The 57,671-nt window shown below is 57.8% G+C and carries 52 protein-coding genes and 3 pseudogenes (1 of these 55 running past the window's edge); 11 read left to right on the top strand and 44 right to left on the bottom strand.

Going from position 1 to position 57,671, the window contains the following annotated elements:
- From PH586_RS04130 to PH586_RS04110, 5 genes and pseudogenes are all read right to left on the bottom strand, one after another.
- Positions 1–902 carry the start of a conjugal transfer protein TraG gene (locus PH586_RS04130; protein WP_271346514.1) on the bottom strand. The gene continues 1,090 nt to the left of window position 1, outside the view, so the window shows 902 of its 1,992 coding nt (coding positions 1–902); it begins with the start codon at positions 900–902; its stop codon lies off the left edge, out of view.
- Between the two features lie 414 nt (positions 903–1,316).
- The gene (locus PH586_RS04125; RefSeq protein ID WP_271346513.1) at positions 1,317–1,469 is read right to left on the bottom strand and encodes a hypothetical protein; all 153 of its coding nucleotides are present in this window, start codon (positions 1,467–1,469) and stop codon (positions 1,317–1,319) included.
- A gap of 1 nt (position 1,470) precedes the next feature.
- A complete protein-coding gene (locus PH586_RS04120) occupies positions 1,471–2,226 on the bottom strand; it encodes a potassium channel family protein (RefSeq protein WP_271346512.1) in 756 nt (251 codons plus the stop codon).
- A gap of 520 nt (positions 2,227–2,746) precedes the next feature.
- A protein-coding gene (locus tag PH586_RS04115) for an IS3 family transposase (protein WP_271346511.1) occupies positions 2,747–3,834 on the bottom strand; the annotation gives its coding sequence in 2 pieces (ribosomal slippage) (positions 2,747–3,582 and positions 3,582–3,834; 1,089 coding nt in all).
- Positions 3,835–4,110: 276 nt separating this feature from the next.
- Positions 4,111–4,224 (bottom strand): annotated as a pseudogene (locus tag PH586_RS04110) (transposase); the annotation flags it as partial.
- A 254-nt stretch (positions 4,225–4,478) separates the two neighbouring features.
- Between PH586_RS04110 and PH586_RS04105 the strand changes: the two are divergent.
- Genes PH586_RS04105 through PH586_RS04095 form a run of 3 tightly spaced genes read left to right on the top strand, consistent with a single transcriptional unit; the run spans position 4,479 to position 10,460 of the window.
- Positions 4,479–6,974: a tellurite resistance TerB family protein gene (locus tag PH586_RS04105; protein WP_271346510.1), complete on the top strand. Its 2,496-nt coding sequence runs from the start codon at positions 4,479–4,481 to the stop codon at positions 6,972–6,974.
- Entirely contained in the window at positions 6,971–8,266 is a 1,296-nt protein-coding gene (locus PH586_RS04100) for an ATP-binding protein (protein WP_271346509.1), read from the top strand. Before PH586_RS04105 ends, PH586_RS04100 begins: the two co-directional genes overlap by 4 nt.
- Entirely contained in the window at positions 8,241–10,460 is a 2,220-nt protein-coding gene (locus PH586_RS04095; protein ID WP_271346508.1) for a DEAD/DEAH box helicase, read from the top strand. The genes PH586_RS04100 and PH586_RS04095 overlap by 26 nt, the downstream gene beginning before the upstream one ends.
- Before the next feature lie 287 nt (positions 10,461–10,747).
- Here PH586_RS04095 and PH586_RS04090 read toward each other — a convergent pair whose 3' ends face one another.
- The 9 genes from PH586_RS04090 to hemA all read right to left on the bottom strand — a co-directional run bounded on the left by PH586_RS04090 (position 10,748) and on the right by hemA (position 19,120).
- On the bottom strand, positions 10,748–11,443 hold the full coding sequence (locus tag PH586_RS04090) for an RES family NAD+ phosphorylase (RefSeq protein ID WP_271346507.1): 696 nt from the start codon (positions 11,441–11,443) through the stop codon (positions 10,748–10,750).
- The gene (locus tag PH586_RS04085) at positions 11,443–11,847 is read right to left on the bottom strand and encodes an antitoxin Xre-like helix-turn-helix domain-containing protein (RefSeq protein WP_271346505.1); all 405 of its coding nucleotides are present in this window, start codon (positions 11,845–11,847) and stop codon (positions 11,443–11,445) included. The genes PH586_RS04090 and PH586_RS04085 overlap by 1 nt, the downstream gene beginning before the upstream one ends.
- 85 nt (positions 11,848–11,932) lie before the next feature.
- Complete coding sequence (locus PH586_RS04080; RefSeq protein WP_408636759.1) at positions 11,933–12,202, bottom strand: EexN family lipoprotein; 270 nt, start codon at positions 12,200–12,202, stop codon at positions 11,933–11,935.
- Entirely contained in the window at positions 12,202–13,128 is a 927-nt protein-coding gene (locus PH586_RS04075; protein ID WP_271346504.1) for a LysR family transcriptional regulator, read from the bottom strand. The genes PH586_RS04080 and PH586_RS04075 overlap by 1 nt, the downstream gene beginning before the upstream one ends.
- Before the next feature lie 22 nt (positions 13,129–13,150).
- Complete coding sequence (locus tag PH586_RS04070; RefSeq protein WP_271346503.1) at positions 13,151–14,350, bottom strand: MFS transporter; 1,200 nt, start codon at positions 14,348–14,350, stop codon at positions 13,151–13,153.
- 88 nt (positions 14,351–14,438) lie between these two features.
- Positions 14,439–16,292: an asparagine synthase (glutamine-hydrolyzing) gene (asnB, locus tag PH586_RS04065; protein WP_271346502.1), complete on the bottom strand. Its 1,854-nt coding sequence runs from the start codon at positions 16,290–16,292 to the stop codon at positions 14,439–14,441.
- Between the two features lie 23 nt (positions 16,293–16,315).
- On the bottom strand, positions 16,316–17,386 hold the full coding sequence (locus tag PH586_RS04060) for a Gfo/Idh/MocA family oxidoreductase (RefSeq protein WP_271346501.1): 1,071 nt from the start codon (positions 17,384–17,386) through the stop codon (positions 16,316–16,318).
- Entirely contained in the window at positions 17,383–17,886 is a 504-nt protein-coding gene (locus tag PH586_RS04055) for a GNAT family N-acetyltransferase (protein WP_271346500.1), read from the bottom strand. Before PH586_RS04055 ends, PH586_RS04060 begins: the two co-directional genes overlap by 4 nt.
- 1 nt (position 17,887) lies before the next feature.
- The gene (gene hemA, locus PH586_RS04050; protein ID WP_271346499.1) at positions 17,888–19,120 is read right to left on the bottom strand and encodes a 5-aminolevulinate synthase; all 1,233 of its coding nucleotides are present in this window, start codon (positions 19,118–19,120) and stop codon (positions 17,888–17,890) included.
- 156 nt (positions 19,121–19,276) lie between these two features.
- Between hemA and PH586_RS04045 the strand changes: the two genes are divergently transcribed.
- Positions 19,277–20,131, top strand: coding sequence for a helix-turn-helix transcriptional regulator (locus tag PH586_RS04045; RefSeq protein WP_271346498.1), 855 nt, complete (start codon positions 19,277–19,279; stop codon positions 20,129–20,131).
- Positions 20,132–20,146: 15 nt separating this feature from the next.
- On the opposite strand, the gene PH586_RS04040 is transcribed toward PH586_RS04045, so the two are convergent.
- The 10 genes from PH586_RS04040 to PH586_RS03995 form a co-directional block, all read right to left on the bottom strand.
- Positions 20,147–22,087, bottom strand: coding sequence for a relaxase/mobilization nuclease and DUF3363 domain-containing protein (locus tag PH586_RS04040; protein WP_271346497.1), 1,941 nt, complete (start codon positions 22,085–22,087; stop codon positions 20,147–20,149).
- Positions 22,088–22,427: 340 nt separating this feature from the next.
- Positions 22,428–22,955 carry a S26 family signal peptidase gene (locus tag PH586_RS04035; protein WP_271346496.1) on the bottom strand — a complete coding sequence of 176 codons (528 nt, stop codon included), beginning with the start codon at positions 22,953–22,955 and terminating at the stop codon, positions 22,428–22,430.
- On the bottom strand, positions 22,952–23,410 hold the full coding sequence (locus PH586_RS04030; RefSeq protein WP_271347039.1) for a DUF2840 domain-containing protein: 459 nt from the start codon (positions 23,408–23,410) through the stop codon (positions 22,952–22,954). Before PH586_RS04030 ends, PH586_RS04035 begins: the two co-directional genes overlap by 4 nt.
- A gap of 62 nt (positions 23,411–23,472) precedes the next feature.
- Positions 23,473–23,715: a hypothetical protein gene (locus PH586_RS04025; protein ID WP_271346495.1), complete on the bottom strand. Its 243-nt coding sequence runs from the start codon at positions 23,713–23,715 to the stop codon at positions 23,473–23,475.
- Positions 23,712–24,350 carry a ParA family partition ATPase gene (parA, locus tag PH586_RS04020; RefSeq protein WP_271346493.1) on the bottom strand — a complete coding sequence of 213 codons (639 nt, stop codon included), beginning with the start codon at positions 24,348–24,350 and terminating at the stop codon, positions 23,712–23,714. The genes PH586_RS04025 and parA overlap by 4 nt, the downstream gene beginning before the upstream one ends.
- Before the next feature lie 229 nt (positions 24,351–24,579).
- Complete coding sequence (locus tag PH586_RS04015) at positions 24,580–25,422, bottom strand: replication initiator protein A (RefSeq protein WP_271346491.1); 843 nt, start codon at positions 25,420–25,422, stop codon at positions 24,580–24,582.
- Between the two features lie 14 nt (positions 25,423–25,436).
- Positions 25,437–25,718 (bottom strand): helix-turn-helix transcriptional regulator, encoded by a 282-nt coding sequence (locus PH586_RS04010; protein ID WP_271347038.1) that lies wholly within the window; start codon positions 25,716–25,718, stop codon positions 25,437–25,439.
- Between the two features lie 624 nt (positions 25,719–26,342).
- Positions 26,343–26,855 carry an antirestriction protein ArdA gene (locus PH586_RS04005; protein WP_271346490.1) on the bottom strand — a complete coding sequence of 171 codons (513 nt, stop codon included), beginning with the start codon at positions 26,853–26,855 and terminating at the stop codon, positions 26,343–26,345.
- Between the two features lie 314 nt (positions 26,856–27,169).
- Entirely contained in the window at positions 27,170–27,466 is a 297-nt protein-coding gene (locus PH586_RS04000) for a LasR-specific antiactivator QslA (RefSeq protein ID WP_271346489.1), read from the bottom strand.
- A complete protein-coding gene (locus tag PH586_RS03995) occupies positions 27,459–27,734 on the bottom strand; it encodes a hypothetical protein (RefSeq protein WP_271346488.1) in 276 nt (91 codons plus the stop codon). Before PH586_RS03995 ends, PH586_RS04000 begins: the two co-directional genes overlap by 8 nt.
- Positions 27,735–28,365: 631 nt before the next feature.
- Between PH586_RS03995 and PH586_RS23640 the strand changes: the two genes are divergently transcribed.
- A complete protein-coding gene (locus PH586_RS23640) occupies positions 28,366–28,734 on the top strand; it encodes an IS5 family transposase (protein ID WP_408636756.1) in 369 nt (122 codons plus the stop codon).
- Positions 28,735–29,148: 414 nt separating this feature from the next.
- Here PH586_RS23640 and PH586_RS03990 read toward each other — a convergent pair whose 3' ends face one another.
- From PH586_RS03990 to PH586_RS03980, 3 genes are all read right to left on the bottom strand, one after another.
- Positions 29,149–30,144, bottom strand: coding sequence for a SphA family protein (locus PH586_RS03990; RefSeq protein WP_271346487.1), 996 nt, complete (start codon positions 30,142–30,144; stop codon positions 29,149–29,151).
- 91 nt (positions 30,145–30,235) lie between these two features.
- The gene (locus tag PH586_RS03985; RefSeq protein WP_271346486.1) at positions 30,236–31,270 is read right to left on the bottom strand and encodes a hypothetical protein; all 1,035 of its coding nucleotides are present in this window, start codon (positions 31,268–31,270) and stop codon (positions 30,236–30,238) included.
- Positions 31,271–31,402: 132 nt separating this feature from the next.
- Complete coding sequence (locus PH586_RS03980) at positions 31,403–32,716, bottom strand: PucR family transcriptional regulator (RefSeq protein ID WP_271346485.1); 1,314 nt, start codon at positions 32,714–32,716, stop codon at positions 31,403–31,405.
- Between the two features lie 303 nt (positions 32,717–33,019).
- Here PH586_RS03980 and PH586_RS03975 point away from each other — a divergent pair, with 303 nt between their 5' ends.
- A complete protein-coding gene (locus PH586_RS03975) occupies positions 33,020–34,087 on the top strand; it encodes a hypothetical protein (protein WP_271346484.1) in 1,068 nt (355 codons plus the stop codon).
- Between the two features lie 64 nt (positions 34,088–34,151).
- Here PH586_RS03975 and PH586_RS03970 read toward each other — a convergent pair.
- The 6 genes and pseudogenes from PH586_RS03970 to PH586_RS03945 form a co-directional block, all read right to left on the bottom strand.
- Positions 34,152–35,625, bottom strand: a pseudogene (locus PH586_RS03970) (aldehyde dehydrogenase family protein).
- 42 nt (positions 35,626–35,667) lie between these two features.
- Positions 35,668–36,516, bottom strand: coding sequence for a VOC family protein (locus PH586_RS03965; RefSeq protein ID WP_271346483.1), 849 nt, complete (start codon positions 36,514–36,516; stop codon positions 35,668–35,670).
- 14 nt (positions 36,517–36,530) lie between these two features.
- Positions 36,531–38,186, bottom strand: a complete 1,656-nt coding sequence (locus PH586_RS03960) for a bifunctional 3-(3-hydroxy-phenyl)propionate/3-hydroxycinnamic acid hydroxylase (protein ID WP_271346482.1) — start codon at positions 38,184–38,186, stop codon at positions 36,531–36,533.
- Between the two features lie 29 nt (positions 38,187–38,215).
- Positions 38,216–39,037: an IclR family transcriptional regulator gene (locus PH586_RS03955; protein ID WP_271346481.1), complete on the bottom strand. Its 822-nt coding sequence runs from the start codon at positions 39,035–39,037 to the stop codon at positions 38,216–38,218.
- A gap of 1 nt (position 39,038) precedes the next feature.
- Positions 39,039–39,890: a fumarylacetoacetate hydrolase family protein gene (locus tag PH586_RS03950; RefSeq protein ID WP_271346480.1), complete on the bottom strand. Its 852-nt coding sequence runs from the start codon at positions 39,888–39,890 to the stop codon at positions 39,039–39,041.
- Positions 39,891–39,909: 19 nt separating this feature from the next.
- Positions 39,910–41,271 (bottom strand): MFS transporter, encoded by a 1,362-nt coding sequence (locus PH586_RS03945; protein ID WP_271346479.1) that lies wholly within the window; start codon positions 41,269–41,271, stop codon positions 39,910–39,912.
- 391 nt (positions 41,272–41,662) lie between these two features.
- Here PH586_RS03945 and PH586_RS03940 point away from each other — a divergent pair, with 391 nt between their 5' ends.
- A complete protein-coding gene (locus tag PH586_RS03940) occupies positions 41,663–43,459 on the top strand; it encodes an FUSC family protein (protein ID WP_271346478.1) in 1,797 nt (598 codons plus the stop codon).
- Positions 43,460–43,477: 18 nt separating this feature from the next.
- On the top strand, positions 43,478–44,953 hold the full coding sequence (locus PH586_RS03935) for an aldehyde dehydrogenase family protein (protein WP_271346477.1): 1,476 nt from the start codon (positions 43,478–43,480) through the stop codon (positions 44,951–44,953).
- Positions 44,954–45,037: 84 nt separating this feature from the next.
- Here the strand turns inward: PH586_RS03935 and mdlD are convergent, their stop codons facing one another.
- The 7 genes from mdlD to PH586_RS03900 all read right to left on the bottom strand — a co-directional run bounded on the left by mdlD (position 45,038) and on the right by PH586_RS03900 (position 51,479).
- Entirely contained in the window at positions 45,038–46,366 is a 1,329-nt protein-coding gene (gene mdlD / locus PH586_RS03930) for an NAD(P)-dependent benzaldehyde dehydrogenase MdlD (RefSeq protein ID WP_271346476.1), read from the bottom strand.
- A gap of 64 nt (positions 46,367–46,430) precedes the next feature.
- Positions 46,431–46,541 carry a GMC oxidoreductase gene (locus PH586_RS03925; RefSeq protein WP_456300311.1) on the bottom strand — a complete coding sequence of 37 codons (111 nt, stop codon included), beginning with the start codon at positions 46,539–46,541 and terminating at the stop codon, positions 46,431–46,433.
- Positions 46,542–46,624: 83 nt separating this feature from the next.
- The gene (locus tag PH586_RS03920; protein WP_271346475.1) at positions 46,625–46,819 is read right to left on the bottom strand and encodes a GMC oxidoreductase; all 195 of its coding nucleotides are present in this window, start codon (positions 46,817–46,819) and stop codon (positions 46,625–46,627) included.
- 189 nt (positions 46,820–47,008) lie between these two features.
- Positions 47,009–48,184, bottom strand: a complete 1,176-nt coding sequence (locus tag PH586_RS03915) for a 3-hydroxybenzoate 6-monooxygenase (protein WP_271346474.1) — start codon at positions 48,182–48,184, stop codon at positions 47,009–47,011.
- Positions 48,181–49,038, bottom strand: coding sequence for a fumarylacetoacetate hydrolase family protein (locus PH586_RS03910; RefSeq protein ID WP_271346473.1), 858 nt, complete (start codon positions 49,036–49,038; stop codon positions 48,181–48,183). Before PH586_RS03910 ends, PH586_RS03915 begins: the two co-directional genes overlap by 4 nt.
- A complete protein-coding gene (locus PH586_RS03905; RefSeq protein ID WP_271346472.1) occupies positions 49,019–50,080 on the bottom strand; it encodes a cupin domain-containing protein in 1,062 nt (353 codons plus the stop codon). The genes PH586_RS03910 and PH586_RS03905 overlap by 20 nt, the downstream gene beginning before the upstream one ends.
- A gap of 19 nt (positions 50,081–50,099) precedes the next feature.
- Positions 50,100–51,479: an MFS transporter gene (locus PH586_RS03900; protein ID WP_271346471.1), complete on the bottom strand. Its 1,380-nt coding sequence runs from the start codon at positions 51,477–51,479 to the stop codon at positions 50,100–50,102.
- Between the two features lie 179 nt (positions 51,480–51,658).
- Between PH586_RS03900 and PH586_RS03895 the strand changes: the two genes are divergently transcribed.
- On the top strand, positions 51,659–52,489 hold the full coding sequence (locus tag PH586_RS03895) for an IclR family transcriptional regulator (RefSeq protein WP_271346470.1): 831 nt from the start codon (positions 51,659–51,661) through the stop codon (positions 52,487–52,489).
- Positions 52,490–52,503: 14 nt separating this feature from the next.
- Here the strand turns inward: PH586_RS03895 and leuD are convergent, their stop codons facing one another.
- The 4 genes and pseudogenes from leuD to PH586_RS03875 form a co-directional block, all read right to left on the bottom strand.
- Positions 52,504–53,148, bottom strand: coding sequence for a 3-isopropylmalate dehydratase small subunit (leuD, locus tag PH586_RS03890; RefSeq protein WP_271346469.1), 645 nt, complete (start codon positions 53,146–53,148; stop codon positions 52,504–52,506).
- 6 nt (positions 53,149–53,154) lie between these two features.
- Positions 53,155–54,600 (bottom strand): 3-isopropylmalate dehydratase large subunit, encoded by a 1,446-nt coding sequence (leuC, locus tag PH586_RS03885; RefSeq protein WP_271346468.1) that lies wholly within the window; start codon positions 54,598–54,600, stop codon positions 53,155–53,157.
- 301 nt (positions 54,601–54,901) lie between these two features.
- Positions 54,902–55,288 (bottom strand): hypothetical protein, encoded by a 387-nt coding sequence (locus tag PH586_RS03880; RefSeq protein WP_271346467.1) that lies wholly within the window; start codon positions 55,286–55,288, stop codon positions 54,902–54,904.
- Positions 55,289–55,330: 42 nt separating this feature from the next.
- Positions 55,331–55,489: pseudogene (locus PH586_RS03875) on the bottom strand (integrase core domain-containing protein); the annotation flags it as partial.
- 217 nt (positions 55,490–55,706) lie between these two features.
- Here PH586_RS03875 and PH586_RS03870 point away from each other — a divergent pair.
- Positions 55,707–57,032, top strand: coding sequence for a type II toxin-antitoxin system HipA family toxin (locus PH586_RS03870; RefSeq protein WP_271346466.1), 1,326 nt, complete (start codon positions 55,707–55,709; stop codon positions 57,030–57,032).
- Positions 57,032–57,298 (top strand): helix-turn-helix domain-containing protein, encoded by a 267-nt coding sequence (locus PH586_RS03865; protein WP_271346465.1) that lies wholly within the window; start codon positions 57,032–57,034, stop codon positions 57,296–57,298. The genes PH586_RS03870 and PH586_RS03865 overlap by 1 nt, the downstream gene beginning before the upstream one ends.
- Positions 57,299–57,671 lie beyond the last annotated feature (373 nt).

Raw genomic sequence — 57,671 nt, 5'->3', positions numbered from 1 at the left:
TGAGGCGTCTCACCGAGATGAGGCGTGGTCATCATCCGGTGCAAGGTCAGCTCGAAGGTGCAGGCTGGGTCTGAGAGGAAGTTGGCGACGCCGCGCAGGGTCTTGTCGTCGCTGGCGTAGAGGACGTGCAGAATGGCACCGACCAGCAGTGCATGGCTGGTCTTCTCCCAGTGGTTACGTTTTTCCAGGGCGCCTTCCGGGTCGACCAGGATGTCGGCGATGTTCTGCACGTCGCGCACCTCATGGGTGCCGCGACGTACTTCCAGCAGGGGGTTGTAGGCTGCCGAAGCCGGGTCAGTGGGGTTGAACAGAAGGCAGTGCGAGAAGCGCGAGCGCCAGCCTGCGGTCAGGCTCCAGTTTTCGCCCTTGATGTCGTGGATAACCGCAGAGGCCGGCCAGGAGAGCAGGGTGGGCACCACCAGACCAACGCCCTTGCCCGAGCGTGTTGGGGCGAATGCCAGAACATGTTCGGGGCCTTCATGGCGCAGGTACTGCTCCTCAAAGAGACCGAGGAAAACGCCTGCAGCTCCAGTCAGCCCGGCCTTGCGTACCTCATTCGTATCGGCCCAGCGCGCCGAACCGTAGGTGGTAACTCGTCGCGCCTGGCGGGCGCGCCAGATGGCCATGCCGATTGCCACCAGCACAGCCACGAGGCTGCTTCCCGCAGCGATGGTCCCGCCGAAGTTGAAGATGTCAGGTGCGTAGGCATCGAAGAAGAACCACCACTCGAACAGCCGCCAGGGGTGGTAGATGGGGGTGCCGAGCAGTTCGAACCACGGGGCACCCAGGCGAACTTGGTAATCAAGCGCCGCCGCCGTCCATTGGGTAGCGCTCCATACACCTGACAGGGTGATGGCCAAAACCGCCAGCACATGGCCGTACAGCACTGTTGTCGCTTGCATCCGTGAACCCAACCTCTTTGGCAAAATGCACGGCACGCAGATGTGCCGCGAGCGAGAGATTCGGCAAAGGTGGAGAAGGGGTCAAAGACCGTATGGGCGGTAATTATGTGAGAGTACGCAACAGTTCCGACCATGGAATGGAACAGAGGATAACTGCAGGGCAGGGCGTAGCGAGTATGCCCATCCTGTAAACAATTTAGTGGTGGAGCACTGCCGGAAATACCCATCTGGCATTTAGCCGCAAGGGACGAACGGCAGGATCCGCCCGTGGCTGTGTAAAAACGCAGACATCGTATTGAAGTCTGCGTTGCTACGTAAAATCTGCCAGAGTTTGGATGGTCAGTAGACCTGAACTTTGCGTAGGAACACGATTCTGATTGCGGTTCTGAATGTCAAACTTGCTCTAAAGCGTTTTCACACAGCCTGGATCCATTGCTGTCTGTTTGGACGGGTAGAAAACGGCCCGAGGCCGCCGGTCTGCTCTATAAATAAAGCCCCCCTTTTTTGTCCGATATTCAAACGCAGTCCGGCCGTGATCTTGATCCGGTGCTGAAATAAAAATGTCATCTCAAGCCTCCTTGCTTTCCTGGTTCTGAAACGCGTCACTGAAAGCCGCCGCTAATATGCCGGTTGGCATGGCGACCAACCCAATACCAGCAACCGCAGTGATACCGGCGAAAAAGCGGCCGACAGCGCTTATCGGAGTGACGTCTCCGTAGCCAACCGTTGTCAGCGTGGCGACACTCCACCACAAGGCTCTCGGGATGCTGCCAAATGCTTCCGGTTGCTCAGCAGCTTCAAGCACGTAGAGGAAGGTGCTGGAGACCAGAAGCAGCATCAAAGCGGCCATGCCACTCAGCATCAACTCGTAACGGCGCTTGGCGATGGCTTGCCACAGAAGCGTCCAGGCTTTTGTGAAGCGCCCAAGCTTCGACACTCTGAGAATTCGCAGCAGTCTGGCCAGGCGCAAGTAGAAGGCGGTGCCGTCGAATACAGTCAGCAGCAAAGGTAGTAGAGCAATGAGATCAATGATCGACCAGACGCTGAAAATGTATTTGAGCCGACCATATTTTCCCGAGAACAGGGGATTCATCGGAGCGATGTAGACCCTCAAACAATACTCGATCAGAAAAATCCCAAACAGCAACCACTCTGCTGCACGAAACATCTGATGGTAGGTTTCGGCTACAGGCTGCTCGGTTTCCAATACCGCCAGCAGCACCGCGCCGATAATCAGTAGGCAGATGAAGCGGTTGAAACGTGATATGCCATTGCTTCTGGCAGTTGCATCGACCTCAAGAAAAAGACGTTCCCTGATATTCATCGTGATGCTTCCCTATGTTAGCTATATGCATGGCAAAGGCTTCTGACGGAATTTTTCTCAAATGCCCCGGCCACTCGAAGTGATTCTTTCGATGGATCATGGTGCGATTCCGTGCTCTCTTGGCTTATCAGCAATGATGGCATTACGAGGTCACCCATGAAACGTTTGGCTATTGGTTTTACTCTGCTGTTTGCTATCAACTTCCCTTCGCTGGCGGTCAGCTCCTCTAGCCATGGTATGTCACAAGACGGAACGGAGATTGTCGAGCACGGAGGCGGATGCCGCAAAAGCTCACGGCCAGGGCAGTGTTGTCATATGGATAACAAGGCCGGGAGTGTTCACTGTCATTGAGACTGAAGCCCAGCACCGCCGGCCAGTAGTCGGACCACCTATACAGGGTCGGAAGCTGCCGGTCGTGACGTGAATAACCGGAACCGACCCAATATCAGCCAATCACCTCTCAAATAGAGTTGGGTGCCTCGGTAATCCCCCCATTTTTAGCACTCGCCAAAAGTAGAGGTCAGGCCGCGCGGGCCAACTTCTGTTTGGGGGTGATGCCTCCCAGGGCCATGTTTGGCCGTTCGTGATTGTATGTCCACATCCAGCGAGTTGCATGTTCCTGCACCTCGGTGATCGACTCGAACAAATAGTGCCCCAGCCAGTCGTAACGCACCGTGCGGTTGTAGCGCTCGACGTAGGCGTTCTGCTGTGGATTTCCTGGCTGGATGTACTCCAGGCGAACGCCGTGCTTTTCCGCCCACAGCACCAGCTTACTGCTGATGTACTCCGGGCCGTTGTCACTACGGATGGTCTGTGGTTTGCCGCGCCACTCGATCACTTGATCCAGCGCACGCACGACGCGCTCCGCGGGCAGTGACAGATCGATGTCCATGGCCAGGGCTTCGCGGTTGAAGTCGTCGATCAGGTTGAACAGACGGAAGCTGCGGCCATCGGCCAACTGATCGTGCATGAAGTCCATCGACCAGCAATGATTGATCGCCTCCGGCACCGCCAGCGGCTCGGGTTTCTCCCGCACGATGCGTTTACGCGGTTTGATCCGCATGTTCAGCTCCAACTCCCGATAGATCCGGTACACCCGTTTGTGATTCCAGCGGTAGCCTTTCACGTTGCGCAGATACAGGAAGCACAGGCCGAATCCCCAGTTACGCTGGTTGTGCGTAAGCCGGATCAGGTGATCGGCAATCTCGGCATTTTCCGAGGACAACCGTCGCCGGTAGTGATAGCAGGTGATGCTGACCCCGAAGGCCAGGCACGCCTGCTTGATACTGACCCGGCCAGAATGAACGGCCTGTTGCGCCATCTCTCGCCGTTGAGATGGCTTCACCACTTTTTTGCCATGGCTTCCTGGATGATCTCGGCCTTCAGGCGCTCTTCGGCGTACATCTTCTTGAGACGGCGGTTTTCTTCCTCCAACTCACGTAGCCGGGCCATCAATGAAGCGTCCATGCCGCCGAACTTGGCGCGCCACTTGTAGAAGGTCGCCGAGCTGATGCCATGCTCGCGGCACAGCTCCGGGACTGGGCTGCCGGCCTCCGCTTGCTTGAGAATGGCGATGATTTGGCTGTCCGAAAAACGCGATGTCTTCACGCAAAATTTCCTTGATCCAATTAGGAGAAAATTCTACTTCTGACGAGCACTGATTTCAGGGGGGATTACCCCTCCACGTGCGAGCGGGGCGAGCAACGTTCAGGCCATGAACTCAAGAGTGGTTGCAGGTGGCCTGAACACAATGCGAAAGCTCCGCGGAGCACTATGGGCCACGATTAATTTCGCTTCTGCTTGATCATTCAAGCCAAAACTGTGGTCCCTTATTGTCTTGTCTTACCTGCGGTGCAAACACCGCATGCAGTCGACTGGGTGAGGGCTATGTGCCGACATGCCCAGAGGAGCCGCTATATCGGCAACGGGCAGGCCTTGTTCGGTCACTTGCTTGACTGCTTCGATCTTGAATTCGTCGGGGTGATGCAGGTTGCACATGGCACCGCCTAGTGGGCCTCACTATGAGGCTTGAAGGTCTCTAGGGAACCGAGGGCTATTCAGTGCTTGTTGAGCGCCTCAAAAATGGCTCACATTGAGGGCTCCAAACGACTTGGTACCAGAGCGCGAACTGAAACCGCAGGCAAAAGTGTTTCACGAGGCAGTATCCCTAGGATCAAAGAGATTGGCTGATCGGCTCAAATTGCAGATACTGACAATAAGCCAGTATGGACTTAGAGGGGCAGTCAGATCTGATGGCACGGAAGCGAAGAAACAAATCTGAAATTTCCGGGGCGGCTATCCTGGGAGTTTTGTTCTTGGGAGCGATTGCCTCCATCCCCAAAGAAGCCTGGATTGCTCTTGCTGGAGTCGGGGTTATCGGCTTTGGTGTATGGCTGATCGTAAAGGCCAACAGCAACTCGACCAGACCCCCTCCCCCTGTGACGCATCAACAGCACCGCCCTCCATCTTCGAAAAATCGGTCTAGAGCGGTAGCGGCTGATCCGAATCGTGGCCTAGTGTTCTCTCTGGACGAGGTCGAAATCCAAGATCAGGCCCATACAGGCAACACTCGGGAGCTGGCACCTGCTGCGGAGGAGAAAGTCAGGCGGCGAGCGGACTCAGAATTTTTCACGGTCAGCCTCGAGGTCTCGACGCCATCTGCATATCGCCTGCCGAGTGCGCCGGCGACACTGATGGATGAAAATGTCAGATGGATTCCGGCCGGTGAATTCGTAGAGGTAGCCGGAGAAAAGATTCCTGGCGGCATGATCTATGTGGGAACAGGGCGAGCTGATCGTTATGCTGCACCCGAGCCATCTTTGATCAACCCCAAACTCAAGGTTGCGCGTGGTGTTATCGACATCGCCGAGAGGCTGACTGGCTACTGGGCCAGTTACGACTCGATTTCACCCGAGGCGCGTCGCGCCTACTTGCAATGGCTGTCCAGTGGGCGGAAAGCACCTCATGCCAATATCGGCTACGTATTCCTGTTCTTCTACGGCCTTGAGCGGCGTGTATTCGTTGATGCGAAGAGCGACCCCAGTGTCTCTTCCGAAATCCCCGGCATTGAGTCGGAAGTCGAGCGCCTTCTCGCCATTTATGGAGTGAGCGGTTCATTCAGCAACTACGCCGGTCGGTTTCTCGCGTTTCTGCGCATGGGTGAGACCCCGCCGAGACGTTATTTGGCACCGCCTCCGGACAATCAGGCCTACGGTTATGAAATGCCCATGGAATTGCGTATTGGTCTTGGACAACTAGCTACCGACAAGCAGCGTGTGCCCGCCGAATGGGCCTTGTCCTGGGCGCTGGCGGATCACAATATTGGCAGGCGAACGCCAGTGAGCCGTTGCCAAGACGCCTTCGCCGCGTTGTTCAAGATCAAGTATGGGCAGCTTCATGGCGACGGCATGGTTCTGCCGCAGAACAAGACCAGGTTGAAGTTGCAGTACAACACCGCGTCGGCTGCCTTGCCGGTTCAAGCGCTCGAGGGGTTGGGTGATATTCCCGACGTAACAGCGACTTCAGCACCCCGCAAAAAGCTGCAGCAGATAGTCGACGAATGCACGGCGGAGCTGGAGCCCTACAGCCGATATCTCGGTCGTAATCCCGATACCCCCGATGCTTTGGAAGGCTTGCTGCAGCTTCCCATCATGCTGTGGCCGGTGGCTTCGCGTGCTGAGTTGGATGCGCTGAAGCAGCGCATAGGCGACGGCATGGTAGTCATGAGTTTCGGCGAATTGGCGGGGCGACTGAAAAGTGCCGGAGCCCTTTCGCGGGACAAGGTGATCGCACTGGCGCGGGCGTTGGAATCATTGCATATCGGCATTGAGCCGGATGTATTAGCCGGCAGCAAAACACCTAAGGCGGAAGATACCGTAGCGCTGTTTGCCACCCAGATCGAAGACGGGGATCTAAGAGCATCTCCCGCTTACAATGCCGCCTCGGTCACCTTGGATCTAGCCTGTGCCGTTGCGGCGGCGGATGGCGACACATCTCCAGAAGAGATCATGCTGCTGTCCCGTCACGTCGATTCCTGGAGCCACTTGAGTGGGGCGCATCGCAAGCGCCTGAAGGCCCATCTCCGTCTAAAACTCAACCAGCCGCCGACCTTGCAAAGCCTGAAGAAAAAGCTGGAACCGCTGACCAGTTCGGCGAAGCAATCTGTGGCGGCGTTCCTTGCCCATCTAGCTCAAGCGGATGGGGAGGTGAGCCCTGCGGAAGTGAAGTTGCTTGAGCGTGTCTACAAAGTTCTTCAACTGGACTCTCAGCTCCTATACAGCGACCTCCATGTGGCAGCTAGTGGCGCGTCGACGAGCACTGCTCCTACGGTTGCGTCGATATCACCGTCCTCCGCATCGTCAGCGTCGATGACTGGCTTCACGCTGGATCATGAACGGATTGCCCAACTACAACGTGAAACCGAGCAGGTGTCGGCGTTGCTGGCCCAAGTTTTCGTGGATGAGCAAATCGTCGAGCCTGAGGAGCCCGATAACAGTGGCACTTCGGATGACACCAGCAGCATCTGTGGGCTGGATGCTGATCTCTCGGCCTTCCTTCGCTTGCTTGTCTCTCGGATGGAATGGTCACGTGAGGAGTTGGAAGCGGTGGCCAGCGATATGGATCTCATGCTCGATGGCGCGCTTGAGCACATTAACGACATGGCCTTCGAGCATTTCGATATGCCTATTACCGAAGGTGAAGATCCCCTCGAGATTAATCCTGACATCATGGGAAAATTACCGTTATGAGCAGCATCAGAGCTAAAGATCGCGATGCGGTTATTCAGTCCCTTCGTGCGGGAGTCGTTCCGCGGGCAGGTCAACACCTGATCCAGGTGGGTAGGGTTGGTGAGCTGGAAGCGCTCATTCGTGATGTCGAGCGCTTGACCGAGAGCGGCTCAGCGTTTCGAGTCGTAATTGGTGAGTACGGCGCGGGAAAGACCTTTTTCCTGAATCTTGTGCGCTCCATTGCGATGGAGCGCAAGCTCGTGACCATGCATGCGGATCTGAATCCCGATCGCCGGCTCCATGCCTCTGGTGGCCAGGCTCGCTCGCTTTATGCTGAGCTGGCGAAAAACATGTCAACGCGTACCAAGCCTGATGGCGGAGCCTTGCAGGGCATTGTCGAAAGGTTCATATCCCAAGCCAAGAGCGAGGCCAAGGCGTCCGGTAAGGGCAGCGAGGCTGTGATACGAGAGCAATTGGGCCAATTGACCGAGATGGTCAACGGCTATGATTTCGCTGATGTGATCGCGGCCTATTGCAAGGGCTTCGAGGAGGGCAACGAACAGCTCAAGGCCGATGCCATCCGCTGGCTGAGAGGTGAGTTCACCACAAGAACCGACGCGCGCGCTGCCTTGGGTGTACGCACAATCATCGACGATGCTTCCGTCTATGATCAGCTCAAGCTCCTGGCTCGGTTTGTCCGCTTGGCGGGCTTTGAGGGGTTGATGGTTTGCCTGGATGAGCTGGTCAATCTCTACAAGCTAGCCAATACCCAGGCGCGTAACGCCAACTACGAACAGATCCTGCGCATTCTCAACGACTCTTTGCAGGGTTCTGCCGAAGGCCTTGGATTTGTGCTCGGAGGCACCCCCGAATTCCTGATGGATACCCGCCGCGGCTTGTACAGCTATCCGGCTTTGCAGTCGCGTCTGGCGGAAAACAGTTTCGCCAAGTCTGGGTTGGTGGATCTGTCAGGGCCAGTCATCCGCCTAGCGAGCCTGACACCCGAGGACTTCTATGTGCTTCTTCAGAAGCTGCGTCATGTCTACGCCTCGGGCGACAGTGCACGCTACCTCCTCCCTGATGAGGCGCTGCCTTTGTTCATGGCGCATTGCAACCAACGGTTGGGGGATGCCTATTTCCGTACACCCCGCACCACGATCACGGCATTCATCAACTTGCTGGCCGTGCTGGAGCAGAACCCGGGCGCGGACTGGAGACATTTGTTGGGGGCTGTGGAGCTGAGCCCGGATAGAGGTGGTGAAGCCGACATTCAAGTAGATGCTGAAGATGAGCTCGCAACCTTCCAGCTCTGAGTCGGAGGCCTTCAGCCTTCTTGACTCCCGGATTCAGCGCTGGATATGGATGGAAGGCTGGACCTCTCTACGAGATGCCCAAGAGCGGGCCATCCCCGCGCTGCTCAATGCTGATCAGGATGTCATCATCGCCGCGGCGACGGCGGCGGGGAAAACCGAGGCCGCGTTCCTGCCCATTCTGACGAACCTGCTGAAGCAGCAGGAACCGCCAGGGTCAGTGCTTTACATCAGTCCGCTCAAGGCACTGATCAATGACCAGTGGGAGCGATTGAGCAAGCTATGCGACGAACTCGAGATTCCCGTCGTTGCCTGGCACGGCGATATCTCGTCGAGCCGCAAGCACCGCTTTCTAAAATCCCCTGAAGGCGTGCTGTTGATCACCCCGGAGTCTCTTGAAGCGCTGTTCGTGAACAGGGGGACGAGTCTGCCCGGGATTTTCGCGAACCTGCGCTACCTCGTGATTGATGAGTTGCATGCTTTTATCGGCAGTGAGCGAGGCAAGCAACTGCAGTCCTTGATGCATCGGGTCGAACAGGTAATCGGACGTCCTCTTCCGAGAGTAGGTTTATCAGCGACACTGGGCGACATGATGCTGGCTGCTACCTTCTTGCGCTCAGCTTCCCCGAGCACGGTGACGGTGATCGAATCGAAAGGGTCGGGGCAAATTCTGAAAGTTCAGATCAGAGGCTTTCAGGAACCAGAGAAAGGCACACCCCAGCAGCCCGAAGACAACTCAGCCTCCGATCACGCAATTTCCGAGCACCTCTTCCAGGTGCTGCGTGGAAGCAACAACTTGGTGTTCCCTAACAGTAGGACTCAGGTCGAATGGTTTGCCGATCAGCTACGGCGTCGCTGCGAGCAAGACGGTGTACCTAATGAGTTCTGGCCACATCATGGCAGCCTGTCGAAAGATATCAGGGAGGATACCGAGCGGGCCCTTAAAGCGGGGGACCGACCGGCGACTGCGGTCTGTACCACTACGCTGGAACTGGGCATCGATATTGGCAGCATCAAAACGGTTGTACAGATAGGGCCGCCGCCTTCAGTTGCCAGTTTGCGCCAGCGTCTTGGCCGTTCTGGGCGTCGCCCAGGAGAGGCAGCTATTATCCGCGGATACTGCAAGGAGCGTCGATTGACGGATGACTCTCCAATATCGGATCGCCTGCGCCAAGGCTTGGTACAAAGCATCGCGATGATCCGGCTACTGATGAGGGGATGGTTTGAACCGCCAAGAGCGCAGGGGCTGCATTTGTCGACCTTGGTGCAACAATGCCTCTCGATGATTGCGCAGCAAGGTGGTGCCACTGCGGCTGAGTTGTGGGGAACGTTAGTACGCAACGGCCCTTTCTTGGCTGTCGAGCAGGGCAGCTTTCTGAATCTCCTGCGTGCTTTGGGTGAGCGAGATCTGATCATTCAGGAACCGGCCGGGCTTCTACTGCCAGGTGAGTTGGGCGAGCGGCTGATCAACCACTATGACTTCTACAGTGCATTCACAAGCAATGAAGAATTCCGAGTTGTTTGCGATGGAAGACCCCTTGGGGCCCTGCCTATCTCGCGACCACTGTGTGCGGAACAGCGCATCATCTTCGCCGGGCGTCGTTGGCAGGTGATTAACGTTGATACGGAAGGCAAGGTGATTGTCGTCAAGCCCGCCCCAGGAGGAGCTCCCCCGGCTTTTGACGGTCTGGCTGCTCGAGTTCACGACAATGTTCGGCAAGAGATGAAAACCGTACTGCAGGAAGAGGAGGCTTATCCCTACCTCGATCCAGTGGCACAAAGTTTACTGGCGGAGGCGCGGCAAAGCTTTGCTGATCTTAAGTTGGGTCATCAGAGCTTTATTGAGAGCGGAGGAAGAACCTGTCTTTTCACCTGGCAGGGCGATTGGACCAACGATGCCTTGGCCGTCCTTCTCGAGTACGTCGGCTTGCCCACTGAAAACTCAGGACTGGTCATTGAGGTGCAGGGTGGAGGGGCGTTGCTTGAAAGCACTCTTCGAGAGGTTGCAGCTTTGAAGGAGCTTAAGGCGAGCACTGTCCTTCACAACGTTCAGAATATGATCAGGGAGAAGTGGGACTGGGCGCTGCCTCCTGAGCTTCTTATGGAGTCGTTCGCCACGATGTATCTCGATCTGGAGAAAGCACAGCAAACCGCAGCTCATCTGATTGGACTTGAGACCCCTGCTTCTCTTTCGTGATGTCATGTATTGCTAGATTGAAGACAGCGTTCTACCGGGATTGGCTGCTTCTGGCCGAGGCTGTGTAAAAACGAAACCTCTGGACGTTTTAGGGGGTACTTGACCCCTTACCCAATAGGCGATCTTGGCGTATACGGGATTACAGGAGGTCGATTTTTGGTCGAATCGATCTCACTGTACGTTTTACACAGCCTGGGCCGATTTCTGCCGGTTGTGATCGTGATCGGCAGTTCGTGACGGGAGGCCGCGTCCTACCTAATAGTCGAGTTCATCCTCAGAACTGGGAATTATTCGGCTATCAACGTTGTAATCCGGTTGACGCTGATGATCTGTCCGCTCCAGATCATCTCAAAATGAGCAGCCTGGATGATTGACGCAACAATCCTCGGTGTCATCAGCGCCCAACAAATGTTGCCTGGGGAGCGGACCGAGTTGTAGCGCAGGCCCGTGCATGTCGCGCGCTTCGTTTCGCCTCCCAATTGATGAGAAAGCGTGTAATCGTCAGGTGCATATATGGGGGCCGACAGCGGCACTAGTGTTGCGTCTCTCATCCCAGCATCAGTGAAGCTGCAGGCCAGCCCTCTGAAGACAAAGCGCTCGTAATTGAGGCCTGGCACGTTCGACCAGTAGCGCTCTTGGTGATGGCGCACCTCTGCAATCGCGGTGTCCATCTTGTCGGCCAGGTAGAGCACGCCAAAGCTGCCATTGCTAAAGCGTGAGCCTGCCGGGTTCACATGGGTGAAGGGCGCCGTGGCGTAAGAGCATCCAGGAATACCGAACGGGATCTGGTTGCGAGGAATCAGCTCCAACCGGCCAAGTTCGTTCTGCAGTCTTGGGTTCGTCATTGCCTGAAGCTGATAAATGGCTTCGAAGTCTGCTGCGTCAGCGACATCATCGAACAAGGCAATGGGCGGAAATTTGGAGTTGACCAAGCGGTAGGCTTGCAGGCTCTCGCCTTCCAAGGCAGGAAGACTGCTTAGCATTACCACTGGGCGCCCCGCAGCGCGTCGATCCGTCGGAATGTCTCGTACAGCGAGATCATGTCGCCCTGCGCCATGATGTCTAGCGGCGCGCGCCCGTTGAAGAATTCGTTGCGATTCTCCATCGAGGGGAAGCCATAGACGTTTTCGGGGTTGTCGAACACCAGGCGCAGTGCCGCATGGATATTCAGCACGAGGCTGATGCGCTGCATCTGATCAAAGTCCAGGCCTACCGCCCACTCCGAATCACGTTGCTTGGCTCGGGTATAGGTGCTGCGCGAAATACGCAAGATTTGGCAGGCCTGTTCGGAGGAGGCCTTCCACTTGTCCAGGATGTTCAGCGCTGTACGCAGGCCGGCTGCACATTGGCTTTTCGAAAAGTCTTGAGCTTGGAATGCTGCCGTCATGGGTAGCTCCTCGAGATTATCTACAGAGCAAAATATAGCATATTTGCATCTACAGATAAAAATAACCGCTTGGCCGATGCCTTAGCTAGCGTCCTTCTTCAGTGCCAGAGTGGAAGATCTTGACGGGACGTGGAGTGTAAGGCGTGCCCTTGCCCATGAAGCGTTTCCGCTGCGCCTCGGTCACGGCATTGCATTGGGCGTTACCCAGTTTGTCCCAGTTGTCTCTGCACTGGAGTCGCAACTCTTCCAGTCTTTCGGGATTCTCGGCAAGCGTTTCGGCCGACTCGAAGGGCATTGGCTTCTCGCACGCAGTCAGCAGCAACGTAGCCACCAGTAGCAATGGAGTCCTGTTCATCAGGCGATATCCTCTCGTTGGGTTTGGGTGGGTAACAAGGCTTGGTCTTCGGCAGGGCGTATTCTGTCGATGAACCTGCCTAGCTGTTCAGAAGGTTCCGCCTCGCGATGTATCAGGTAAGTGGTCAGCATCGCGGGGCTGCCTGCCAATTGGCGGGCCACTACGTCGGGGTTGTTGAGTTCAGTAATTCGAGCAAGGCTGGAGAAGCCCAGGCCGTAGCCAGCTGCTACCAGCGCCATCATCAGATCCAGCGTTGGCACGCGGTCGGCAATAGTCAGCCTTGCCTCCACGGTGCTTAGCACTCGCTGTAGTTGCTGCCAGAAGCCCTCGCAGACCTGCGGATCACACAGCACCAAAGGGTAGCGGACGACCTCTTCGAGTGGGATGCGTCGATGGGTCAGAAGAGGGTGGCGGGCAGGCACCGCAACTACCAGTGGATCGACCCAGATCGGCTCTGCCACTAGCCCCTGGTTAACGTCGTCAGATTGGGCAAAGCCTATATCGAACAGGTCATCGTTGAGCCCTCTGACCTGCTCGGTGAAGGTGACCTCAGACAGGCAGATCTCGACTTCTGGTTCCTGCTCGCGGCACTGGGCGAGCAGGGCGGCCAGGCGTGTCTGCGGTATGCCGTCGGATAGCGCGACACGTAAGCGTCCGCGGTATCCGGCTGCGGCGCTCTTGACGCTGGCCTTGGCTTGGTCGACGACGGCGAACACCCGCCGGGCCTCTTCCAACAACACCTGACCAGCCCAGGTCAGTCGTGTGCGACGCGTCGTACGTTCGAACAGCTGGACACCCAGGCGGTACTCCAATTCCTTGATGATCCGGGAGAGGGGCGACTGCTCGATGTGCAGGCGCGCGGCCGCACGCGCGAAGTGCAGTTCCTCTGCAACGGCGATGAAACAGCGAAGATGGCGCAGTTCCACGGCCTTTCCTCCATGTGTTGAGTCAGTTGTAGGGTTTGGCTTGGACACTACCGGCCCAGCTTGGCTGGCGCCGCAGGTTGATGATCTGCAGCAGGACGCCCAACGCGGCCACGCCGCCGGCACTGGCGGCCAAGGTCCAGATGGGTATCTGCAACAGCAGCACGAAGCCACCCGCCGCGGCGCCGATGGCGCTGCCCAGGTAGAGCGCCGACTCGTTCAGTGCGATGGCTAGGTTGCCATCGCCTTGGGCCTGGCGGGCCAGGATTAACTCATTGTTCTGCGGCACCTGCAGGGCCCAGCCAACAGCGCCCCAGAGAACGATAGGCAGCATGACCAGCCAGGTGCTGAGGGTAGCTGTCAGCGGAAGCGCGAACAGCGATACGGCGAGGATCAGCATGATGGCGAAGGTCAGGGTCGGGCCCTTGATACGGTCCACCAGTGGGCCGATCAGAAAACTGCCCAGCACGCCGCCGATGCCCCACACCCAGAGGTAGGGTGTTACCGAGCGCACCGCGCCGTAGGCCGGATCCGCCAGCAGCGGCGCGATGAAGGTATACATACCTAGACTGGCGATGGCCGCGAGCAGAGATACCAGCAAGATGACCAGTACATGGCCGTCACCCAGGATCGCCAGCTTCTGCCTCAGAGAGGTAGCCGTCGCAGCGGGCAGAGCTGGAAGTTTCAGCAGCAAGCCGAAGAACGCCACCAGGCCGAGTAGGGTGACCAGCCACAGGGCGGACTGCCAGCCCATCTGTTCGGCGACGAGCAGGCTGAGTGGCACGCCCAGCACCACGCCACTGGCCATGCCACCCATGATGATGGCGATGGCTTTGCCTCGGCGTTCCGGCGTGGACACCGCCGCCGAGGCACCGATGCCCATGGCCAGGTAGACGCCGGCACCGATGCCGGCGATGGCTCGCCAAATCATCAGCAAGGTGAAGTCCTCAGCCAGCGCGCTGGCGGCGTTGGCGATGACGAACAGGCCCAGAGCCAGCAGCAGGCCGGTGCGCTGACGATGCGCTGGGGTCAGGGCGACGAAGATCGGGGAGCCCAGGCCGTAGGCCAGGGTGAAGGCGGTGACCAACTGGGCGGCGACCGCCACGGACACTGAGAACCACGCCTCGATCATCGGGATCAATCCGGCGGTGACATAGGAGGCCATGCCAAGGGCAAAGGCCCCCAGCGCTATCAGGTAGATCGGGGATTGGTTGTGTGTGTGCATGCTCAGGCTCGCTTGCGCTCTAGTGGAGGCGCGTAGGTGGTACCGCTGAGGGATGCGGCCCCGAACCGGGGCAACATCCGGTTGGTGGCTAGAGTTCGAGGCTGATGTCGTACTCGTTCAGCCAGGTGTTGAGGCCGACCGCCAGCTCCATACCCATGCGTTCGTACATGGGCGAGATGCTGCCAAGCGGCTTGTCCAGGGCGTCCCTGACCCGGCTGGAGTCGAGCAACGGTGTGACCGGCGCATTACGGTCAGCGAGGATGTCCGCCAGCGAGTTGCGCAACGCCCGCTCGTACGCGGGATCCTGGGTCGAGGGGTAGGGGCTTTTGACCCGCTCGGAGATCGACTCCGGCAGCAGATCGCGAGTCGCCGCGCGCAGGATGCTTTTCTCCCGGCCGTCGAAGGCCTTCAGTGCCCAGGGGATATTGAAGGCGTACTCCACCAGACGGTGGTCGCAGAAGGGCACCCGCACCTCGAGGCCGACGGCCATGCTCATGCGGTCCTTGCGATCCAGCAGGGTCTGCACGAAACGCGTCAAGTTGACGTAGCTCATCTGCCGCATGCGCTGGTCCACCGCACTCTCACCTGGCAGCACCGGCGCCTCGGCGATGGCCTGGACGTAGCTGTCGCGCAGGAAACTGTGCATATCCAGTTGGCTCAGCAGGCTCTGGTCGAACAAGGTCTTGCCGTCGAAGTACTTGCCGGTGACCGAGGTCAGCCAGGGGAAAGTGTCGGCCTGGATCGCCACCGGGTCGTGGAACCAGCGGTAGCCGCCGAATACCTCGTCCGCGCTCTCGCCAGACAGCGCCACCGTCGAGTGCTGGCGCACCTCCTGGAACAGGCGGTAGAGCGACGGCCACATGTCACCCCAGAACGCTGGAGGCAAGTCGAGCGCGCGGACGATCTGCGCGCGCAGAGCTGGATCAGCCAGCTCGCGGCTGTCGAGCATGATTTCCTGGTGACTGGAGCGGATCTTTTCCACCAAGTCGCGGACGAAGGGGGCATCCGGTGTGCCACGCACGGCATCGCCGGTAAAGCCGCCGCCGTGGTCGACGAAGTCGAGCGAAAAGGAACGGATGTTCTCCTTGCCGGCAGCCAGCAACTTCTTCGAGGCAAGGGCGGTGATGATTGAGGAGTCGAGGCCGCCCGACAGCAAGCTGCACAGTGGCACGTCGGCGACGATCTGACGGTCGACAATGTCTTCCAGCAGGTCGCGGGTGTGGCGGATAGTCTCATCCAGCGAGTGGCAGTGCTCGCGTGCTTGCAGTTTCCAGTAGTGCCGGCTGTTCACACCCTGTCGGTTTACCCGCACGATCTCGCCCGGCATCACCTCGCGCATGCCGTCGAACACGGCGTGCCCCGGCGTCTTAACCATCTCCAGAATTTCGCGCAGGCCATCGGCGCGGACCTTGCGCGGTACCAAGGAGTTGGCCAGCAGCGCCTTGGGCTCGGAGCCAAAGACCACACCATCCGCAGTGGGGAAGTAGTAGAGCGGCTTCACGCCCATGCGGTCTCGGATCAGCAGGAGCTCCTGTGAGCGCAGGTCCCAGATAGCAAAGGCGTACATGCCGTTGAGCCGTTCGACGAAGGCCTCGCCCCACTCCACATAGGCGCGCAGCACCACTTCGGTGTCGCTACGGGTCTCGAATTGGTGCCCGCGCCGCTGCAACTCGGTGCGCAGTTCGCGGAAGTTGTAGACCTCGCCGCTGTAGGTGATCGCGGCGACTTCACGCAGGCTGCCTTGGCGCACTGTCATAGGTTGGCGACCGCCTTTTAGGTCGATGATCGACAGCCGGCGATGCCCGAGGCCGACCGGGCCGTCGATCCACACGCCGCCGGCGTCCGGCCCGCGCAGGGCCATGGTGTCGGTCATGCGCTGCAGGGTGTCGCGTTGCGCTTCCATGTTCTGGCTGTAGGACAGCCATCCAGCGATTCCACACATAAAGTTCTCCTTGTGATCTTGGGTTACCCGAGGCTTTCCAGATCGCTGTCTTCAGGCAGCAGTGCACGCGTCTCGCCATGGATGTAGCGAGCCGGAGGCGGGGTCTGCGCATGGGTGTCGAGTTCGTTGAGCAACCGCTGCAGGGCCACGGCGGTGTCGAGGTCGGCGAATGCCTGGCGCGGCGGCTCCTTGAGCGTGACCCAGCGCACCACCTGCAGACACAGCCGCGCCAGCTTGTGAATGGTGTCCAGACCTGGATCGTTGGGTGCGCAGGCATACTCGTGCAGCAGTTCCTCGGTGCCGCTGGCCGTGCGCGTCCATATGCGCAACTGGTCGTGGTCCCAGCGCGGTGTGTCGAACACCAGGCGTGCGTGTATCAGCCGGGCGTCGCGGTCGACGAAGCTGAAGTCGACCGTGCGTTGGCGAACGATGTTGACGAAACTGCTGTAGCCGGTCACCTGCGCCTCACCCAGGCTCGCCGTCAGCAGCACGGTATCGAGTACCTCGCTGCCGGAGATCGAAAAGTCCGAGCGCGCGCCGAGCACACCCTGCAGCCTGAGCAGGCCTGCTCGTGGGCAGATCCAGCCGAGCAGGTCCAGGGCATGGATCACTTCGCTGGTTACGCCACAAGTAGGGCGATAATCGTTGATGCGATCCTTAGCCCAGTGGAAGTTGGCGCGCACCAACTGCCAGCCATGTCGCTCGACCCACTCGCGCAGTTGCCGACTGGCCTCCGAGTAGCGCTCAACCAGGTCCAGGGCAAAGCCGCTGACTTGCCCCAGTCCGGCGTGGAGAGTGGCCAGGTCGTCCTGCGGTGTGACCAGCGGCTTCTCGCAGATCACGAAGCCCTGGTAGCCAGCCAGTTGCTGCAGTACGGGCGCGTGGCTGTGGTCGTTGACGCTGACCACGACGATCTCGGGCGCGAACTCCTCCAGCGCCCGGCCGACGCTGTCGAAGTAGGGAAGTTCGGTTGGTTTCTGGCGCCGGCCGACATAGGCCAGGGTGAGCGGCATGCCGGTGCTGGTGGCGATGTGTTCAAAAGCCCGCTGGTAGCGCTGGCCGGCGTAGCCGAGGCCGATGATCAGGATTCTCATGCCTGGGCCTCCTGACGAATCAGTAAGCGCTCACCGCTGACCGTGAAACCTAAGGCCTGGTACAGCGCACCGGCTTCCTCGGTGCTCTGCAGTACCACGGTACCGACGCCACGGTTGGCGAACCAGCGCAGCAGGTGCTGCATCAATTGCCGGGCGATGCCGCGGTTGCGCCACTGGGGCTCCACCACCACCGACTGTACCCAGCCGGAAAGACCATTGAGGCATCCCGTAGCCGGTGCGCGCTGGTCGATAATCGCCGTTGCGCAGCCGAGCACCTGGCCTGACTCCCGGTGTTCGGCCGCCAGGATTTGCACGCAGTCGCTTTCACTCAGCCGGCTGGTCAGCCAGGCACGGTAGGCCGCACGCCAGCGCATGGCGTCATCCGGAGTCCGGCTCGAGTAGCTGGCCGAGGTGCCGTCCAGCAAGTGCGCACGCAACTCGACCAGGCTGCCCAGGTCGGTAATGGTCGCGGGGCGCACGGTAAGGAAGGTGTGATCCATCTCAGGCCACCTCCGTGCCGAAGGCCTGGGAGGCCAGGGGTATGGAGAAGTGCTCGAAGGTCTCGCGCAGCGAGGCCGCCAGATGCACGATCTGCTCGTCGCTGTGGTTCGGGGTGGCGTTGACCCGGAAGCGTTCGGTGCCTATCGGTACCGACGGGTAGTTGATTGGCTGCAGGTACACACCATGGATGTGCAGCAGACGTTCTGCCGCGGCCTTGCAGCGCTGCGCATCACCTACCAGCACCGGCAGTACGTGAGTCTGCGAGCAGGGCATGACTGGCACGTCGTGGTGCTTGAGGCGCTCGCGTAGCTTGGCAGTATTGGTGCGCAAAAGATCACGCTCCAGGCTGCTTACCTTGAGGTGATTCACGCTGGCCAGGCAGCCGGCCGTAATGGCGGGCGGCAGGGAAGTGGTGAAGATGAAACCGGTGGCGAAGGAGCGCACGGCGTCGACGATGACCTGGGTCGAGGCGATATAGCCGCCTATAACGCCGATGCCCTTGGCCATCGTGCCCTGGATGATATCCACCCGGTCTGCCAGCACACGCTCGGCGGCGATACCAGCGCCGCGCGGGCCGTACATGCCGACGGCATGCACTTCATCGAGGTAGGTGAGCGCGTTGTAGCGCTTGGCGATTTCGACGATCGCTGCGATGGGCGCAATGTCCCCATCCATCGAGTAAATGGACTCGAATACGACAAGCTTTGGCTGGCCGAGTGGGTAGCCGGCGAGTATCTGCTCCAGGTGGGCAACGTCGTTATGCCGGAAGATCTTGCGCTCGTTCGGCGTCGAGCGAATGCCGCTGACGATGGAGGCATGGTTCAACTCATCGCTTACCACCACACAATCCGGAATCTGCCGCAGCAGACACTGGATCGTGGCGTCGTTAGAGCCGAAGCCGGTAGGGAAGACCAAGGCCGCTTCCTTGCCATGCCAATCGGCAAGGCTTTCTTCCAGGCGGGCATAAATCTCATGGGAGCCGCCAATATTGCGCGAGCCACCAGAGCCTGCGCCGTAAGTCTCCAGCGCGTCGTGCATCTCCTCGCGGACGATGGGGTGCTGGGACATGCCGAGGTAGTCGTTGCTGCACCAGACAACCACCGGTCGCTGGTTTGTACCTGTCAATTTGGCCAGTGGGTACTGGCCGCAGATGCGGCTGAGAGTGGTGAAAGTGCGGTACTGGTTGGATGACTTCAATGTCTCCAGTTGTTCGCGAAGAAGTGCCTGGTACATCCGTATATCTCCTGAGCAGTTGATGACACGTCGATGTGTTTTTCCTCATCAAGCAAGCACCCTGGCACGCTCCTTTACGGCCAGGGAGGAGGTATTCTTGTTTGGATTTATAAGGGTTACAATTTGACTGTTTATACTATTACTGGAGGTAACTGGATGAGCGCGCCTCGCACACTCGAACGCTCCCGGGCAGAGCTGGCTGAATTCCTGCGCAGTCGGCGTGAGCGGATTTCACCGGAGGATGTGGGACTGCCCGCCGGCAGCCGGCGACGGACGCCTGGATTGCGCCGCGAGGAGGTCGCGGCCCTGGCAGGGGTGGGACTGTCCTGGTACACCTGGCTGGAGCAGGGGCGGGACATCAGTGTGTCTTCCACGTTCTTGGATAACCTATCCCGAACGCTCAAGCTGGACGCAACAGAGCGACGATATCTGTTCCTGCTGGCTCACCAGCGTTTGCCGGCGGAGCCAGGCCGGACTTGGTGCGTCGTACCGCCGCTGATACACCGTTTGATGGAGGACATCCCTTCGCGTCCGGCTTACGTACTCAACCTGCGCTGGGATGTACTGGCCTGGAACGCGGCAGCGGATCGGGTATTCGGCTTTTCCGCGCACCCGGCAGATCGCCGCAACCTGCTGTGGATGCTGTTCACCACGCCGGTGATGCGTGAGCTATTCAATCCCTGGGAAGAGCAGGCACTGCAGATCCTCTCGAGCTTTCGTCGCGACTTCGTGCGTGCGACCCAGGATCCGGATATTGCCGCGTTGGTGAAGGACCTGGAGAAGGTCGATCCCGACTTCAAGGCCTGGTGGCGACAGCAGGACATCCACGGCCCCTGCCAAGGCATACGGAATTTGCACATTGAGGAGATTGGCCAGGTGGTCTTTGAGCACACCACGCTGACCATCGACGAGGATCGCCACCTGCGCCTGGTGTACTACGCGGCGAAGGAAGGCAAACCTGAGAGTCGACTGTTTGAGCAATGGCTGCAGCAGGAACCTGGGCTGGAATGAGCGCAGCACCATCGTTCAGCCGATCGCCGGCCCGCGTTGCCGGCCCAACTGCCACGACACGCCATTGCCCTGCACGACTGCAGAAATGCTCTGCCCGAGCTTCGTCTCGATCACGGGTTTCCAGGGCACGAGGCTGAAGCCGAGACCGTCGTCGAGTAGGGCGAAACGGCCGCTGGCCAACTGCACGCTGCGTCGATAAATCCCGCTGACACGTTCGCCGTCTAACGCCGGGCGGTACTGCATACCCGTATTCGCCATGATGTCCTGAGCGGTGGCCGATAGCTCGCGCCCACGCAGTGTCGCCAGCAAGTTTCGAGCAAGTAAGACACGCGCGCCTTTACGTTCGGCCAAGCCCTGATCCACCAGGTAATCTGCACGTTGACGCAGTGCTTCGCGCACCTGCGCGCCAAAGCCCTTGCCCGACAAATCCTTACCGCCGTCAATCAGTTGCTGATCCAACCACGTTGCCCCCATAACGCGGATCTGCCGCTCGATGGATAGGGGCGTACGGAGATTAACGGACACGTCGCCAAGTCGGCGGGCGTCGTACAGACGACCTTGCTCGGGCAAATCGGCTGGCACTCGCCAGACGCCCTCGGCAACCCGTTCGACAACCCCGGCCCGACGCAAGGCCTCCAGACGCCGCACATGCGATTCGACCAGAGCCTGTGTGTCACGACCTAGGCTCTTGGCTACTGCAAGGTGACGATCGCTGCGATACAGGCCTGCGACTGCCTGTGCGGCAATGCTGCGGTCTATTGCACGCGGCACGAATGAGCCTCGAGCCTCGACCACCGCGCCGAGCGGGAAGGTGACCAGTTCCATGCGTGCGGGCAAGGCGAGGTAGTGGGCCTTGCCGTCGATCCCGTCCACCACCAAATAGCCCTTGTCGTGCAGTTCGTCCGCCAGCCCTTTTGCTACCACCTGGCCAACTACAACGTCGCTACCAGTGCTCGGCTCGAAGATCGCGATGTCACGCTGTACGCCCCCCATGGCGCGCTGCATCGTTCGCACGATATCGCCGCGTTCGCCCATGGCTCTCAACGTAGACTCTATATCGCGACCGATCATCCACTGGCCAGGTCGATCCTCGACTGCAAGCCCCATCTTCTGCAAGTGCTGTAAACGTCCGATCAACAGTTGCCTGCGTGGGTGGCCGGTCAGGCTGTCAAGGCGCACTAGATTGGCCTGGCGCTCGCGTAATAAGGCGCGATCCAGGCTCGTCCAGCGTTCTTGCTGCACCTCGTGCTGCAGGCTGCGCTGGATCTCCAGGTCGGTGCGTGGTCCGAGCCATTCTGTTGCCAATTCCGCGGCACGATTGCGCATGCCCTCGGCGATGTAGTCACGGGCAATAATCAGATCCTTGCCCGTCTCGTCCTTGCCGCGCAGGACGATGTGAGTGTGCGGGTTATCGGTGTTCCAGTGATCGACCGCCACCCAGTCAAGGCGGGTGCCCAGATCGGCCTCCATGCGGCTCATCAGGTGGCGGGTGTAGGTGCGTAGATCATCGAGTTGCTCGGCATCCTCGGGTGAGACGATGAAACGGAACTGGTGGCGATCCTCCCGGCCGCGCTTCTCGAAAGCTTCTACATCGACCTGATCTGTCTGTGGGCCGTAGGCTTTGCCGGGGTTGCCTTCGCGACTTACGCCGTCGCGCTCAATGTAGCGTAGGTGGCTGAGGGTCGAGCGTTTGCCGGCCTGACGCAGGTTCACCAGGCGGGTCTTGATGGTCACCCGGCGCGAATTGGGCGATACCTGTTGCGCACTGAAGCGTGCGGCGACATGGCCGCGGCCGAGGCGTGGGCCGGGTTGATGTCCTGCCTTGCGCGTCTTACCGGTACCAGCCTTGTTGGCCTGGCGCAGCACCTGGTTGATGAAGGTCTGATCGCGCTGTTTCGGTGCCCCCGGTCGGGGGCGGAAGCGCTGTTCGCCATCGTGGTCTCGCTCCTTGGTCATCCTAATTACCCCTCCAACGTGATCGCACTGCAGCGTGCCAGGCACGCGTTTCTGCCAGGCTTGATGCTGGCAAGCGGCACTGCACGGCACCCAGCCGAGGCCGGGTTTGTGCCGCCTCCACCCCCTGTGCAGACTGCCTTCAAGCGCCACGAAGTGCTGCGCCCTTTTATCTTGCCCTCCGCTTTATCCAGGCTTTGGCGTCCCTGAGAGGTGTGTTCGGGTTGCTCAGGTGATGCCCGAGCCGGCGGGCAAGGGGAGAGCCGTCTGCACGGTGGCGGCGCGCGATCTCGCAAGCCGATCACGTGCGCTCGGCAGGCAGGTTGTCGCAAGGGAGGCAAGGTCATGGACGCGTCTCTAACCACAGCGGCTGCACCCGACCGATCACCGTGGCGGCGGAGATAGGCCCGAAGTAACGGCTGTCGAACGACTCCGGATTGTCGACGCTGAGTAGGAACAGCTCATCTCCTGCGAGGGGACGACATCCCTGCCAGGCGGGTAGTGGGCGTCCGAGTTGGTCATGCGCTAGCAGTTCGGCTACGACTTGGTCGTCGACCAACACGTGCTTCCCCCTTATGCACACGCGCTGTGGCGCGATGGCGAAGACTGTCTTGAGCAGTGGGATGTGTGTCGGCAGGTAGCTGCGCTGTGCAGCCAGCGTCGCGGCAGCCGGCGGAAGCCGAGTGAGCACGATATTGCCGACTGCCGGTGAGCCGGTCAGCGTGATGCGGTACCAGCCCATCGGCACGCTGTCGGAGCCGTTGTAGATGATCCACTGTAACGGTGTACCAAACGCCGACCAGGCCAGTGCAGCCAAACTGCCAGCGACCAGTAGTAACGGCAGCCAGTTGAAGTGAATGCGAGTCGTCAATGCAGCGCACTCCCCGCAATCCAGGCGACATGCCTATCGCACGTATATGCGGGCAGTGGCATGCGGGCGCGTAGGCGGTTGCCCAACGTCCGCCAGTAGCTTGGGGACACTTGTGTTGGGTCGAGCCCGAGCGCCTCGATAGCATCTATCTGCGTGAGTACGGCGCGTACCTGATTGTCGCCATCTGCTTGCAACAGGACACTCGCACCGGGCCAGATGCCAGCGATGCGTTGCATCGGCTCGTGTAGCGTCCCGGCCTGCAGCACCAACAACTGCCAGCGAGTCGTTCCGTAGTCGTTTGCCTCCCAGCGAATACGGCAGAACAAGGTGGCTGGCGCGAACAGCGCAATGCTCCTCCTGTGATTTTGCCGGCGGATTTGCGCTGGGTGACCGAAGCGCAGGTAGAGGTTGAAGCGTTCCTCCACGTAAGCCAGCAAGACGCGCGTCAGCGGTATGACGTGCGCGCACTCAGTCAGTACAGGTGGCGATTGCTCCGCCAGAGCCTGGGTATTACTGGTCATGGCGTGGCCTCCGGGAACTGTTGCTCCAGCAACTCGCGCAACATCTCGGCCACGGTGATGCCCCGGCTGAAGGCGGCGACCTTGATGCGTGCGCGTAGCGCGGGCGTGATGTCGAGGGTAAGTCGAGCCGTAAAGCGGACGCTCTTGCTGGTGTCGCTGGCGGTACCCTGGCGTATCCAGGTTTCGGCCTGCGGATCGGCCAGTGGCCGCGCGCCTATGCCGATGCGCTTAGCACTCATGTGGTCCACCTCAACAGCTCGTCGACGAGGCTGCTGATCTCGCGCGCGGCGGCGCTGTCGGGGGCCAGTTCGCGTGCCAGTCGCCCAGCGGCAACGCTCTCGGCGAAGACAATGCGCTGGCGCACCTCCGCCTGCAGGGCGGGCAGCGGTTGGTCGGCGAGGGCGCTGCGGGCCTCACGGCCAATCACTGTGGTGCTGACTCGACGGTTGATGGCGAAGGCGGCGCGCAGTGACGGCCTGAACACCTGCGCCTCGCGGATCAGGTTGACCATCTCTGCGCTGGCCCACAGGTCGTAAGGGCTGGGCTGCACCGGTATCAACACGCGATCCGCTGCCAGTAGCGCCGAGCGTGCAAGGGCGGCGATGCGTGGTGGGCCGTCGATGATTACGTGGTCGGCCTGTTTGGCCAGCTCTGGTGCTTCCTGGTGTAGGGTCTCGCGCGCCAGGCCGACGGCGCTGAACAGCCTGGGCAGCCCCTGCTGGCTGCGCCGTTGCGTCCAGTCCAGCGACGAGCCCTGCGGGTCGGCATCGAGCAGGATCACGGTCTGACCGCGAAGGACCAGTTCACCGGCGATATGGGTGGCGAGGGTGGTCTTGCCGACCCCGCCTTTCTGGTTAAGCAGGGCGACGATCATGGCCTGGTCCTCCAGGCAAAATGCTGTCGCGTAGCACCTGTCCACAGAAGGGGGCTGCCCCAATAACAAGTTAGAGCTTTTAAGTTAGTTAAGTTAAGAGAGGCTGAAAGCCGCACCAGTCGTGGCCTGCAGAGGCGTTCGTGCGCCTGATAGCACGAGAGTCGTACTCCTGATAGCACGAGCCTGCTTGCGCCTGATAGCACGAGTGAATTCACAGCTTTTGCGCAGGTTATCCCCGTGCCGTGTACGGCACGGGCCGAAATGCCAGCAACTCGGTCGAGGGCGGGATGCGTTCGATCTTCAACAGGTACCCGGGTAACGGCTGGCGAACCACCAGCGCCCGCAGGTCGAAGGCGAAGTCCGAATAGCGCGCGACGCTGCCTGATTTGCGGTACAGGTGCCGGAAGTCGAACTGCCAGCCATCCTCCTGGCGACCGCCGTGCTTGCGTACCAGGCGGTATAGCCAGCGCTCGATGCCGCCGGTGAGGCGGAAGTAACCGGGGTCTATGGTCAGCACCAGAGCCTGGTCTATCACTCCGCTGTAAAACCAATCGGGCAGGATCAGCTCGATACCCAATGGCCTGCCATCCGCTGCGGCGAGCTCCCTCCATTCGTTGATCCAGGAGAAACGGTGCAGCCGTCGGCCCGTGGTTTCGCGAATCGAGGTGGCCACGCTGGTGGACTGCAGGCGATCCAGGGCGGCTTTCAGACGCTGGTAGTCGCGCAGCGAGGTGCCACGACCGATGAAGCGCAGGATCTCGTAGGGCGTTGCCCGCATCAGCCGAGAGGTAGCAATCCCCGCGTCTTGTGCTTCGACGATCTGGCTGGCTGCCCAGATCAGGATGTCGGCGTCCCAGATAGTGGCGATGCCATGTTCCCGCGTGCCCTCGACCCTCACCGTTACCCCGCCAGAGCGGAAGTCGATCGGCACGCTGCGGCGCGATTTCGCCAGCGAGAAGAACGGATGCGCCATCAGGTCCTGGGCGTCGCGTGGCGCCATGTCGCCCGGTAGGGCACGGAATAGATCCAGCTGTTCGCTCTGCGCCTGCTGTATGCGCTTGCTGAGGCTCATGGGCAGAGACGGCTTCACTGATCATGGCGGTTCGCTCCCTGGTGGCGCTCGAGGTACTCGGGATCGAAGGTGGTCTCAAAGCTGCGCGCATCGGCCCAGGTCTCGAGGTCGGCCAAGGCGTACATTACCCGCCGGCCGAACTTGCGAAAACGCGGCCCGCCGCCGATCACCCGCTGCTTCTCCAGCGTTCGCGGCGATAGGCGCAGGAAGTCCGCAGCTTCGTCGTTGGTCAGGTAGCGAGGGGAGGGGGCGGGCTTCTGGGTTTCTCCTGCGTTCTCGCGCGCTGACGGGTTCATTGCGTGTGATGTCGGGCCGGCCTTGCGGTGATGGGGCGAGTCCAGATCGACGAGGCGAGGTTGCCTGTACAACTCGGGTGTATGCGACATGGTGAGTCCTCCGTTGCGTTGGGAGGTGCACCATGTGGCAGTCGTCGCGCTCGATCATGCCGGGTTGTGTCAAAGCGAAGGTGGGGGTGAGCAGAGCCTGGATTGATGCGTACTGAGTCTAATCTCTGACTGAGTACGCTCAGGCGCGATACGAACGGCAATGACCGGAAGGTATTTGCTGTGCTGAAACATCGCCAATCCTGCGGCTCTGCGGCTTTACGCATTGGTGCAAAGCCGGCAATACGCTTGCCCACTTTTCTGTAAAACCGTAGAAGCGCAAATCAGGATTCCCACAAATCCGTAGATCCGTGAAAGCGGATTAGCGCATCTGTGCGGATACGTGATGCCGTAAATGTCCGAATGCTCGGATTGAGTCCGCAAGCTGCCTGCCCATGTGGCGGATGTGATGACAGCAGCTGATCTCCTGGCCATCAGCGGCAGAGGATCAGGTTATGGGTGGGGCGCGCGGGTGCCGCAGGGCAGGGGCGCAAAAAACAAGAGCACCAGGGGTAAACCCGGTGCTCTTCGTTCCCCTTACCTGTTCCAGAAAACGTGCACTTGCTCGAAGCCGGTCTCGATGGTGAACACGTCGCCGTTGTACTCCATGTCGCGGGCCATGGCGCGATAATCGATGTATTGAGCCAGGTGCTGGGGAATAGTGCTGGTTTCCTCGGTCAGTTCTTGTGCGTAGTCGGCCAGCGATACATGGCAACCGCAATAGCACTCATCCGCCGCTTGGCGGGCTTCATCAAGGTCGTTGAAGTGGGCGAGCAGTGCGCCGCCGAAGTCCGGGAACTCCTCGATAAAACAGGCGATCTCGTGAGCGGATTGAATGCCTTCGTACTCGCCTAGGCTGTAACCGCCGAAGCCTTCGTAATCGTGGATGGCGTACTCCTCTGCGTCATCAACAGGGGAGCTGGCCAGCATGGCGTTGAGCTGCGTCTGAATGTCGTCGGTGTCCAGGGTCGCATCGATCCATTCGCCATGCAGATGGCCCGCGTTATAGGCGGCAAGATCGGCTACGTAGATTCTGATTGCTTGGCTCATAGTCTTCGGCTCCTTTCGTCGTCAGGGTTCTGCGCTTTGCATCGCGCATGACCCCCTGCCGACTAGGGCGACTAAGGCCGTCGTGAAAAAATCAAGAAAAATCGCGGAGGCTCCACCCAGCGCAGCGGCCGGGAGGAAACCGTCTATTTATCTTGATTTTGAGGGGGCAAGAACCCCTGCTCTTGGAATGGTGAAGCGTCACACACCGTGCGGCGGCAGCCCGCCCAGCAGGTCGATGCATCGACCTGCTGGGCCCATATGGAAACGATGCGCGCAGTAAGCGCATCAGCAACGAGTGAGCCGGCAATGCAGGCTCATAGGCTTAACGCCGCATCCTTAATTAACTCGCCGCACCACTGTGGCGAGCATAAGCGCTGATGGATGCGGCTGAGGAAGCCGACTTCGAAAGCCCGTCTCTCTATGGCGCAAGGCAATAGATCGCGCTCGGCAATCATAGCGGCCCAAAGCCAGCCGCTACGGGCATTGTCGAGCCAGGTCTGGGCGAAGCTCACACCTTGGTTGAAGGCCTGTCGACAATCCGCCGCCCAGGTGATCTCCATGCCAGGATGACCATCGTGCGGGGGCAGCAAGGTCATGATGCCTTTAGTCATGGCTGACACCTCCTCGCGCTTCGGACAGCGCGCGCCGGTACAGCACAACCATTTCGTCGAGCAGATCCTGGGCGGCATAGGTCGCGACGCGCAGCCGCAGATTCTCCGGCTGGAAGCCATCCTGCCCAGACATCTGATCGAGTAAGTCGCCGAGCATAGTCGCACGCAACTCGGCTGCAGCTTCGACCGGAAGAGGAGAGGGCTCGGATTCGTGCAGCGGACTTGGCCGCCGTGGAAAAGGGACAACGCAGGTTTCGAACTCAGCCATGGCGCACCTCCAGAGTGGAAGTGAACGACAAAACCAGAAGACCAAGGCGGAGCTCTTGGGTAAAAAAGGGGTAGCGCATTTTCCTTATGCTCCTCAGACGATTAAGGAGCCGTCACCCGCCGTTGTCACGCGGATATGGGTGGCGGACCGTGCGGGGGTGACAAACCGGCGTCCGAGGGAACCGGCCAGGCAAAAGCCTGCCCCACACGGCCCACCATAGAAGTTAAGCAACCATGCACATGAAGTGCTGGCAGCCTAAGCTATGGCGCTACCGCGCCTCGAACGGTTCAGGTTGTCACACCCGGCCGTGGGATTGACCACGACGGACGCACTCTAGCCTGAGGGTTTCAGGATGGCAACCTGTTGGGGCGTAGTTGTACCTTGGGACATCGACATATGAGAACTATGTGATGGGTAGTGAGGCCTATTCAAATACGGCCATGGCCTTCGAGCAGCTGAAACGCAAAGACGAGGCCTTGCAAACCGCGGCCAGGCGAATGCTCGAGCGTATGTAAGCCATCATCGAAGCGCTCTATCCGCAGTGAGCGTTGCTGGGCTGCAATACTAGGGCGCGTTCTCATTTACTGTCAGTAGCGTCGTCCATTACTCTCGCCGCTTTTTGGGGTAACAGATGTGCCGCTATTGGCTGCATGATGATCAGTGGGAGCGGATCAAGGAGCTGTTGCCGGGTAAACCCAGCGACCGAGGCGTAACGGCCCGAGATAACCGACGGTTTATCGAGGCGGTGCTCTGGATTGCTCGAACCGGCTCGCCCTGGCGTGATCTCCCTGAAGCCTATGGCCACTGGCATCGCGTTTATGTGCGGTATAGCCGCTGGCCGCGCAAGGGTGTTTGGTTACAGGTCATGACGTCGCTTGCGGCTGACGCAGACGTAGAGCACCTGATGGTAGATGGCAGCATCGTACGGGTTCATCAGCATGGCGCGGCAAAAAAACCGATTATGACGCCGAGGCCATGGGCAAGTCCCGAGGCGGGCTGAGCACCAAGATCCACGCTGCAGTGGATGCCCTTGGAAATCCGGTGCGCTTGCTGCTGACGCCCGGGCAGGCCTCAGAGTACGGTCAAGCCCAAGCACTGATCGAGGGCTTCACACTGCTCCACCCTGCCGATTGAAAATTGACCCAGAGTGGAATGCTGATTTTGCATCAGCAGTTGTGATTAAGCTTAGCAGCAGTGTCTCGATGTAAGAGGCAGTAGGCCCCGCCGCACACAGGCATGCGGCAGGGTATTTAAGATCCCCTAGGGTTATTTTGCGGTGCGGCTCAGTCAGGAATTGCGGTGGGTGGCGGTGGCCTCGCCCCGGTATCTGAATACTAATGCTCGTATCCTGCTTCCTGAAGATCTGAAGCACTACAACAGCATCCAGATTCGAACCGGGAATGGTGCCGGGCGATTATAGGTGAAACGCGACCCTGAGCTGGACTAGAAAGTCGTTTTTCGCGCGGTTCTCTACGTCCGATTCTTTGTAGACGTTTAACCACAAGCCGTCGCCGTCGCGAATTTTCCAAAACAGACCCGGGCCCAGGCCCAGCACTTTTTCGCGCGAGTCCTCCAGGCGGCTCCCGTTGACTTTGTCGTCTGTCAGTTGTCTGAAGTAATACCCGTTAAGACCAGCAGAAATGTTGGGGAATATTTCATAGGAGGCTGTAAAGTTGAGCCAGGTTGCCTGCCCTGCCTGAGTGTCATCAACGAGTCGGCCTTGATAGACCTGCGCAGAGCTGCTGGCCGGATCATTGTTTTTGAAGTTGTACAGGTAGTGCCACCGCCAGCTCATTTCCCAGCGAGGTGCCGGCATCCAAGTGGCCGCCCAGTAAGGGTTGGCGGAGACGAAGTTGGAGCTGGCGTTGATGTCCTTGTGCTCATCGTATTTGCCAGTGGGCAGCAAAAAGTCCAGCGAAAGGCGCTGGACGAACACAGGCCTGCCATGGGCATCGACAATCGGATCGAACTGGATCAAGGGCCCCGCGGTGATGTCGCCAAGACCCGTCGCGTTGTCTTTGAGTGCGGGCCCATTCGCTCCGAAAGTACCATCCAGTGCGACGACGGGCAGAAGCAGGCTCCAGCCCAGGTGTGCGCCTGCGCCAATCGAGTCGGGGCTGTAATAGGTGATTTGGTTAATCCACTGCGTGGCGGTGATTTTCGGGTCGTCAAAGGCGCTGACTTTGCTTCCTGAGTCGTCGCGTATTGACGTCGCACTGCTGTAGCGTAGGTAGCTTTGGTACGAATAGCCGGGAAGGCCGGCGAAGCCATCGTAAAAGCTAGTGCCCCCTAGGTTGATGCCTGAGGGTTCGGCGACGCCAGGCGGAGGTGGCCCGTCGGCGGCGAGGGTGTTTGCGCACTGGGCTGAAAGGGCCAGCAGCGAATACAATACGGTCTGTTTTATCTTCATGATGTAGCTCTATTGTTAGTATTGTGAGCAGCAAGAACATTGCACTGCATGGGTGTAACAGGACAACGGATAAAATCGATAGGTGTCACCGTTATTGGGGATTCTGGTCCTCCTTCAGTTCGCTACCTGCGGCCTTCAGTCGTTGTTGTTGGCGCAGGTGCGGGCAACCCGATAATGGGATGTCGTCAGGCGCAGAGTCACGACGGCTCGAGGCTGTTGGGGTAATGCTGGTAGGCCGACTGGCCGCTTTTCTTCGTTCAGTGAAGGTGTCCGTAGGGTCGGGGGCGATATGCTCACCAGCCCACAGAAAGCACGCGGTCAAAAGCCGTAATGCCTTCACTGTTAACTTGCCCGGGCGCATCAAGTCGTAAGCGCCAATCAAATGGTCTGGGTACAGGCTGATGATCCATTTAAAGACGAGGGGGTGTAATAGGGAATGGAAGTACTTGTCGGCGAATTGCTGGATAATTGCATTGGCCGCTGGCATGCCCATTTCATGTTTAGGAACCACCTCACTTTCCCAAGTGTCCATGAAGTCCATGATGCCTTCGAATGTGTCCGGAAAGCCTGTCAATGCGGCGCCAGACGTCGCATTGCGAAAAATAGTGGCCATGTTCGCCCAGTAGTGAACCGCCGCGACTTTCTCTTTCTCGGAAATGCCTTTTAGCCCCACGCGTAGCATCAGTCGGTGCATGCCGGCGGCTTCATAGCACAAGGTGTAGATGTAAGTGCCATTGCGTTCGAAGCTGTCGGGGTAAGACTTGGCGTAGTGTTCATGTATACGGTTGATGGACTCGACGTTCTGTCGAGTTTTCTCATGCTCTGAGCCGTAATGCCACCACACCTGCATTTTCCAGGAGGTGTCGTCGGAGCGTGCATCCGGCTTGCTCAGAATTTTTCCGGTGCCGCCGTCAAATAGGGGAAGCGCGTCGAGCCTTCGGACAAAAAAGTGCGGGAAGGTGACGGCATATATGAGATTCATGATGAAGTCGGTCGGCCGGTAGGCGGTGGCCAACTTCCAGATTTCGTCGTAATCAAGGGTAGGGTCGAGCTGGTTGATGCGCTTTGCAATCCAGTGACGTGCCATGGCGAATACTCTTTTGTATTTATAAAGGCTGGCAGCCATAGCGGGCTGCATAGCGCATGTACTCAACAATAAGAGGTCTGAGCGAGTTAATCTTCGGTCCCCGGGGACAGTTTCTTAAGCTTTTTTCGTACTTGGGTACCAGGCCTGCGCCCAGTGCCGGAGCAGCGATTATTAAACGCTGGTCGCAGGCTGGCCCGCCTCGGCTTTTAATACGCGCTGTTCAAAGTGCGCGACAAGGTGCAGGGCGCAGCGGATTTCGAGCTCTCGTTCCTTGATGGGGTAGTCGAGCAACACCTCGATCTGTTGCAGTCGATAGACCAGCGTATTTCGATGGATGCCTAGTATCTCAGCGCCGTGCAGCAAGCTATTGCCCGATTGCAGGTACGCACCGAGCGTCTGCCGGTAGCCACTGGATTTCTCGGAGGTGTATGCAAGCGGGCCCAGAACTGAGTCCACGTACCAGGCGGCTTTCTCCAGATCCTGGCCGAGCAGGATGGTCAGCACATGATCAGCCCAGCGCATGATGCCCCTGATGGAGGAGGGAGTTGCGGCATTGCTGACGTCCCGTGCTTGAAGGTGGGTGCGTCTGAAACCTGCCGGGCCCTTTGCCGGCTCGCCCAGCGCACAACGGGCGCCACTCAAGTGCGCCAGTGTTTCCTCAAGCCGCTTGATCTGTGCCGTAGTGGGTGCGTTTAGGGTACTGACCCATGCCCAGGTCACATGCTGAGTGGAAGACACCACCAGCGCCGTGTCGCCGGCAATGGCGTCTTGCAAGTTACGCTGTAATTTGCCCAGGTCTGCACTGTGCTTGGCATTGATGTCGGAAACCATAATGCCGATATGATGATGCTGCAGGTCCAGGCCATGATCATCCTTGATTTGCTTGAGATCAAGCGGCCCCAGCGTGACCTCATTTCCGACCAGCTTTTCCACCAGTGCGCGCCGTCTGGCGATCTGACTTTCCATGAGCACCTGGCGTTCGTCCAGATAGCAGATCACGAAATGCTCGATGAGCTCATCTACTACCCCTGCGCCACGTGTGACCAAGCGCTGGATAGTCGATGGCGTCATGGTCAGAGACGCTGAAGCTGTAAAAAAATTATTAACCCAGATGATCTGGTTGGCTCGCATGTTCTTGACGATGCTGCTGAACGGGACTTCGCGGCGTGCCGCTTGCCGGGCCATCGAAGGGATGAGCTTGAGCGTCTGGTGTTCACTGGTTTTGGACAGCGAACTCATCAATATGTCGAGGATCAGTGTCTCCAGATTAAGGCGTATTTCTGGAGTGGGCAGGTCGGGCACCGTTTGGAATTCGCCCTGCAGGCGCTCCAGAGAATTGGCAGCCTCCTCGAGTGCCCAGGCCACCGCACCTTCCCCCACCTCCAGCACTGCGTTCTTGAGTTGTTGCTGCCCGATCATAGCGTTGGAAAAAACGTCCTCGACGGAGCCTTTGGGGTGCAGGTGAAGATAAAGGTCAGAGGTCAAACGGCACTCCTCATACATTGAAAAAAGGACCACACAAAGCGCTCAGCTATCCTTGCCGAGGTAGAGCATTGGCTTATCCGAGTATAGCTTGCGTGATATTGCAATACTAAAAATGGGCGCGAACTTGGGTTGGCAGACCGGAGACTGACCTTTGGCAACGCCTTATGGTGGGAGGCGTTACCTCCGAAACGAGAGGTGCTCAGGCGCTGCGGTGTAAACCGCGTTTCCCGAAGATTGAAGCCGGCGATTTCAAGGCCCCTTTGTTCGTAACCGCTGTTAGTCACATAAGATGAGAGGATCACAATGCCTGCCCCTAAAAAGTGGATTCAAGCCAAAATTCAAAGTCTCGACCCGCAAAAGGATTACGTTGAAATCTGGCGTTTGTCGAACAGTTACGGGCTGAACGATTTCATGCAGAATTTTATCTATGCGTTGACCTTCCCCAATTTTGTTGTCACCGACTGGGGCTCCAGAGCCGTTTGGCGTGAAGACGGGGGCAAAGTCGTATCCCGCTCAACATCGCGCGTGGAACAAACCGGCAGCGCCAATGCGCTGTGGTGGTTCTACGGCCCTGAAGACAGCCGCACGACGAAGTCGGTCGAGGGCATCAATAACCTCCATGCGCATTGGGCCAAGCAATTTCCAGGCGCCTTTTCCTATAACAACGATTACGTTTACGTGTGCGCATTCACTGCCATCACCATGCACCGTCTTAAACTGAAGATGGGGGCGCCAGGGCTCAGCGAGAACGAGAAGATTGCCGCCCACTTGTTCTGGCGTGACATGTGCAAACTGTTTCGTGCTGAAAACGATCAGCCGATCACCGGCTATCCCGATAGCTTTGACGGCTTGGTCGAGTTTTGCGAAGGTTTCGAGAACGCTCCAAAACCTAAGCTTGAGCGCGGCAATCTGATTATCACGGCCATTCACGAACAGTTTGTGTTCCGCTTCTTCCCTAAAGAGTTGCATTGGTTCGGCCATCAACTGTTGCGTGCAATGTCATTGACCACCACGCTCGACACCATGCAGGTCGACCGCCCTGATCCGGTAGCTACCCAGCTTTTGCCGCAACTGGCGGGCTACATGATGGGCATGATGGAAATGAATGCCGACGATCCGACTGAAGCCTATATCGAGGAGCGGATGAACATGTCCAGCGAAGAGAAGGCCGAAGTACGTAAGGGCATTCAAGAACTGGACAAGCAGTTCCCCGAGCATTACATCGAAAAATACAAGAACGATCCGAAATTCGTGGGTTGTCCTTTCCATGCGGCGTTGGGTGCGGGCGTGACTCCACAAAACGCAGCCGACAAACAAAGCATCAAGTCTATTGAAGCCCAGGTGGCAGCCCTGGGTGGCGACGACGATTAATTGCGACCTGGTCTGAAAAACAATCAGCCCCATCAGGGGCTGATTGCGTTGTGCAGTATGACGTCTAGAAGGGGTAGTTGTGCCCGCCCGGTTGCCAGGTCACCCAATGAGCCCTGGTAAACTCATCGATAGCATAGTGGCCATTGAAACGGCCCAGCCCAGAGTTCTTCTCGCCGCCAAACGGCGCGTTTGGCTGATCATCGACCGTAATGTCGTTGATGTGGGTCATGCCTGCAACGATGCCGCGAGCAAACTGCAGCCCGCGAGCCATGTCCTTGGTAAACACTGCGCTGGACAATCCATATTCGCTGGCGTTTGCAAGCAGCAAGGCGTGCGCTTCGTCATCGGCGATCAACAGCGGCAGTAGCGGGCCGAATGTTTCATCGCGTGCGAGTGGGTCATCGACTTTTACGTCGCCGAAAACATGCGGTGGTAACACCAAACCTTCGGCGCTGGCGCCGAACAGCCGAGCCAGCCCTGCACTGTGTGCCTGGTCGATTTTGCTTAACAAACCGGTCAACTGCGACTGGTTGACTACAGGGCCGATCACGGTATCGGCATCGTTGGGGTTGCCCACTTTAAGTTTGCTGACCCGTTGCACCACAAGCTCGGCAAACGCAGGGTACAACGTACGATCAACAATCACCCGGTTGACGCTCATGCAGATCTGGCCTTGGTGCAGGAAGCGACCGACCACGGCGGCGTGGGCGGCCACTTCGAGGTCGGCGTCATCCAGCACGACCAGCGGGGCATTGCCACCCAGTTCCAGCGCCACGCGCTTGATGTGTTTGCCGCCAGTCGCGATGCGCCCCACGTTGCGCCCTACATCCGTAGAGCCTGTGAACGAGATCAGGCTGGGTACCCGATGCTCCACGAAGGCGTCGCCAATTTCGGAGCCGGCGCCTACGACAACGTTGAGAGTGCCCGCAGGGAAGCCTGCCGCTTCCAGTAAATGGGCGATCAATAATCCACCGCTGACGGCGGTATCACTGGCAGGCTTGAGCACCACGGTGTTGCCCAGCGCCAAGGCCGGGACGACGGAGCGCATGCTCAGGTAAAGCGGGAAGTTCCAGGGGCTGATTACGCTCACCACGCCCAGCGGATCGCGGAACACAAAACTTTGCTCGCCTGGTTTGTAGCTGGTCAGGATCCGACCTTCTACCTGCATTGGCATGCTCGCGCACCAAGTTCAGCGTGCTTTGCCACTCGATACCGGCCTTGATTCGAGTGCTGCCGGACTCCTTGACCAGCCAGTCGATAATTTCGTCACGGCGCTGCGCAACTATACCCGCAAGCTTTTCAACCAACACAACTCGCTGGCCGGCGTGTAGCGCAGCCCACTCCAGCTGTGCTTTTTCGGCAGTCAAATAGGCTTCATCCAGATCTTCGACCGAGGCGAGCGGCATGTCCAACAGCAACTCGTCGTTGAAGGGGTTGCGGTTGTTCAGGCGTTTGGTTGAAAGACCTGGTTGCCAGCGGCCGTTAATGTATTGATGACCTTGAATGGCAAATGGAGCGGGTGCGTTCTGGTTGTTCATTTAGGCGACTCGATCAATTGAACGGATTGCTGCCTTGCACTATCAGGTGCGCATCCAGGCGCGGCCCCATGAGTTCAATGTGTGCTCACTCTGCGGCCATACGCCGGCTTCGCGGTCTGCTGGCGCCAGTTCGAGTTCGGCCGAGAATTCCAGTCGATTCCGATCGGAGTCGACCACCATGAAAAACAGATTGTTGCCCGGACCATGGCGGCCAGGGCCGAAGAAAATGCTGATGCGCTCTTTGGCAAACCGGTCGCCCCAGTCACGAATGTCATTCCACTCATTGGTTTCGTAGCAATGGTGGTCCCATTCATTCTTCGAACCGCGGAAAAAGGCGAGGGAGTGATGCTCGTCATCAGAGCGCAAGAAACACACCATGAGCAGGCCTGTTTCCTGGTCGACCACGTTGTCGGAAATGGTGAAGCCAACGGTGTTGACGTAAAAATCGACGATCGCGTCAAGCTCGGTTGTCTGGAAGACAACGTGCTGCAACCTTGACGGCATGCCTTGCGGTTCAGCATTTGTATCGGGCAGTGCTACGCCAAATATTGTCCGGCGACCCTGTGGATCCAGAATGGCAAACGCACCCGATTCAAGCAAAGGTGAGGTCACGGGGTCCATCTGACAATCACGCGCAGCCAGGCTCTGACGCAGCGCTTGCAGCTTGGCGGTCGAGTGAAGGTTGTAGGCCGCGGCCAGCAGCCCACTGTGATCGGCCGGCGAAATGATTGCCGCACGTTTAGGCCCACGCATCACCTGGCTGCCGTCTGCCTGTGGCAAGGCGCTCATGTCCATCATTCGCGTGTAGAAATCTACCTGGCGTTGAGGTTCTTTGCTTGCCAGGTGCAGGTAGCACAGTTGAGCAGGGGTCGAAGTCTGTAGGGTCGTCATGGAGAACTCCTCGATCAAAGAGTAACTGGGAAATGAGCGGTATTGGCAGCCGCGACGGCGACCGTGGCAGTCTCTGCAATGCCCAACATGGACTGAAGAGCCTGAGCCGTTTCTGACTCCTGAGCTTGGTTGAATATGGCGGCCACATATCGGTCGGGACGTAGCAGCAGGAAGGTGCTGGCCTCGACAAACAGTGCGCTTAACTCACCGTTGCGATCGTGCACGATCGTGAATCCCGCCAACGGCGGCGGCAGCGGAGCGTGCTGTGGAATGATCACGATGCGCTTGGCCTCCAGGTGGTCCCAGAGCGGGTGCTGCAGTTGATCCATGCGTTGGTTGCGAAGGTCGCCATATTGAATCAAGGCGAAGCCAGGGCCGATGTACTCATCCAACAGTTGCGCACTGCCTTGCGAGTCGAAAAGTGTCGGCTGCGGCAACATTGTCCCGGCGCGCAGGTTGCCGGCCTTACCTCGGGATAACACCAGGCCCTGGGTAAAACGAGGCTTGGGTTTAAACTTCATCTGCAGGAAGTAATCACGCAAAGGCGGGATCAGCCCGATCACGCGGAAGGTGCTGGTGATGAGCTTGGCACGCAAGGTCGAAGCTGGCGCCATGACCACTCCGAGATTCAATGCCAGCTTGATCAGCGCCCAGGCATGATTGCGACGTTCGCTTTCATAGCTGTCGAGGGCGCTTTGCGCCATTTGTCCACGCAGTACCGCCACGAGTTTCCAGGCGATGTTATGCGCATCGCGCACACCGCTGTTCATGCCTTGGCCCGCGTAGGGTGGGGTCAAGTGTGCAGCGTCACCGGCGAGAAATACACGACCTGCCTGCCAGCGAGAGGCGACCCTGGCGTGGAAGGTGTAGACCACTTTGCGCACCAGCGAATAGCCTTTTTCACCCCGGAACGGCCGCAGCAAGTTGCTGAGGCTGGCGTCGCGGAGCATTTGCTCATCAGTCTCGTCATCCTTGAGCATGAACTCGAAGCGACGTGTCTGATGGGGGCCGGGCACTTCGACGACAGGTCGTTGCGCATCGCAATACACACGAGTCTGCCAGAATGGGTCATCGTCCTGATCCAGATCCACGACCAACCAGCGGGACTTGAAGCTGGAGCCCACCATATCGATACCCAGTTGTTTGCGTACCGGGCTTCTGCCGCCATCACAGGCAACCATGTACTGGGCGCGCACCTCAACCGTTTCACCGGCCTCGTTTTGTACTCGAGCGAGAACGCCTGAGGCATCCTGGATGAAGTCGATCAGTTCATGGCAGAAAAGCGGAGTCAGGCTTGGGAAACGCTCCATTCCGTGCATCAGGGTGCGTTCAAACAGTGGTTGGCGGAACGCGTTGCGTTTGGGGTAGCCGTACTGCTTGCCGACGGGCTCGACCTTGCCAAAGCATCGTCCGCCGGGCTTGTCGAAGTAATGGACGCCGTAGCCTTTTACGACATCAGCCAATACAGCTTCATCCAGCCCTGCTGCCTGCATGGTGCGCAGCGACTCATCATCGATCGAGACGGCACGTGGTTCAGTCACGGTGCCGACTTTACGTTCAATGATGGTGATGCGCACGCCCGCCTGCCCGAGGAGGTTGGCTAAGGTGAGTCCTGTCGGGCCGGCACCGATAATCAGTACGTCAGTATTCACGGGAGTAAGGGTTGTCATTTTTATTCCCTCGTTGACCGCGTTGCTGGTTAGTCCAGTACTTCTGGTCTGTGCGCCAGCGCGGTCATGAGTTGTGAAAGATTGTCGGCAAGGGTGAGGATCTGCTGGCCTTGCACTTCATCCTGTTCGCTGTCGCGTTGCGAGGCAGGGCGTACGCAGCTGATGCTGCCCACAACCTTGCCCTCGCAATCGAATATGGGCGCCGCCAGGCCGAAGACGTCAGCATCCACTTCGCTGGTGCTCAGCACATATCCCTGGCGGCGCAAGCGCTGGAGCGAACGTCGGAACTGCTCCCACGTCTTGCCCAGGTTGCTGGACTCGACATCACTCGGGTTTTCCAGAAACAGTTGGCTCTGGTGTCGCGAGCCCATGTTGGCGAGGATTGCTTTGGAGGTGGCCCCCATGAACAACGGTCTTGGCGAACCTCGCGAATAGCTCACCTGATTCGAGAGGTTGCCGGTTTGATGAACGCAGACCACTTGATCCTTGAACAGCCGACACACCAGCCACACTTGCTCGGCACCCCACTGCGGAAAACTGGACTCCAGAGTGTGCGCAGCGCGTACCAACGGGTCGCTTACGCGCAGTTGGCGATCCCAGGTAATGATCCTGGCGCCGAGTGCATAGCGACCGGCCTCTACTTGAAACAGCAAGTTGGCCTCAGCCAGTTCGCGTACGTAGCGGTAGGCTGTGGAGCGTGTGAACCCCATCGCACTGCTCATGCCATCGACCGTCCAAATCGGATGGTGTTCGGTGAACAGGTCTAGGATTCGTAGCATCCGCTCCAGGCTGGAGCCTCTGCTGTCAGCCAGGTGCTCGGTGCTTTCTTCAGAATCAAACGGTCTTTGCATGTCAGCGCTCGTCTACAATACTGTTGCGCAGGATACCAATGCGCTCGATTTCGATTTCGACGATATCACCCGGCTTCATCCAGACCGGGGGCTCGCGGAATGCGCCAACACCACCGGTTGTGCCGCTGACGATGACGTCGCCAGGGGCCAGTTCAGTGAACGCGGTGCAATATTCAATCAACTTGCGCACATCGAAAATCATGTCGCTGGTACGGGTGTGTTGCATCACTTCGCCGTTTAGGCGGGTCGTGAGTTCAAGGTCCTGCGGGTCGACGATTTCATCGCTGGTAACCAGCCATGGGCCAAACCCACCGGTAGCCGGGAAGTTTTTGCCTGGAACAAATTGGATGGTGTGCTTCTGCCAATCACGCACGCTGCCGTCGTTGTAGCAGGCATAACCGGCGACGTAGTCCAAGGCGTCCTCCGGTTTTACGTGGCGAGCGGTCTTGCCGATCACCACTGCCAGTTCACCTTCAAAGTCGAGCTTGTGGGAAACGGTGGGGCGAACGATGGGCTGCAGGTGTGCCGTCTGGCTGTCCGCAAAGCGGGTGAAAATCATCGGGTAGGTCGGCATGTCTCGGCCAGTCTCGCGCACATGCGTGGCGTAGTTGATCCCGATGCAGAGCACCTTGCCGGGGTTGGCAATAACCGGCAGAAAGGTGATTTCACTCAATGCCAGGCGGGGCAGGTCTTTCAGCGCATCAGGCCCCAGCTCGCTCAGTCGATTGCGCGTGATGGCTTCCTTGAGGTCTGCACCCAGGTGTGACTTGAGCGATTCCAGGTCAATGACGTGGTCACCTTCAACAATGCCGTACGTGGGACGGTTCTGGTAAACGAAGCTTGCGATTTTCATGGGTATGCCTCTGGTTACATCAATGATGAGGAGCGGACTGGGAGGGTGTTGGTTGTTGCTTGTTTGCGGGGTCAAGTCGCAGCAAGGTAATCGCCGTCAGCGCGATGACTCCCGGGATCAATGCTGCGCTGAGGATTTCTGTCAAAATCCAGCCGGCAGCCAGCATCAAACCGCCGCAAACGGGCCCTGTAATGGAACCCACTCGCCCAACGCCTAGTGCCCAGCCGATGCCTGTGGAGCGTATTTCCTGCGGGTACAACTCAGCGGCCAAAGCGTTAAGACCTGCCTGCGCGCCCTGCACCAAAATGCCCAGTACCAACATCGCGGGAAAAAGCGAATAAAGTGAGATAGGCATTTGGCTGAGCGCCAAGACGATAGTCAAGTAACCCACAAACTCGACGGTCAGCACGTTGACTGCGCCCCAGCGGTTCATTAGCCAGCCTTGTATGACTGAGCCGATCACGCCCCCCAGGCTGAAGAGAATGATGGCGCGTATTCCCATACTCAACGGTGCATGGGCTGCGACCAGCAGCGTCGGGATCCAGCTCATGATGAAGTACAAAATCAGCAAGTTCATGGCATACGGCAGCCAAAGCAGCAGGGTGCGGCGCCACATGCCATCTGTGAAAAGACGGCTCAGGGAAGTCGAGGAGGTTGCCTGTTGGCGCAGGTGCGCAAGGCTGGCGGGCAGTTCTGCGAGGTCGGGTGCGAGCCGCTTGATGATAGCGCTGAGAGCAGGGCGACTGCCGGGTTTGCGACTGAGGAACTCAACCGACTCTGGAAGGCGCAATACTACGACGCCGGCGACCAAGAAGGGCAGCGCGCCACCGATCAGGAAAAGGTTTTCCCATCCCCAGGTGGCGAGGAGTTGGTCGACCGTTAAGCCAGCCAACATGGCACCGAGTGGCATGCCACAGAACAGCAGCGTGACGGCACTGCGCGAGTAACGCCGTGGGCTGTATTCAGAAATCAGCGCCACGAGGTTGGGGATTGCCCCGCCGAGGCCTATGCCGGTCAGGAAGCGCACGACGATCAGTTGCGAAACGCTGTTAACAAATGCGGTCAGTAACGCGAATGTGCCGAACAGCAGGATCGACAACACCAGGATTTTCTTGCGCCCCAAGCGGTCCGCCATAGGGGCCAGCAGCAGCGCGCCGAGCATCAAACCAAATAGACCCGCCGCAAAAACCGGGGCCAAGGCTTGTGGCGCCACGTTTAAGGTTGACGCCATGGCAGTCACCAGAAATCCGACGATCTGGGTGTCGAATCCGTCAAGCACTGCAACCAATACGCAGAGGGCGAGCACCTCCCATTGCAACCGGCTGACAGGGCGATCGTCCACTATGTCGCAGAGGATATTGCTGGGCGTAGGAGTGTGCATGAACGTACCTCATATTGTTTTTATTGTCTGGGTGGGAAGGTGCCCTGACTGAGGTCAAATCTATTACTAAGCAAAAATCCTGTAAAGGAAAAACTAACCATAATCCCAAATTGTAGGAAATATGGTATTTTGGCTGTCCTCGGCACTGTTGGAATGTGAGGGGGAAGGTGAGGCATGGCGCAGGCAACTATCGGCTCGGAAAATCAACCACTGGAAGATGTGGCAACAGCCATTCGTTGCGTTCAACGCGGTGTAACTCAAATTTTTCCAATTCAGGCTTCAGGTGACTCAATGTTTTTCATGGTGCGTAGGGCGTACCCGGTATGTACCCGGGTGATGAGAGCCTTCTCGACTGAGTTAACCCAGCCTGCTGCGGGTTGTAAGGTCATCAATGAATAAGTGGATAACTCAATTATGCCGTCGCTTGATAGGCCGGCTTCGCACGGGGGCCTGGCTTCAGTGGCCCTCTCGGTCAGCGCTGACTTTCAGTCTGCACACGACCTCGGCGGCCCTCTTGGCGCTGGTCATCGCACAAGCATTAGAGCTGCACCATCCCTGGTGGGCCGCGATGACTGTCTGGCTTGTGGCCCAACCCACGCGAGGCCTACTGATTGAACGCATTGGCGCACGCCTGATCGGTACGGTGGTCGGTGCCTTGGCTGGCGGGCTTTTGCTGACGGTATTATTTGATCAACACGTTTGGCTCATGCTCGCCTTGGCAGGCTGGATCGCGGTGTGCGCCGGGGTTGGACACCAATTCCGGCATTTTCGAAATTACGGCTTTGTGCTGGCAGGGTATACGGCAGCGATTGTCGCGCTGTTTGGTGTGCTGGACCCCGTGCTGGATGTAGGCCTTGCCCTTGGCAGAATCTATTGCACTGTCATCGGAGTGTTGGCTTCAGCTTGTTTTTCATGGGCGTTTACAGGCAAGTCTGCGTCTCCAGAATCCTTTCACAACCGACTCCAGGCACTGGTTGTAGCCAGTGTTTGCTACAGCCTAAAAAGACTGGAGGTAGGCACTAACCACGATGCGAAAAGCTTAAGTGCGTTATTACAGGAAATAGCGTCACTTGACCTTTATTTGGATGAAATCGTTGCAGGTTCTCGAACGATGCGTTTGCGCGTCCGTCGCACTCGCGACGCGCTGGGTGCGATTGTTGATTTGCTCGTAAGTAGCCACTTCGATGTTGGCGGCACGCTTCGATTTTCTTCTGATCTGCCAATAGGAATTCAAGCAAAGTCGGCGGCTGCAACGGTGCAAGCCGTGAGCAACGAAGTGCACAAACACGCTGAAAACCTACCCGTTGGAATGCTATTCGTTGAAAAACTACAGGGCGTTTTTGCAGCGTTTAATGCTTGCGAAACGCCTCTCAGTGAAGCGTTGCAATTAATTAAACAGCGCGACTGGCGCGCTACCTGCCTGGCCGCGTCCAGACCCTTGATCGCGATGTGCATAGCCACCGCAGTGTGGTGGGGTTTGGATTGGTCAGACGGACCAATGATGGTGATGACGGCCGTGTTGTTCGCCTCTTTGTTCTCCAGCCATAGCCACGCCAATGCGGCGCTAAAAGGTGTACTGATTGGCTCGAGCGCTGGAGCAGTTCTTGGCGTGATCTGCCGCTTCTGGCTGTTGCCCGAGGTGGGAACAGTGTGGGGACTGGCCTTGGTTATCGCCCCATTTTTGATAATAGGAGCGTTGCTCATGGCTCGCCCTGGCACAGCAAAATTGGCCATCGACCTGAACATGACCTTTTTGTTAATCGCTCAACCTGGATTGCATGTGGACACATCCTTCGAACATACCTTGTTGCAGATGTTGGCGATTCTTGGTGGGGTGTTCACCGCCGTGCTGACCTACCGATGGCTTGTTCCTTCATCGCCTGGCTCCCAGCGTAAACGCCTGTACAAGCGCATCGCACAGCTCACACTGAGGATGTTGGATGCCCCTGCCTCACCTGCGCAGGCACGAATTTATGATCAAGTCAGGGATCTTCTGACAAGGCTGATCAGCCTGGAAAAAAAGGCTTCTCCACTGCTCATTGCTGCGTTTGAACGCGCAGCAATTGCTCAGCTTTTCGCTTACCACCGAACCGATGAACATCACAGCCGTGCACTGCACCAGCATTTGGCAACTCTCGCGACTACCAAGCTGGAAAACAAGACGAAAACTGGCGCTGACCTACTTTGAATCAACTGGAGAATACCCATGTCTGACCGCCCATCACCGTGGCAAAACTTTACTGGCCAATACATCGCGGGCGCCTGGCGCTCCGGAAGTACGCGTAAGGTCCTGGAAAATCGCAACCCTTATGACAATGCGCTGCTGACCGAACTTTCGCTAGGTGATGCTGGCGACCTCGACGACGCCTACCGGGCGGCAGAGACCGCGCAAAAAGCATGGGCAAAGACGTTACCTAATGAGCGCGCAGCGTTGTTCATGCAAGCCGTTCGCGTGCTGGACGCCAGGCATGAAGAAATTGTCGACTGGTTGATTCGTGAGTCAGGCAGTACGCGCACCAAAGCCGAGATTGAATGGTCGGCTGTGCGTTCGACCATGATCACATCAGCAGCCATGCCTTCGAGAGTCGTCGGCCGCATTCTGCCGATCGACATCCCTGATAAGGAAAGCCGCGTCTACCGCAAACCACTGGGTGTGGTTGGGGTGATCAGTCCCTGGAACTGGCCAATGCACCTTTCCAATCGGTCGATCGCACCGGCACTGGCACTCGGCAACACCGTCGTCGTAAAGCCTGCCGACGATACGCCGGTGACCGGCGGTTTGTTGTTGGCGAAAATCTACGAGGAGGCCGGTTTTCCACCGGGAGTTTTGAACGTGGTTGTGGGCGACGTGGCTGATTTGGGTGATGCCTTTACCCTGCACCCGATCCCCAAATTCATCTCTTTCACGGGATCGACTCGGGTCGGGCGGCACATTGGCGCGTTGGCAGTCACAGGCCCGACACTCAAACGAGTCGGGTTGGAGTTGGGTGGGAATGCTCCCTGCGTGGTGCTTGATGATGCGGACCTGGATCTGGCGGTGCACGCCGCCGTAGTGGGGCGCTTCCTGCACCAAGGCCAAATCTGCATGAGCAGTAACCGAATTATCGTCGACGCCTCGTTGCAAAAGGATTTCGTCGAAGCTTTTGTAGAGCGCGTCCGTCAGCTTAAGGTCGGTGACCCTGACCTTGCAGATACAGTCATTGGTCCGCTGATCAACCGTCGCCAGTTGGAAGGCGCAGTTGCCCGGATCGAAGCGGCTAAAGCCGAAGGTATCGAGATGCTGTTGGGTGGCGCGGCAATGGGTCAGGTTTTACCACCGCACGTCTTCGTGAATGTGGACAACATGAGCCACCTGGCCCAGGCCGAGCAGTTTTGCCCGGTGGCACCGATCATCACTGCCCGCGACGAAGCTCATGCACTTGAGCTGGCGAACCAGACAGAGTTTGGGCTCTCTTCGGCGGTATTCACCAAAGACGAAGGCCGAGGCTTACGCTTTGCGCAGCAAATCGAGGCCGGCATGACGCACATCAATGACATCTCGGTGAACGATGATCCGAACAACATGTTCGGCGGCGAGAAAAACAGTGGCATCGGGCGATTCAATAGCGATTGGATCATCGCTGAATTGACCAGCGATCACTGGATCTCGGTTCAACACAAGCGTCGCGCTTATCCGTTTTAAAGTCGGTATTAGCAAGTACCGGTAGCAAACGAAAAATGCCCCTATCGCAGGGCATTTTTCCAAAAGCGCCTCTTTTACCTCGTTTTACACCGGCTTGTCAGGCAGCTCTACGACGCGCACCGATTTTTTGTGGGTGAACGCTTGGAAGCTGTAGCGGCCGTGATATTCGCCTATGCCCGAACTGCCCACACCGCCGAACGGCAGGTAGGGCGAGAAGGCATGCAACATCACTCCGTTGACTTGAGCGTCGCCAGACTGGATGTGGTTGATGATGGGCGTGGCGCTTTGCGTGTGGCGGGCGAATACGTACACGGCCAGTGGCTTGGGATGGTGTTGGTTGATCAGATCGACCGCAGTGTCTACCGAATCGAAGGTCAACACCGGCAGAATTGGACCAAACAGCTCCTCAGCCATCAGCGCGTCGTCCCATTTCACCTGGTCAACCACCGTGGCACTGAACACACGCCGCTCGGCGTCGGACTGGCCTCCGACCAGCACCTTGCCTTCGCTCAGGCTCAGCAAGCCCTCAAGCCGTGACACTTGCTGGCCGGTGACAACCTTGCCGGTGGAACCGATGTCAGGCAAGTCCTGGTGGATGCGCTGGACCAGGCGAGCGAGCAGGGCATCCTTGATGCTGCTGTGCACGTACAGGTAATCGGGTGCAATGCAGGTCTGGCCGCTGTTGATGAACTTGCCAAACATCAACTGCGAAACCACCAGGTCCAGGTCGGCATCGGCCAGGGCAATCAACGGGCACTTGCCGCCTAGTTCCAGGATAACTGGCGTGAGGTGTGCGGCGGCGGCTTGCATCACTACCTTGCCGACGTTAGGGCTGCCCGTGAAGAAAATGAAATCGAACGGCAAGCTCAGGAGGTGAGTGTTCTCATCGCGACCGCCCTGAACCACTGCTATGTAGTCGGGGGCGAACGCTTGCTGGATGATTTTCTCGATAACCAGTGAGGTGTTGGGTGTGGTCTCGGACGGCTTCAGGATACAGGTGTTGCCGCCGATGATTGCACCGATCAAGGGGGTGAGCGTGAGGTTTACTGGGTAGTTGAACGGCCCGATGATGTACGTCACGCCAAATGGCTCTTGTGTGACATAGCACTGCGAGGGCGCGATCAGCTCGGGGGTGGGCACTGCCTGCGGCGTGGCCCATTCGTCCAGGTGTGCGAGGGCAAAGTCAATTTCGTGAATGACTGCGCCAATCTCTGCGAGGTCGACGTCACCCTTTGGTTTGCCTAAATCTTCGTCCAGGGCGACATAGAGCAATTCTCGGTGATCGAGTACGGCCTGTTTCAAGCGCTCGAGGCTGTGCTTGCGAAACTCGATGGGACGGGTTTGGCGCGAGGCGAAGAATTCGCGCTGTAACGCAAACAATGTATCGATGGACTCTGAGCTTGGAAAGTTCATGGTAGTTCACCTCTTCGGGTTCAGAATATGTGCGTGACGCATACGTCGGTCATAGAAAGTAGTCCTAGCAGAACATTTTGGCTGCATGTAGCGTCAGCGCCTGGGTAGGGCCGTTAGTGTTGCCGCTGGTGATGTTGGGCATGATCGAGGCGTCGATGACGTGCAGGTGTTCCACGCCCTGACACGCATGCGACCATCCGCTACCGCACCCTCGTCCTTGCCCACCGGGTGCCACATGGTGGTGGCGACGCGCTTGACCTATTCGCCAATCTGCTCATCAGATTGCACGTCACGGCCCGGCCAGACTTCTTCGTCGATCATCGGCGCCAGCGAATCCTGAGTCAGGACGTTACGCATGGCCTTGACTGACTCGACGGCTACTTTCAAGTCGTACTCATGGCCGATGAAGTTCGGGTTGATCAGTGGCGTTGACGTGGGGTTCGAATTGGCCACTCGCACCTAGCCGCGGCTTTTTGGTTGCAGTACCACCAGCTTGAAGGTGACCACGAGTGATGCGTAACTCATGGTATTCACGATTTCACCGTTTTTTTAATTTTATAAAATGATCATTGCTTTCAGCTGAAAGCGACGATCAACCCGGCGACGTGAGCACCGTTGAATAAATGATCGTCACTGGATGTTCTAAATTACCGCGTCATATAACCAGGAGAGACCGGCATACGCTTGTTCAGGGGTGCGCGCGGCGAGCATGCCATTACGTAGTTCGGCAGCCACACCTTCGGCATGGTAGAACTCACCATGAACACGTGCCATGACCTGACAGCGGCCAGTGCGAAGGTATCGGCGAGCTTGATAGGCTTTGAAAGCCGACTCAAGATCCCCCTGACACTTTTCGATTTCCTGTGCGAGTACGACGCCATCTTCCATCGCCATACACGCCCCCTGTGCAAGGTATTGCAACATGGGGTGCGCTGCATCGCCCAGGAGTGTGGTGCGTCCCTCACTCCAGTTCTTCACCGGTTCACGGTCGCACAGTACCCACATCCGCCAGCTTTCAATTTTAGACAGGAGCGTTTGTACGGTGTCACACGTGCCGGTAAACCGGCGGCGTAACTCTTCAGGGTCGCCCTCTGTGTTCCAGCCCTCTACATAGCGGTCGCTGTGGAAGACTGCGACCAGGTTGAACAGTTTTCCACCTCGAAGCGGGTACTGGACCAGGTGCGACTTTGGCCCCCCCCAAAGAATCATCGAGTTGCGACGAAACTCGAGCGGAACGTCCTCAATGGGCAACACCGCCCGGTACGCAATGTGCCCAGAGACCACAGGCGCACCGTCACCGACAATTTTCTCTCTGACTTTCGACCACAGTCCATCTGCGCCAATCAGTGCGCTGCCCTGAATGGTTTCACCTTGGTCGGTGGTCACGCGCACGGACAGGCCATTATCTTCGTAGCCCACCACTTTTGTGGCGATCCTGAATTCGACATCAGCGGACTCGCGACAAGCCGCGAGAAGAACCGAATGCAGATCCGCACGATGCACCAAGGCGTAGGGATACTTGAAGCGATCCTGAAACGCAGCGCCTGTCGGGATGGTTGTAACCACCTCAGCGCTGACACTGTCCATGAAGATTAAATCATCGGGTAACACGGTCAGTTCACGTACCTGATCGGCAACGCCGAGCGTCTCCAGCACGCGAAATCCATTAGGGCCCACTTGGATCCCCGCGCCAACTTCGCGAAACTCCTCGGCCTGTTCGATCAAGAGCGTTTTGAAGCCCTTGAGTGAGAGGGCCAGCGCTGCTGCCAGACCGCCAATGCCCCCTCCAATGATTACAATTGGATCTTGTAGGCTCATGGCGACACGACCTCCACAACGATTTCACCAATCCCTTCAATTCGCGCTTTGATCTGATCACCGTGAACGATGGGGCCCACACCTTCGGGCGTGCCGGTGTACAGCAAGTCACCCGGTTCAAGCGTGTAATAGGTTGAGGCGAATTCGATCAACTGCGCCACGTTCATGATCAAATCCCGTGTATTGGCATGCTGACGTTTCTCACCGTTGACCTGAAGCAGCAACTCCAAGCCCTGTGGGTCGCTCAGCTCATCAGCAGTCACAAGCCATGGCCCCAGCACCGAGTAAGTGTCCAGAGACTTGCGCAAGCTTCGCTCTTCAGGCCCTCGAATCGTAATGTCCAGGCCAATGCAGTATCCGGCAACGTAGGCTAATGCGTCTTTTGCTTTCACATCCTTGGCGCGTTTGCCGATAACAGCGACCAACTCGATTTCATGATCGGTGCGGCGCTCTGGAAGATTAATCACGATCGGCTTACTGACACCGATCAGCGAGCTGGTGGCTTTCAGGAAGAGGCCCGTCTCCTGAATTTTACGGACATTGGCGCGTGTGAACGTCTCCGTGTCTGCGATAGCTTCATCAAGGTGAGCCTGATAGTTGACCGGCGCAGCCACTATCTTCCCGGGGTTACCGACAGGGCTAAGCAGCTCAACATCGCTTAATTTGAAGACGGCTGCGTTTCTCTTGGCCTGCGATATTTCGGGCCGTAGTTCGGTCAGGTTAGCGATCAGAACGTCATGGCGCGGAAACGGATAACAGGCGGGCGACAAAATGCGCATCGCTTGGGAGACGTCATAGACGGTGTCGCCCTCAATGAGGCCCAAACGGTTATCGTTAAACAGACAAATCTTCATTTTTTTCTCCTGGTGTAGTCTTTGCGCTCAAATTGATTTCGCTGCGCCAGAACCCGAGGTGTTCTTGCAGCGGTCGATCAGAAAAGCTGAACAGTACGCATTGCTCATCCGCCTCAAAGGAACGCCAGGCCCAACCCGGAACGACAAATACGTCATCTTTGTAGGCGGTCCACGTTTGATCACAGACCTGGACTCGGAGGCTGCCTTCCACCACACAACAAACGGCTCCGTCGGTTTCGCGAAAACTGGCGCCCTTGAACCCCGCAGGGAACATCTGCATAAAGGCACCCATCGAGCGAATCGGGGAAAGGCCATTAGTGGGATTGGTAAACATCAGTTTGAAACCGTTGCACGCGTCCCACTCATCGACGTGCGACAACTGTTCAAGCGCTGCACGCGTACGCGAGTAGGGGTAGTGAAAAAGCGGACTGACGGGACCACCGTGGGTGTCGCCAACCGGCCTGAGGCCTGCAGCGAATCGCGCATTGGAGTCGCCTGTCGGGCGAGTCAACGCCTGGCGCAGGTTTGGATCATCAGCAGAGAACCCTGCGTTGAGCATCTGCACGACAGGAACATCCAGGCCGTCCAGCCACATCACAGGTTCCGTTCCCTGCGCGCCATGGTCATGGAAAACGTTCGTGGGCGTAATAACAAAGTCACCTGGGCTCATCAGCACCTTTTCGCCATGCACCGTAGTGAATCCACCATGGCCGCTTAAAATCAATCGTAAGGCAGACGCGGTGTGCCGATGACTGGGCGCGACCTCCCCCGGCAGGATCATTTGTATCCCTGCGTAGAGCGATGACGTTATCTGGGATTTGCCCCGAAACTTCGGGTTTTCCAATACAAGCACACGGCGTTCGGCGTCCTCGGCAGAGATGACTTCACAGGCCATTTTCATATTCTGGCGGATGGTCTGCGCACGCCAGATCACGGGATCAGCCGTCTGCTTGGGCTCACGCGGGGTAAGCCCGCGCAACACCTCCCAGAGGGGGCTCATATTGTCGTTGGCGATGTGCTCTCTAAAAGTATTGTTACTCACAAAATATCTCCTTCCCTATCTACCGAGCTTCGTTCAACCGTGCATCGCTAAGGCCTTGAGTTGCGGTCCGTGCGATGTGGCGACGGACGAGGGCCAACGCGACAAAAAGAATCAACATCATGGCCGCAATAAAACCGAAGAACCGAGTGCCCGTACTGGCGAGAATCCATGGCCCGATGAAAGCGCTCAACACGGCGCCCAGCCGTCCAAAGGCCGCGGGTAAGCCAACGCCGCTCGCACGCATCGGGGTAGGGAACATCTGCGCCGCGAGAACAAACAGGATGGCTTGAGTGCCCGGCACACAGAGGCCAAGCAGCAGTAGGCTCGCGGTAATGATCGGTAGTGTGTTCGCTGCAGGTTGAAGCGGCGTCACCATCAGCACTGCACAACAGGCCAACGCACCCGCGGCCATGCACAGCATCGTTTTGCGCGAACCAAAGCGACTGAACAGCCAGCCACCGCCGACGCCTCCAATCAAACCACCGAGACTAAACACGGCCATGCTTGCGCTTGACATACTGACGCTGTAACCGGCCTCGACAAACAGAGAGGGAGACCAGGTAAACATGAGGTAGCTAGACAGAATTACAGTAAAAAAGGCGACCGCCAGAATCCACGTATCACTGGCATATTCACTGACGAGTAACGCTCGTACCGAGGCTTTCTCTACCGCAGCTTTTTCCCCGCTGTCCGTCATCGTTGTCGTCGACGACACTGCATGCCCTAAGCTGCGAATGATGGACAGACAGGCGACCGGTTTGATGTTGCGTGCCACCAAAAATCTCAAAGATTCCGGCAGCCCGATGATCAATGCCAGCGCGACGATTAACGGACCACTGCCGGCTATCACAAAAAAACTACGCCACCCGAGTGCCGGAAGGATTTGCGCGCCCAGCAAGCCGACGACAATGCCCCCAAAGGGCAGCGCGCTCATACCAATAGCCAGTGCAAGGCTACGCCGCCGCAACGGGGTGTACTCAGCCAGCATCGCCGTAACATTAGGCATGGCTGCCCCCATGCCCAATGAGGCAATCACTCGGCATACCCCCAAGAACATCAAGTCATCGGCGAGCGCGCCCAATAAAGTCATCAAACCGAAAGTTACAGAGGACGCTACCAGCGTCCATTTTCGCCCGATGCGGTCGCCCAGGATGCCCCCCGCCGCCGTCCCGAGTGCCATCGCGATAAAACTGAACCCTAGAACGGGTGCGAAGGCAGAGCGGCTAATGCCCCATTCGGATGAAATAGAGGAAAGCGAAAGGCTCAGCACCTGTGCATCTACGCCATCGAACACCATGACCAGGGCGACCAGGAAAAGAATTCGCTTTTGATAGGACGTCCACTTCCCGTGGTCGAGAATCGGGGCTATGTCGATGACTGGCTGCGATGGCTGGCTCATGTTGGACCCTCACACCTCAAGGTGTTTTGTATGATTTGTTGTAATACGATAATTATGCTTTTTTACGAGATGGTCAACAGTTTTATCTTATAGCGCTATTTTTGTTTTATAGCGCTCGCTGTCGCGGTTGCCTGTAAAATGGGTGGATACGTCAAGCGAACCGTCCTAAGGGGTTTGGATTGAAAAAGCAGCACGTCATCGACACGTCACAAACGAAAGCCTTAGCCGCCCAAGACGCAAAAGGAAGCTCTCAGGACCGCCTGATGCGCCTGCTCGAACTGTTTAGCGGGGATACCAAAAGCGACTGGTCTGTGGATGAAGCGGCCGTGGAACTGGGGCTATCGGCTAGCCATACTTACCGTTACTTTCGAACCCTGTCGGGTGCTGGGTACATCAGCGCGTTCACGCCTGGGCGATACGTACTGGGCCCTGCAATCATCGCGCTGGATAGAAAAATGAGGGTGGGTGATCCGATGATCCAGGCCGCAAGGTTGGTCATGGGTGAGATGCTTGATGCAGCGCCCCCCGGAAGCATTGCTATTTTATGCAGGTATTTCCGAGGGCAAGTCATGTGCGTGCATGAGGAGTTCACCACGCGCTTCAAGCAGGACATCAGCTACGAGCGCGGGCTTCCAAGGCCTCTTTATCAAGGCGCCGCTTCAAAAGTGATCCTTGCACACCTCCCACTGCGGCAAGTCAAACCGTATTACGAGGTCGTGATGGACGAATTTGAGCGTTTTGGCCTTGGCGTGGACTGGGCACATGTCAAGAAAACGCTACGCACGCTAAGAACCGAGCCGGTTGTCATCACTTCAGGCGAGTTAGGCAATAGTGCCGCTGGCATTTCCGCCGCCATTTTCGATGACAAAAGAGTCATCGGGAGCATCAGCTTAGTGATACCCGTTGTCGATGCCTCACAAGAAATTAAAACGCTGCTAGCGCCCCTTGTGGCCGAGGCCGGCGTTGCGATGACCCAAAGAATGACGGCATTGGCATCCTCTGGTTCATGAAGCGCGCAGCAGAGTTACCCGTCTGGAAATAGCCAAGGCTCAGTGGTGCGTCGCATGTCCTCATACAGGCGCACAGTATCGGCTTGCGCCAGCGTCAGGCCGATTTCATTGAGGCCGAGCATCAGGCAATTTTTGCGGAACGCATCGATCTCGAAGTGATGAACGACGCCCTGAGACTGGACAAGCGTTTGGGCCGCAAGATTGACCTCAAGTCGCAGGGTTACGTCGCTGGCGGCAAGTGTAAAAAGGTGATCAATTTCATCCTCGGTCAATACGATGGGAAGCACACCGTTCTTGAGGCAATTGCCATAAAAAATATCAGCAAAACTGGTGCTGATCAGTGCCTTGAAGCCGAAGTCGCGCAGTGCCCAAGGTGCGTGCTCGCGGCTTGAGCCGCAACCGAAGTTATCTCGACACAATAGGATTTCGGCTGACCGGAACCTCGGCTGATTGAGTACGAATTGCGGGTTGAGGGGGCGTATTGAACAATCGTCGCCTGGCTGCCCTTCGTCCTGATAACGCCAATTATCGAAAAGATAATCCCCATAGCCGTATTTGCTGATCAGCTTCATGAATTGTTTTGGCAAAATAGCATCGGTATCAACATTAATACGATCAAGGGGCGCCACCACCCCGCAAAACTGTTTGAATGCTTTCACGACGTATTAGCTCCGTTTCTCGTCGACTGTCAAATCCACGAAGTGCCCCGCCAATGCAGCCGCTGCCGCCGTGACCGGGCTCACGAGGTGAGTTCTGCCACCCTGGCCCTGACGCCCTTCGAAATTGCGATTGGAGGTCGATGCACAGCGCTCCCCGGGTAACAGCCGGTCGTCGTTCATGCCTAGACACATGGAGCAGCCAGGCTCACGCCACTCGAACCCTGCGTCAATAAAAATCCTGTCCAGCCCCTCAGCTTCTGCCATGGATTTGACCAAGCCTGACCCAGGTACCACCAACGCTTGTTTGATACGAGACGAGACTTTTCGGCCCATAACAACGTGGGCGGCTGCGCGCAGATCCTCCAGGCGCGCATTGGTGCACGACCCTATAAAAACTTTATCCAGTTCGATCGAAACGATCGCGGTACCCGCCTTAAGCCCCATGTAGTCCAGCGCGCGGACCAGAGCCTGGCGCTTGGTTGGGTCTACTTCGTCCAAGGGATCGGGCACCTTATCTAAAACATCACACACCATTTGCGGAGACGTCCCCCATGAAACTTGAGGGGCAACCGTCGCTGCATCCAGGTGAACCACCTTTTCGTAGACTGCCCCGGGGTCACTATGAAGTGTTCGCCAAAACGTAGCGGCGGCCTCCCATGCCGCGCGTCGTGGCGCGTGAGGGCGGCCGTAGAGATAGGTTAGCGTGGTCTCGTCTACGCCGATTAGCCCAACGCGAGCGCCGGCTTCGATGGCCATATTGCAAAGGGTCATGCGCGCTTCCATGGACAAGCCACGAACCGTACTGCCTGTAAACTCAATGGCATGGCCGGTGGCCCCTGCGGTGCCTATCTTGCGAATTAGGCTGAGGGCCAGGTCTTTCGCGGTCACAAAAGGCGGTAATACGCCGTCGATCTGTACGCTCATCGAGGCCATGGGTGACACCCTAAGGCATTGAGTCGCGAGCACATGCTCGATTTCAGAGGTGCCTATGCCAAATGCCAAGGCAGCAAAAGCACCGTGGGTACTGGTATGGGAGTCGCCACACACGATAGTCATGCCGGGAAGACTGGCGCCTAATTCAGGCGCAATGACATGCAGAATTCCCTGCCCTTTTTCACCCATCCTGAAGTGGCGTAAATCTAATTCATCACAGGTGCGTTCCAGTGTCTGAACCTGAATTTTCGCTACAGGGTCTTGGATGCCCATGGCCAAGTCTTTGGTCGGCACGTTGTGGTCGGAGGTTGCGATTATCGTGCCGCTCCTCCATGGGCTGAGGCCAGCCACCGATAGTCCTTCAAAGGCTTGGGGACTCGTCACTTCATTAATCAATTGAAGGTCAATATAGAGAACCGCAGAGCCGTCCGGATCATGGCGGACGACGTGCGTTTCCCAGAGTTTTTGCAGTAGCGTTTTGGGCACCTCTGATGTCTCCTGTCGGATCGAACACTTCATCGTCGTCAACCTGAGCCGTCTAAGACGGCCGGCCCAACACAATATCACCAAAATTTATCTCATTGCGATAGTTTTGTTTTTATTCGCGTATTGGGATTCGCTGGCTTTTGGCGGGAGACGACTATTACTTTGTAGCGATTTATCGGCGGTTCTTGTACTTCAGCGTACGGCAAAGCGTGTGCGAAAAAGCCCAAGCACCTTGGCCGTCTTGCTGATATTGCCACTACACTGACGAACGACGCCCAGGATGTGCTGTTCAGACCTGTCACGCATCGACCCGCTGTCGCCCACGACGAGGTCGTCATTCAGGCTGCCAGGGGTGGTCTCGGTGCAGGCCTTGGAATAAAAGACAACGCCATTGCGCAGGCTGGTTTTCAGGCGATAACCTTGAGTGGCGATGAAGCCATCGGCAGATGTCTATCGCATTGAATCGTTTGCCGAACACGTCAGCCGGATCAAGCATTTCCAACGAATTGCGCGTGGTCGAAAGCACGTCACGGTACGAGTTGATTGCAACCAGGCCCACCAGATGCGTATCAATGAACGCTGCGTCATAGTGGATGTTGATCACAGTATTTAGCCGGTGTGCGATGAGACATAGGCGATTGTCGATCTTCATCGCTGCGCTTTGAAGTTTGTGAGTGACCAGGCGTGGTTTGAAGGTCTCGCTGCCCGCGACATTCAGCACCCCGGTAATCCCCCCGTTTTTAGCGTTCGCCAGAAGTAGAGGTCAGGCCGTGAGGGCCACCTTCTGTTTGGGGGTGATGCCTCCCAGGGCCATGTTTGGCCGTTCGTGATTGTATGTCCACACGCAGCGAGTTGCATGTTCCTGCACCTCGGCGATGGACTCAAACAAATAATGCCCCAGCCAGTCGTCACGCACCGTGCGTGCCTTCACCGCGAAGGTGCCGAACCCACGAGGCTGACGCTTTCGCCAATTTGCAATGCAGAAGAGATGGCGGCGATGGACATTATCAACACCAACACAGGTCGTAATAGGTATTAAAATACCTATTTATGGATGGCGAAGAGTGTAAATGGGTATTTAATTGCCTTTTATGCGGTGCTTGGCTAAGGTTTTAGGCATTAAGTTACCGGTAATCGCTATGCACAAGCTCACTCTACAAATCTATGCGGGTGGAAGATGGCAGGATGCTATGGGGATTGGCTTCGAGCAGTCTGACCTAGGGTTGGATGGACCTTGTGCGTATGGATACGAGCAGAGCTATCTGGTGAGCACCCTTGACGCTATTGGCAGTCGCCTGGATTGTGCGGTCAGTGCTGCCGTACCTCTGGGCTGGGACTCTTGGCGGAGTAAGCAGGCCCCTGCTTTTCTTTACGATATTTTGCCCGCAGGGGCGGCCAGACGCTTTTTACTGAAACGCTTGAGTGGCGAGCGCCCGCAGGGGCTGAGCTTAGATCTGTTCCTATTGGGGCGCTGTACGCCTGCACCTATTGGGAATCTGCGCATCAAAGAGTCGGCAGACGCTATCGCGGGTAGCCCGGTGTTGGGGTTTACGCGAGACGAAGTGGTCAGCCGCGACTCGCGCTTCCTGGAATATGCCTATGAGCAGGGGGCTGCCATTGGTGGCGCTACTGGGGCGGGTGGTGAGGCTCCCAAACTGCTGTTAACTGAAGACCGTCATGGTGCCCTGCACCCTGATGCTGTATTGCCGGATGCAGATGCAGCACAGCACTGGTTTGTGAAATTTGCACGTAACAAGGCAGGTCGGACGGATCAGGACATTCTCCGTAGCGAGTATTGCTTCTATCGAGCGGTTCGGCAGTTGGGGCTCGATACAGTTGCCGCAGAAGGGCTGGCTTTGGAAGAGGGCAATAAGCCCAGCCTGTGGATGTATCGCTTTGATCGCGAAGTCAGCGCTGCAGGCGTGGGTCGAGTTGCCGTTGAGTCGATGTACTCACTGTGTGGTGTTGCTGAGGCTGGCAGCTATATGTCGCATTCGGAGGTGCTACGAAACCTGGTCGCGTTATGGCAATGCGTTGGGCAGGCTGAGCAGGTTGGTGATTTGGTATTCGAGTACATGCAGCGTGATCTGCTGAATCAGATTCTTGGTAATTCAGACAATCATGGCCGAAACACCTCCATCCTTAGGAATGAGCAGGGCGTGAGGCTGGCCCCGATCTATGATCTCGCCCCCATGGTCATGGATGATGAAGGCGTAACGCGCACAACAAAATGGCCAAAACATATTGAGGTTGCGGGGGCGGTCGCCTGGAGGGCTGCCTGCGGTGAGGCTGCGCAGTGGGTCAACCCTGATGAGCTATTCCAGCGGCTCAGGGCAGCGGCTCAAACTTTCCTGGCCTTGCCTGACTTGCTGAGTGCAGATGGACTGCCCGCTGCGACATTGAACCACCCTCGCATAGCGCTGCGTGATCTCCCTCAGCGACTCAATAAATGGGGACTCATTTAATGGACATCCTTGAGCGCAATCGGATTCTCAGCGAGTTACAGAAGCAGTTGGCTTCTGGGGAAATTACGATCGGGGCGGCAGTTCGGCGGTTACGCAAGGACGTGACTGGGTTGCAGCAGGCCAGGTTCGCCCAAATGTGTAAGCTGTCACTGCGCGCCCTGCGGCAGTTGGAGCATGACGCAAGTAACCCCACCGTTCAGACGTTGAACAGCGTGTTTAATCCATTCGGCATGCAGGTCGGTATCGTGCCAAAGGTTTCGCGCTGAAAACATCGGCCTGTGCAATCTTGTCTGAAACGACGGACAACTTCGGGTCCAGCCTGTGTGAAAGCTCGCTGGACAGGTTAAAAACTGATGCTTACGCAGTGAATGGCGCCGGGGGAGTTTTAATTATGCGTATAAACCATTGTTATAAAAGGAATTAATATTAAAATTGTTTGAATATGCCCCCCAAAATGCCCCCGCGTAATATTGTCGATGAACGGTCATTTAGGGAGTTGAACTGGCATCCACATATGCAGTTTTGTGGCAGCTCAAGGTCTAGTGTGCCCGACCAGCAAAGTGCTGTACCAAAACCTTACGCACGAAAAGCTTACAGATCGCCGAACCGGGGCCGATCAGCTTAGTGTGGAGGCACCAC

It is taken from the genome of Pseudomonas aestuarii, assembly GCF_027988105.1.
Taxonomy (GTDB): Bacteria; Pseudomonadota; Gammaproteobacteria; order Pseudomonadales; family Pseudomonadaceae; genus Aquipseudomonas; species Aquipseudomonas aestuarii.
This window is presented reverse-complemented; position numbering and strand designations above follow the sequence as displayed.

Coding starts and splice junctions, on each gene's coding strand:
- PH586_RS23640 (WP_408636756.1), top strand. CDS start 28,366: ATGTGCCGCTATTGGCTGCATGATGATCAGTGGGAGCGGATCAAGGAG.
- PH586_RS03915 (WP_271346474.1), bottom strand. CDS start 48,184: ATGAGCCTACAAGATCCAATTGTAATCATTGGAGGGGGCATTGGCGGT.
- PH586_RS04120 (WP_271346512.1), bottom strand. CDS start 2,226: ATGAATATCAGGGAACGTCTTTTTCTTGAGGTCGATGCAACTGCCAGA.
- PH586_RS04095 (WP_271346508.1), top strand. CDS start 8,241: ATGAGCTCGCAACCTTCCAGCTCTGAGTCGGAGGCCTTCAGCCTTCTT.
- PH586_RS03900 (WP_271346471.1), bottom strand. CDS start 51,479: ATGAGCCAGCCATCGCAGCCAGTCATCGACATAGCCCCGATTCTCGAC.
- PH586_RS03995 (WP_271346488.1), bottom strand. CDS start 27,734: ATGGCTGAGTTCGAAACCTGCGTTGTCCCTTTTCCACGGCGGCCAAGT.
- mdlD (WP_271346476.1), bottom strand. CDS start 46,366: ATGAACTTTCCAAGCTCAGAGTCCATCGATACATTGTTTGCGTTACAG.
- PH586_RS04100 (WP_271346509.1), top strand. CDS start 6,971: ATGAGCAGCATCAGAGCTAAAGATCGCGATGCGGTTATTCAGTCCCTT.
- PH586_RS04010 (WP_271347038.1), bottom strand. CDS start 25,718: ATGAACCCGTCAGCGCGCGAGAACGCAGGAGAAACCCAGAAGCCCGCC.
- PH586_RS04055 (WP_271346500.1), bottom strand. CDS start 17,886: ATGGATCACACCTTCCTTACCGTGCGCCCCGCGACCATTACCGACCTG.
- leuC (WP_271346468.1), bottom strand. CDS start 54,600: ATGAAGTGTTCGATCCGACAGGAGACATCAGAGGTGCCCAAAACGCTA.
- PH586_RS04045 (WP_271346498.1), top strand. CDS start 19,277: ATGAGCGCGCCTCGCACACTCGAACGCTCCCGGGCAGAGCTGGCTGAA.
- PH586_RS03910 (WP_271346473.1), bottom strand. CDS start 49,038: ATGAAGATTTGTCTGTTTAACGATAACCGTTTGGGCCTCATTGAGGGC.
- PH586_RS04000 (WP_271346489.1), bottom strand. CDS start 27,466: ATGACTAAAGGCATCATGACCTTGCTGCCCCCGCACGATGGTCATCCT.
- hemA (WP_271346499.1), bottom strand. CDS start 19,120: ATGTACCAGGCACTTCTTCGCGAACAACTGGAGACATTGAAGTCATCC.
- PH586_RS03955 (WP_271346481.1), bottom strand. CDS start 39,037: ATGCAAAGACCGTTTGATTCTGAAGAAAGCACCGAGCACCTGGCTGAC.
- PH586_RS04060 (WP_271346501.1), bottom strand. CDS start 17,386: ATGAGAATCCTGATCATCGGCCTCGGCTACGCCGGCCAGCGCTACCAG.
- PH586_RS03940 (WP_271346478.1), top strand. CDS start 41,663: ATGAATAAGTGGATAACTCAATTATGCCGTCGCTTGATAGGCCGGCTT.
- PH586_RS03870 (WP_271346466.1), top strand. CDS start 55,707: ATGCACAAGCTCACTCTACAAATCTATGCGGGTGGAAGATGGCAGGAT.
- PH586_RS03965 (WP_271346483.1), bottom strand. CDS start 36,516: ATGACGACCCTACAGACTTCGACCCCTGCTCAACTGTGCTACCTGCAC.
- PH586_RS04040 (WP_271346497.1), bottom strand. CDS start 22,087: ATGACCAAGGAGCGAGACCACGATGGCGAACAGCGCTTCCGCCCCCGA.
- PH586_RS04025 (WP_271346495.1), bottom strand. CDS start 23,715: ATGAGTGCTAAGCGCATCGGCATAGGCGCGCGGCCACTGGCCGATCCG.
- asnB (WP_271346502.1), bottom strand. CDS start 16,292: ATGTGTGGAATCGCTGGATGGCTGTCCTACAGCCAGAACATGGAAGCG.
- PH586_RS03960 (WP_271346482.1), bottom strand. CDS start 38,186: ATGACAACCCTTACTCCCGTGAATACTGACGTACTGATTATCGGTGCC.
- PH586_RS04070 (WP_271346503.1), bottom strand. CDS start 14,350: ATGCACACACACAACCAATCCCCGATCTACCTGATAGCGCTGGGGGCC.
- PH586_RS04085 (WP_271346505.1), bottom strand. CDS start 11,847: ATGACGGCAGCATTCCAAGCTCAAGACTTTTCGAAAAGCCAATGTGCA.
- PH586_RS03945 (WP_271346479.1), bottom strand. CDS start 41,271: ATGCACACTCCTACGCCCAGCAATATCCTCTGCGACATAGTGGACGAT.
- PH586_RS03975 (WP_271346484.1), top strand. CDS start 33,020: ATGCCTGCCCCTAAAAAGTGGATTCAAGCCAAAATTCAAAGTCTCGAC.
- PH586_RS04005 (WP_271346490.1), bottom strand. CDS start 26,855: ATGAGCCAAGCAATCAGAATCTACGTAGCCGATCTTGCCGCCTATAAC.
- PH586_RS04015 (WP_271346491.1), bottom strand. CDS start 25,422: ATGAGCCTCAGCAAGCGCATACAGCAGGCGCAGAGCGAACAGCTGGAT.
- parA (WP_271346493.1), bottom strand. CDS start 24,350: ATGATCGTCGCCCTGCTTAACCAGAAAGGCGGGGTCGGCAAGACCACC.
- PH586_RS03865 (WP_271346465.1), top strand. CDS start 57,032: ATGGACATCCTTGAGCGCAATCGGATTCTCAGCGAGTTACAGAAGCAG.
- PH586_RS03935 (WP_271346477.1), top strand. CDS start 43,478: ATGTCTGACCGCCCATCACCGTGGCAAAACTTTACTGGCCAATACATC.
- PH586_RS03950 (WP_271346480.1), bottom strand. CDS start 39,890: ATGAAAATCGCAAGCTTCGTTTACCAGAACCGTCCCACGTACGGCATT.
- PH586_RS04090 (WP_271346507.1), bottom strand. CDS start 11,443: ATGCTAAGCAGTCTTCCTGCCTTGGAAGGCGAGAGCCTGCAAGCCTAC.
- PH586_RS03990 (WP_271346487.1), bottom strand. CDS start 30,144: ATGAAGATAAAACAGACCGTATTGTATTCGCTGCTGGCCCTTTCAGCC.
- PH586_RS04125 (WP_271346513.1), bottom strand. CDS start 1,469: ATGACATTTTTATTTCAGCACCGGATCAAGATCACGGCCGGACTGCGT.
- PH586_RS03985 (WP_271346486.1), bottom strand. CDS start 31,270: ATGGCTGCCAGCCTTTATAAATACAAAAGAGTATTCGCCATGGCACGT.
- PH586_RS04105 (WP_271346510.1), top strand. CDS start 4,479: ATGGCACGGAAGCGAAGAAACAAATCTGAAATTTCCGGGGCGGCTATC.
- PH586_RS04080 (WP_408636759.1), bottom strand. CDS start 12,202: ATGAACAGGACTCCATTGCTACTGGTGGCTACGTTGCTGCTGACTGCG.